At 73.7% G+C, this 57671-nt stretch carries 48 protein-coding genes and 2 tRNA genes (1 of these 50 running past the window's edge); 23 read left to right on the top strand and 27 right to left on the bottom strand.

Going from position 1 to position 57671, the window contains the following annotated elements:
• Window positions 1-2: 2 nt before the first annotated feature.
• From atpB to ABD990_RS01580, 5 genes are all read right to left on the bottom strand, one after another.
• Window positions 3-785 (bottom strand): F0F1 ATP synthase subunit A, encoded by a 783-nt coding sequence (atpB, locus tag ABD990_RS01560; protein WP_345377799.1) that lies wholly within the window; start codon window positions 783-785, stop codon window positions 3-5.
• A gap of 57 nt (window positions 786-842) precedes the next feature.
• A complete protein-coding gene (locus tag ABD990_RS01565) occupies window positions 843-1085 on the bottom strand; it encodes an AtpZ/AtpI family protein (RefSeq protein WP_345377800.1) in 243 nt (80 codons plus the stop codon).
• 270 nt (window positions 1086-1355) lie between these two features.
• Window positions 1356-1805, bottom strand: a complete 450-nt coding sequence (locus ABD990_RS01570) for a Cg1360 family ATP-synthase-associated protein (RefSeq protein WP_345377801.1) — start codon at window positions 1803-1805, stop codon at window positions 1356-1358.
• Between the two features lie 36 nt (window positions 1806-1841).
• Window positions 1842-3080, bottom strand: coding sequence for a glycosyltransferase family 4 protein (locus ABD990_RS01575; RefSeq protein WP_345378009.1), 1239 nt, complete (start codon window positions 3078-3080; stop codon window positions 1842-1844).
• 30 nt (window positions 3081-3110) lie between these two features.
• The gene (locus ABD990_RS01580) at window positions 3111-4385 is read right to left on the bottom strand and encodes a serine hydroxymethyltransferase (RefSeq protein ID WP_425569354.1); all 1275 of its coding nucleotides are present in this window, start codon (window positions 4383-4385) and stop codon (window positions 3111-3113) included.
• 203 nt (window positions 4386-4588) lie between these two features.
• Here ABD990_RS01580 and ABD990_RS01585 point away from each other — a divergent pair, with 203 nt between their 5' ends.
• Window positions 4589-5287: a TetR/AcrR family transcriptional regulator gene (locus ABD990_RS01585; RefSeq protein ID WP_345377803.1), complete on the top strand. Its 699-nt coding sequence runs from the start codon at window positions 4589-4591 to the stop codon at window positions 5285-5287.
• A 31-nt stretch (window positions 5288-5318) separates the two neighbouring features.
• On the opposite strand, the gene ABD990_RS01590 is transcribed toward ABD990_RS01585, so the two are convergent.
• The 11 genes from ABD990_RS01590 to argS all read right to left on the bottom strand — a co-directional run bounded on the left by ABD990_RS01590 (window position 5319) and on the right by argS (window position 18903).
• On the bottom strand, window positions 5319-6233 hold the full coding sequence (locus ABD990_RS01590; protein ID WP_345377804.1) for an endonuclease domain-containing protein: 915 nt from the start codon (window positions 6231-6233) through the stop codon (window positions 5319-5321).
• A 163-nt stretch (window positions 6234-6396) separates the two neighbouring features.
• Window positions 6397-7056: an L-threonylcarbamoyladenylate synthase gene (locus tag ABD990_RS01595; protein ID WP_345377805.1), complete on the bottom strand. Its 660-nt coding sequence runs from the start codon at window positions 7054-7056 to the stop codon at window positions 6397-6399.
• 180 nt (window positions 7057-7236) lie between these two features.
• Window positions 7237-8097 (bottom strand): peptide chain release factor N(5)-glutamine methyltransferase, encoded by an 861-nt coding sequence (gene prmC / locus ABD990_RS01600; RefSeq protein WP_345377806.1) that lies wholly within the window; start codon window positions 8095-8097, stop codon window positions 7237-7239.
• 7 nt (window positions 8098-8104) lie between these two features.
• Entirely contained in the window at window positions 8105-9190 is a 1086-nt protein-coding gene (prfA, locus tag ABD990_RS01605; RefSeq protein WP_425569340.1) for a peptide chain release factor 1, read from the bottom strand.
• Between the two features lie 93 nt (window positions 9191-9283).
• Complete coding sequence (gene rpmE, locus ABD990_RS01610; protein ID WP_345377808.1) at window positions 9284-9502, bottom strand: 50S ribosomal protein L31; 219 nt, start codon at window positions 9500-9502, stop codon at window positions 9284-9286.
• Window positions 9503-9672: 170 nt separating this feature from the next.
• Complete coding sequence (gene rho, locus ABD990_RS01615; protein ID WP_345377809.1) at window positions 9673-11811, bottom strand: transcription termination factor Rho; 2139 nt, start codon at window positions 11809-11811, stop codon at window positions 9673-9675.
• A 410-nt stretch (window positions 11812-12221) separates the two neighbouring features.
• Window positions 12222-13172, bottom strand: a complete 951-nt coding sequence (gene thrB / locus ABD990_RS01620) for a homoserine kinase (RefSeq protein ID WP_345377810.1) — start codon at window positions 13170-13172, stop codon at window positions 12222-12224.
• A complete protein-coding gene (gene thrC / locus ABD990_RS01625) occupies window positions 13172-14188 on the bottom strand; it encodes a threonine synthase (protein ID WP_345378010.1) in 1017 nt (338 codons plus the stop codon). Before thrC ends, thrB begins: the two co-directional genes overlap by 1 nt.
• 103 nt (window positions 14189-14291) lie before the next feature.
• Complete coding sequence (locus ABD990_RS01630) at window positions 14292-15656, bottom strand: homoserine dehydrogenase (RefSeq protein WP_345377811.1); 1365 nt, start codon at window positions 15654-15656, stop codon at window positions 14292-14294.
• Between the two features lie 144 nt (window positions 15657-15800).
• Window positions 15801-17249, bottom strand: a complete 1449-nt coding sequence (gene lysA, locus ABD990_RS01635) for a diaminopimelate decarboxylase (protein ID WP_345377812.1) — start codon at window positions 17247-17249, stop codon at window positions 15801-15803.
• Window positions 17250-17259: 10 nt separating this feature from the next.
• Window positions 17260-18903 carry an arginine--tRNA ligase gene (argS, locus tag ABD990_RS01640; protein ID WP_345377814.1) on the bottom strand — a complete coding sequence of 548 codons (1644 nt, stop codon included), beginning with the start codon at window positions 18901-18903 and terminating at the stop codon, window positions 17260-17262.
• A gap of 114 nt (window positions 18904-19017) precedes the next feature.
• Between argS and ABD990_RS01645 the strand changes: the two genes are divergently transcribed.
• From ABD990_RS01645 to ABD990_RS01730, 18 genes are all read left to right on the top strand, one after another.
• A complete protein-coding gene (locus ABD990_RS01645) occupies window positions 19018-19830 on the top strand; it encodes a thioredoxin-like domain-containing protein (protein WP_345377816.1) in 813 nt (270 codons plus the stop codon).
• A gap of 5 nt (window positions 19831-19835) precedes the next feature.
• A complete protein-coding gene (locus ABD990_RS01650) occupies window positions 19836-20564 on the top strand; it encodes a DUF305 domain-containing protein (protein WP_345377818.1) in 729 nt (242 codons plus the stop codon).
• Window positions 20565-20620: 56 nt separating this feature from the next.
• Window positions 20621-20695: transfer RNA gene (locus ABD990_RS01655), tRNA-Arg, on the top strand.
• A 396-nt stretch (window positions 20696-21091) separates the two neighbouring features.
• Window positions 21092-21592 (top strand): hypothetical protein, encoded by a 501-nt coding sequence (locus tag ABD990_RS01660; protein ID WP_345377819.1) that lies wholly within the window; start codon window positions 21092-21094, stop codon window positions 21590-21592.
• 540 nt (window positions 21593-22132) lie between these two features.
• Window positions 22133-25024: an ATP-binding protein gene (locus ABD990_RS01665; RefSeq protein ID WP_345377820.1), complete on the top strand. Its 2892-nt coding sequence runs from the start codon at window positions 22133-22135 to the stop codon at window positions 25022-25024.
• Between the two features lie 436 nt (window positions 25025-25460).
• A complete protein-coding gene (locus tag ABD990_RS01670) occupies window positions 25461-26273 on the top strand; it encodes an MBL fold metallo-hydrolase (RefSeq protein ID WP_345377821.1) in 813 nt (270 codons plus the stop codon).
• A gap of 20 nt (window positions 26274-26293) precedes the next feature.
• Window positions 26294-26749, top strand: coding sequence for a VOC family protein (locus ABD990_RS01675; protein WP_345377822.1), 456 nt, complete (start codon window positions 26294-26296; stop codon window positions 26747-26749).
• A 297-nt stretch (window positions 26750-27046) separates the two neighbouring features.
• Window positions 27047-27135: transfer RNA gene (locus tag ABD990_RS01680), tRNA-Arg, on the top strand.
• Between the two features lie 140 nt (window positions 27136-27275).
• On the top strand, window positions 27276-28094 hold the full coding sequence (locus ABD990_RS01685) for an alpha/beta fold hydrolase (protein WP_345377823.1): 819 nt from the start codon (window positions 27276-27278) through the stop codon (window positions 28092-28094).
• Window positions 28095-28164: 70 nt separating this feature from the next.
• The gene (locus ABD990_RS01690) at window positions 28165-31047 is read left to right on the top strand and encodes a SpoIIE family protein phosphatase (RefSeq protein WP_345377824.1); all 2883 of its coding nucleotides are present in this window, start codon (window positions 28165-28167) and stop codon (window positions 31045-31047) included.
• A gap of 159 nt (window positions 31048-31206) precedes the next feature.
• Window positions 31207-35277, top strand: a complete 4071-nt coding sequence (locus ABD990_RS01695; RefSeq protein ID WP_345377825.1) for a bifunctional nitrate reductase/sulfite reductase flavoprotein subunit alpha — start codon at window positions 31207-31209, stop codon at window positions 35275-35277.
• Between the two features lie 122 nt (window positions 35278-35399).
• Window positions 35400-36635: a hypothetical protein gene (locus tag ABD990_RS01700; protein ID WP_345377826.1), complete on the top strand. Its 1236-nt coding sequence runs from the start codon at window positions 35400-35402 to the stop codon at window positions 36633-36635.
• On the top strand, window positions 36632-38173 hold the full coding sequence (locus ABD990_RS01705) for a lipopolysaccharide biosynthesis protein (RefSeq protein ID WP_345377827.1): 1542 nt from the start codon (window positions 36632-36634) through the stop codon (window positions 38171-38173). Before ABD990_RS01700 ends, ABD990_RS01705 begins: the two co-directional genes overlap by 4 nt.
• Window positions 38174-38190: 17 nt before the next feature.
• Window positions 38191-38769, top strand: a complete 579-nt coding sequence (locus tag ABD990_RS01710; protein ID WP_345377828.1) for a DinB family protein — start codon at window positions 38191-38193, stop codon at window positions 38767-38769.
• Window positions 38770-39085: 316 nt separating this feature from the next.
• On the top strand, window positions 39086-39280 hold the full coding sequence (locus ABD990_RS01715; RefSeq protein WP_345377829.1) for a hypothetical protein: 195 nt from the start codon (window positions 39086-39088) through the stop codon (window positions 39278-39280).
• A 673-nt stretch (window positions 39281-39953) separates the two neighbouring features.
• Window positions 39954-40718: a VldE C-terminal domain-containing protein gene (locus ABD990_RS01720; protein WP_345377830.1), complete on the top strand. Its 765-nt coding sequence runs from the start codon at window positions 39954-39956 to the stop codon at window positions 40716-40718.
• Between the two features lie 32 nt (window positions 40719-40750).
• Window positions 40751-41830: a DUF3616 domain-containing protein gene (locus ABD990_RS01725; protein ID WP_345377831.1), complete on the top strand. Its 1080-nt coding sequence runs from the start codon at window positions 40751-40753 to the stop codon at window positions 41828-41830.
• A 189-nt stretch (window positions 41831-42019) separates the two neighbouring features.
• Window positions 42020-42820 carry a VldE C-terminal domain-containing protein gene (locus ABD990_RS01730; protein ID WP_345377832.1) on the top strand — a complete coding sequence of 267 codons (801 nt, stop codon included), beginning with the start codon at window positions 42020-42022 and terminating at the stop codon, window positions 42818-42820.
• A 54-nt stretch (window positions 42821-42874) separates the two neighbouring features.
• Here ABD990_RS01730 and ABD990_RS01735 read toward each other — a convergent pair whose 3' ends face one another.
• Window positions 42875-44956: a PhoX family protein gene (locus tag ABD990_RS01735; protein WP_345377833.1), complete on the bottom strand. Its 2082-nt coding sequence runs from the start codon at window positions 44954-44956 to the stop codon at window positions 42875-42877.
• Between the two features lie 187 nt (window positions 44957-45143).
• Window positions 45144-45617, bottom strand: a complete 474-nt coding sequence (locus ABD990_RS01740; RefSeq protein ID WP_345377834.1) for a hypothetical protein — start codon at window positions 45615-45617, stop codon at window positions 45144-45146.
• Between the two features lie 129 nt (window positions 45618-45746).
• Here ABD990_RS01740 and ABD990_RS01745 point away from each other — a divergent pair, with 129 nt between their 5' ends.
• Window positions 45747-46772 (top strand): 6-phosphofructokinase, encoded by a 1026-nt coding sequence (locus tag ABD990_RS01745; protein WP_345377835.1) that lies wholly within the window; start codon window positions 45747-45749, stop codon window positions 46770-46772.
• Window positions 46773-46884: 112 nt separating this feature from the next.
• On the top strand, window positions 46885-47316 hold the full coding sequence (locus ABD990_RS01750; RefSeq protein WP_345377836.1) for a hypothetical protein: 432 nt from the start codon (window positions 46885-46887) through the stop codon (window positions 47314-47316).
• A 191-nt stretch (window positions 47317-47507) separates the two neighbouring features.
• Here the strand turns inward: ABD990_RS01750 and ABD990_RS01755 are convergent, their stop codons facing one another.
• From ABD990_RS01755 to ABD990_RS01790, 8 genes are all read right to left on the bottom strand, one after another.
• Window positions 47508-48470 (bottom strand): AIR synthase related protein, encoded by a 963-nt coding sequence (locus ABD990_RS01755; protein WP_345377837.1) that lies wholly within the window; start codon window positions 48468-48470, stop codon window positions 47508-47510.
• Window positions 48467-49060, bottom strand: coding sequence for a helix-turn-helix domain-containing protein (locus tag ABD990_RS01760; protein ID WP_345377838.1), 594 nt, complete (start codon window positions 49058-49060; stop codon window positions 48467-48469). Before ABD990_RS01760 ends, ABD990_RS01755 begins: the two co-directional genes overlap by 4 nt.
• A gap of 193 nt (window positions 49061-49253) precedes the next feature.
• Entirely contained in the window at window positions 49254-49595 is a 342-nt protein-coding gene (locus tag ABD990_RS01765) for a glycerol dehydratase reactivase beta/small subunit family protein (RefSeq protein ID WP_345377839.1), read from the bottom strand.
• Complete coding sequence (locus tag ABD990_RS01770) at window positions 49592-51409, bottom strand: diol dehydratase reactivase subunit alpha (RefSeq protein ID WP_345377840.1); 1818 nt, start codon at window positions 51407-51409, stop codon at window positions 49592-49594. Before ABD990_RS01770 ends, ABD990_RS01765 begins: the two co-directional genes overlap by 4 nt.
• Window positions 51410-51413: 4 nt before the next feature.
• Window positions 51414-52004 (bottom strand): propanediol/glycerol family dehydratase medium subunit, encoded by a 591-nt coding sequence (locus ABD990_RS01775; RefSeq protein ID WP_345377841.1) that lies wholly within the window; start codon window positions 52002-52004, stop codon window positions 51414-51416.
• Window positions 52004-53698 (bottom strand): propanediol/glycerol family dehydratase large subunit, encoded by a 1695-nt coding sequence (locus ABD990_RS01780; protein WP_345377842.1) that lies wholly within the window; start codon window positions 53696-53698, stop codon window positions 52004-52006. The genes ABD990_RS01775 and ABD990_RS01780 overlap by 1 nt, the downstream gene beginning before the upstream one ends.
• Entirely contained in the window at window positions 53698-54147 is a 450-nt protein-coding gene (locus ABD990_RS01785) for a diol dehydratase small subunit (protein WP_345377843.1), read from the bottom strand. Before ABD990_RS01785 ends, ABD990_RS01780 begins: the two co-directional genes overlap by 1 nt.
• A 154-nt stretch (window positions 54148-54301) precedes the next feature.
• Window positions 54302-55057: an MIP/aquaporin family protein gene (locus ABD990_RS01790; RefSeq protein ID WP_345377845.1), complete on the bottom strand. Its 756-nt coding sequence runs from the start codon at window positions 55055-55057 to the stop codon at window positions 54302-54304.
• Window positions 55058-55306: 249 nt separating this feature from the next.
• Between ABD990_RS01790 and ABD990_RS01795 the strand changes: the two genes are divergently transcribed.
• Window positions 55307-55708 carry a GlcG/HbpS family heme-binding protein gene (locus tag ABD990_RS01795; protein WP_345377846.1) on the top strand — a complete coding sequence of 134 codons (402 nt, stop codon included), beginning with the start codon at window positions 55307-55309 and terminating at the stop codon, window positions 55706-55708.
• A 739-nt stretch (window positions 55709-56447) separates the two neighbouring features.
• Here the strand turns inward: ABD990_RS01795 and ABD990_RS01800 are convergent.
• A complete protein-coding gene (locus ABD990_RS01800) occupies window positions 56448-57221 on the bottom strand; it encodes a LuxR C-terminal-related transcriptional regulator (protein WP_345377847.1) in 774 nt (257 codons plus the stop codon).
• Window positions 57222-57396: 175 nt separating this feature from the next.
• On the opposite strand from ABD990_RS01800, the gene ABD990_RS01805 reads away from it, so the two are divergent.
• Window positions 57397-57671, top strand: partial view of a GAF domain-containing protein gene (locus tag ABD990_RS01805; RefSeq protein WP_345377848.1) — the 5' end (the start) only. The gene runs 1249 nt beyond the window's last position; only the first 275 of its 1524 coding nucleotides appear in the window; its start codon is at window positions 57397-57399; its stop codon lies beyond the right edge, outside the window.

Here is a 57671-nt window from a genome sequence, read left to right on the forward strand (position 1 = left end):
ACCTAGTGGTCGTCCGCGAGGACGGTGCCGATGTACGACGCCGTGAGCATGACGAAGATGTACGCCTGGATGACCTGCACGAACGCCTCGAAGAAGGTGAAGACGATCGCCATCAGGAAGGCGAACGGCGAGAGCACCTTCAGCTGCCAGTCGTCCGCGTGCAGCAGCATGTACTCGCCGCCGAGGACGAAGAGCAGCAGCAGCAGGTGGCCGGCGAACATGTTGCCGAAGAGCCGCAGCGACAGGGTGACCGGTCGCAGGACCAGGTTCGACAGGAACTCGATCGGCGTGAGGATGATCCGCACCCACCACGGCACGTCCGGCGGCCAGGTCGACAGGCGCATGTAGCCGCCGAACCCGTGCTTGCGGATGCCCGCGTACGTGAACACGACGTACACGAGCCCGGCCAGCGCGTAGGGGACGCCCGGGTGCGAGAAGGTGGGGAACTGGATGAACGGGATGATCCCGAACAGGTTGTTCACCAGGACGAAGGCGAACAGCGCGGTCAGGAACGGCACGTACTTGACGAAGTCGCGGCCGCCGATCATGTCCCGGGCGATCGTGTTCCGGACGAGGCCGTGGAAGGCCTCGCCGAGGAACTGCGCCTTCCCCGGCACGAGCGCTGGTCTGCGCACGGCCACCAGGAAGAACGCGGCGATGATGATCGCCGCGAGCACGAGCTCCAGGACCGGCTTGGTCACGGGCCCGAAGACCGGCGGCAGCTGGAAGTCCTCGACCCCCGGGGCTTCGAACCCCGGCGCCGGGGCGGTGGCCGTCGTGGTCACCCAATGCTCCTTCCGGTTCCGCCGTCCGGGGAGCCGGAGCGTGCGGAATCGAGACGATCAGGACTTAACGTACCTGACGTAGATCAAGTACATCGAGGCCGCCGCACCGACCAGCAGGCCGGCCACGGTGAAGCCCCGTAGGTCGAACAGTTCGTCCACCCCCCACCCGATCCCCCCGAAGAGGAGGATGCCGGTCAGGAGGTGCGACAGAGCGGTCCAGGCCTCGCCGGGTGGCGGCGTGCGCCCCGGCGTGCCGCCGGGTCCGCCGCTCGCCTTCTGCGGGGGCCGTTCCTGCTCCATCACGGGGGACCCTATCAGCCTGGTTACGGCGCACTTACCCGGTACGACCTGCCGTGACGGCCCCCGGCGGCCCGATCCTTACCCTCCGGCACGCCTTCGGCCGCCCGACGTCGCTCTATCGCCTGTAGAAGTTCCGGCGGGGTGTGATGCAGGTCTCCCTGAGAGCGCCATCACGGACATCCCGGACACCGCGGACAGCCTCGGCAACTTCACCCGTTCAGCTCATCGGGCGAGCCCACCCACCTGCTCGGGCGGGTGCGGAAGGGCTGATCAGACGTCGACGGAGGGGGCCTTCGCGCGGACGAACCCGACCACCTCGCCGGCGATCCAGCCGATCGTGACGCCCAGCAGGCTGAACGCGAAGGTCTGGTTGTCGAACAGCGTCGTCCCGCGGAAGACGAGCAGGAACACCAGCAGGACGACGAACTTGCCGGCGAAGGACGCCATCGCGCCCACCATCACGCCGCCCGGTGTGGCCCGGGCCGTCCCCTTCATCACCGCGGTGCCGACGAACCCGAGGCCGAGCCCGATGACCACGCCGAGCAGGCCGCCGATCAGGCCCGGGACGCCGCGCAGCACCACGGACAGCACGATCGCGAGCACGCTGACCGCACCACCGACCAGGATCGCGGCCTTCTGCATGGCCGCCGCCAGCCGCAGCACCGTCCGGACGTGCGGCTGCTCGTCGGCCGCCGGGGCGGGGTTCGGGTTCTCGCTCATGGCTACTCCTCGTCGGCCCGGCACGGGCCGCTCGTGTCAGGTCCGTCCCGGGGCCCGCGGCGGGGTGCCGGGACGGGGCGGCCCCGCGGACCCGGCCCGCCGCGCGCTGCGGGCCCGCGGCACGGCGGTGGCCAGCACCGCCACCCCGAGGCCGAGCGCCACCGCCCACAGCACGAAGGCCGGGTCGTCGATCAGGGCGAGCGCCACCGCGCCGAACGCGAGGATGCCCGCCCAGAGGTAGATCAGCAGCACCGCGCGCCGCTGGCTGTGCCCGATCTCCAGCAGCCGGTGGTGCAGGTGCATCTTGTCAGGCGAGAAGGGGCTCATCCCGGCCCGGGTGCGCCGCACGACCGCCATGAGCAGGTCGAGCAGCGGCACGAACACGACGGCGGCCAGCACGATGAGCGGGGCGAACAGCGCCAGGATGTCCGTGCCGTCCGTCGTGGTGGTGATCGGGATCTTGCCCGAGGCGCTCGTCGTTGCGGCGGCGAGCATCAGCCCGATGAGCATCGAGCCGGAGTCGCCCATGAAGATGCGGGCCGGGTTGAAGTTGTGCGGCAGGAACCCCAGGCAGGCCCCCGCCAGGACGGACGCGATCAGCGCAGGCGGGTAGGCGGCGGCGTCGTTGCCGTTCTCGCGGACCAGGCCGATCGCGAAGGCGCACGTCGCGGTGGCGGCGACGAGGCCGATGCCCGCGGCGAGCCCGTCGAGCCCGTCGACGAAGTTCATCGCGTTGACCAGGGCGACGGTCAGCACCACCGTGAGCACCACGCCCTGCTCGGGGCCGAGCGACAGGATCGATCCGGAGATCCCGGTGCCGCCCCCGCCCCACGGGATCCAGAACACCGAGAACTGCACGCCGAACAGCACCAGGACGCCGGCCGCGGTGACCTGCCCGGCGGCCTTGGTGATCGCGTCGAGCTCGAAGCGGTCGTCCAGCGCCCCGACCGCGACGAGCAGGACGGCCGCGAGCAGCACGCCCTGCACGTCGCGCGAGTAGTCGAAGGCCAGCCGCAGCGCCGGGAGCTGGGCCGCGAGCCCGATCCCGGCGAGCACCCCGCCGAACATCGCCAGCCCGCCCCATCGCGGCGTCGGCGTCACGTGGACGTCCCGGCCGCGGGGCCACGCCACGGCGCCGAGCCGCAGCGCGAGCACCCGAACCAACCCGACCAGCAGGAACGTCACGACGGCGGCGGCCAGCCCGACCAGCAGGTACTCCCGGATCGGGAGGCCCAACCCGAAGGAGGACTGGCCGTACGAGGACTGGGCGAGCACCACCGCGTGCGCGCGGGCCGGGGCCGCGGGTCAGCCGCGCGGGTAGGCGGGGGCGCGGGAGACCAGGGAGGAGACGGCCTCGGCGACGTCCGCCAGCTCGCGGTCACCCGCCGGGGTGCCGTGCTCCGCCCTGACCGCGCGGGCCAGCAGCGAGGCGATCTCGGCCATGTCCGACTCGACCATGCCCTGGGTGGTGACGCTCGGCGAGCCGACACGGATGCCCGAGGGCTTCATCGGCGGCGCCGGGTCGTACGGGATGGCGTTCTTGTTCAGGGTGATGCGGGCGAGGTCGCAGCGCGCCTCGGCCTCCCCGCCGGTCACGCCGATGGGCCGCAGGTCGATGAGCGCGAGGTGCGTGTCCGTACCGCCGGAGACGGCGCGCATGCCCTCGGCCTCGAGCCCCTTGGCCAGCGCCTGCGCGTTGGCGATGACCTGGTTCGCGTAGGCCTGGTAGGCGGGCTGCGCCGCCTCCTTCATCGCGACGGCCTTCGCGGCGACAGAGTGCATCAGCGGACCGCCCTGCGAGAACGGGAAGACGGCCTTGTCGATCGCCTTCGCGTGCTCCTCGCGGGCGAGGATCATGCCGCCGCGCGGGCCGCGCAGGACCTTGTGCGTGGTCGCGGTGACGACGTCCGCGAACGGGACCGGCGAGGGGATCGCCTTGCCGGCGACCAGGCCGATGAAGTGCGCGGCGTCGACCATCAGCTTGGCGCCGACCTCGTCGGCGATCTCCCGGAACCGGGCGAAGTCGATCAGCCGCGGGTAGGCGGTGGCGCCGGCGATGATGATCTTCGGCTTGTGCTCCAGCGCCAGGTCGCGGACCTGGTCGTAGTCGATGAGCTCGGAGTCCTCGCGCACGGTGTAGGACACGGCGTGGAACCAGAGGCCCGAGAAGTTGACCTTGCTGCCGTGGGTGAGGTGCCCACCCTGCTTGAGGTCCATGGCCAGCACGGTGTCGCCGGGCTTGGCGAAGGCCGCGTAGGCGGCGAGGTTCGCGCTGGCGCCCGAGTGCGGCTGGAGATTGACGTGCTCGGCGCCGAACAGCGCCTTGGTGCGGGCGTTGCCGATCTCCTCGGCGCGGTCCACCACCTGGCAGCCGCCGTAGTAGCGGCGGCCCGGGTAGCCCTCGGCGTACTTGTTCGAGAGCGTGGACCCCAGCGCCGCGAGGACGGCCGGGCTGGTGAGGTTCTCGCTGGCGATCAGCTGCAGTCCGCCGCGGAGGCGCTCCAGCTCGTCGAGGACGACGCCGGCGATCTCCGGGTCCTCCTGCTGCAGGGCTCCGAAGTCCGGACCCCAGAACGGCACGTCCTGACCGGGGGCGTTCTCGCTGTGCGCACTCACGGTGTACCAGGCTACCTGCGGTTCCTCGCCGTCCGACGAGGACCCGCTCCGGAATTCGGAGCGTCTGCGCAGTGTCACCGCCCCGTGTACGGACCGTGCGGACGGCTCATCGGATCGGTGCTCGCGGATGTGGACACCGCTCCGGGACGACTGGGAGACTGCCCCGCATGACCTCCCCCCGCTCCGCGCCCCGCACCGCCCGCGAGCGCGTCCGCGCGCAGCTCACCGCCGAGATCGTCGACGTCGCCCGGACGCACCTCGCCACGTCGGGCGCCGCGGCGCTCTCGTTGCGGGCCGTCGCGCGGGAGCTGGGCATGGTGTCGTCGGCGGTCTACCGCTACTTCCCCAGCCGGGACGACCTGCTCACCGCGTTGATCGTCGAGGGCTACGACGCGCTGGGAGAGGCCGTCGAGCTCGCCGAGGCGGCCGTCCCGCGCGAGGACCTGCTCGGGCGCTGGCACGCCGCCTGCGCCGCGGCCCGCACGTGGGCGCTCGCCCACCCCCACGAGTACGCCCTGCTCTACGGCTCCCCCGTGCCCGGCTACTCGGCCCCGCAGGACACGATCGCCCCCGCCGCCCGGGTGGCGGTGGTGCTCGCCGGCGTGCTGCGGGACGGGGTCGCCTCCGGCGCCGTCAGTCCCCCGCCCGGGGACGACGACGCCACCATCGCCCCCGGCCTGCTCGACCAGCTGGGTCTCCCGACCGACAGCGGGCTCGGCGGGCGGCTGGTGCTGGCCTGGTCGAGCCTGTTCGGCGCCATCGGCTTCGAGCTCTTCGGCCACACCCACAACGTCGTCGTGGCGCACGAGGAGCATTTCCGCTCCCTGGCCACCCGCCTCGCCGCCGAGGTCGGCCTGCCCGCGTGATCATCAGGAGCAGAGGGTTCGACGATCATGATCATCGAGCCCTGAGCTCCCTCTCGGCGGTGAAGAGCGCACTCCGGTGGGCGAGCTGCTCGCGGACGAGCGCGAGCGTGCGCTCCGGCCGCCGAAGGATGTCCGCCGCCCGGAAACGCATCGTGTGCCAGCCGAGCGCACCGGTCCGCAGGTCGCGCTCCCGGTCGAGCACGTCGTCGTGGTCGCCGCCGTCGTACTCCAGGGCCAGCCTGGCCTGCGGGTACGCCAGGTCGAGGCGGGCGACGACGCGGCCGTCGGCGGCGCACAGCACGTACTGGACGACGGGTGGCGGCAGCTCACCGAGCACCAGGACGAGCCGGAGCCTGGTCTCCATCGGGGACTCGGCCCGTGGCGCGGCGAGGGCGACCACCCTGTCGAGCCGCCGGACTCCTCGCGCGCCCGGGTTCGCGGCCCACCGGTCGAGCAGCGCGGCGGGCTCGAACCGCAACGGTCCACCCGGCCGGGCGGGTCGGGCGAGGGCGTCCACCGCCACGACCGCTTCGACCAGGTCCAGGCGCCTGGCCAGGTCCCACGCCGTCCGCTCGCGCCCGGTGACCAGGACCCCACGGCCTCCGGGCGGGACGACCCGGTGGAGATCCTCCGGCGCGACCGTGCCCTGGTGCACCAGGAGTCCGCGGTGTCGCGGGATGTGGGCCGGCACGAGCACCTCGGCCGCAGCGCCGCGCGGCTCGCACGACGCCGCCAGCAGCTGCGCCGCGGAGTACCCGGCCAGCACCCCGCCCCGCCGCTCGACGTGCAGGAACGCTGCCCGGCTCCGCATCTCGAAGGTCGGCTGGATGTCCGCGGGCAGGTAGACGTCGGGGAACACCCGCACGAAGCGCGGGCCGCGGAGCAGACCCCGGGTGATCAGTCCGGCGCGGACCGCATCGGAGCCTCGGAAGGGCGAGTCGAGCACGCCCGCACGCTCCCCCGCGACCACCGGCGCCGGGCGCAGTTCGACAGAACCGGTCGCAGGAGCCGCGCTGACCGCGGTTCCTCGCGCCGACCCATGATCATCAGGAGCTCTGGGTCGGTTCGGCCGCCTCCAGGAACCCTCAGCTCCTTCTCGAAGGAGCCGGTCAGCCGAGGGGGACGTCCTGCCCCACGACCTCCCCGACCTGGGCCCGGGTGACGGCGCCCTCGCGGAGGATGCGGGGTTGCTTCCCCGTCAGGTCGACGATCGTGGAGGCGACGGGGTCGCCGCTGGGGCCGCCGTCGAGGTAGAGGGCGACCGAGGAGGCGAGCTGGTCGAGGGCCTCGGCGGCGGTGCTCGCGGGCGGGCGGCCGGAGATGTTCGCGCTGGACACGGCCATGGGGCCGACGTCGCGGAGCAGCTCGAGCGCCACCGGGTGCAGCGGCATGCGCAGCATCACGGTGCCCTTGGTCGAGCCCAGGTCCCAGTTCAGCGACGGGGCGTGCGGCAGCACCAGCGACAGCCCGCCCGGCCAGAACGCCTCGATCAGGGCACGGGCGGTGGCGGAGACGCCGAGGACGAGGCCGTCGATCGTGGACCACGAGCCCACCAGCACCGGGACGGGCATGTCCGGGCCGCGGTGCTTGGCGGCCAGCAGGTTGCGGACGGCCGTCGAGGAGAAGGCGTCGCAGCCCAGGCCGTACACCGTGTCCGTCGGCAGCACGACGAGCTGCCCGGCCCGCACGGCGCGGGCGGCGGCGGCCAGCCCCTCGACGCGGGCGTCGGGGTCGGAGCAGTCGTAGACGGGAACGGCCGGAGCAGTCACGACCGGCACCCTACGACCGTGCCCGGACGACCCCGCCCGCACCCCCGTGACATGCACGAACGGCGCGTTCGCTCACTAGGTGTGAGCGAGAGCGCCGCTCGCTCATCCACCCCACCGGATGCACGAACGGCGCGTTCGCTCACTAGATGTGAGCGAGAGTGCCGCTCGCTCATCGGTGGCTCAGGTGGGGGTGGTGCGGCGGGCGGTGGCGAAGCGGGGGCGGCCGGTCAGGTCCCGGTGTTCCTGCACGTCCGTGAGCACCTTGCGGCGACGCAGCAGGGCGGGAACGGCCTCGCCGTGGGTGTCGTCGTGCTCGATCGCGAGCCCGCCGCCGTACCGGAGCAGGGTCGCGGCCAGCGCGATCACCGCGGGGATCAGCGCGAGCCCGTCCGCGCCGCCGAACACCGCGACGGCCGGGTCCCACTCCGCGACCTCGGGCGGCACCGGTGTGCCCTCCGGCACGTACGGTGGGTTGCAGACCACGAGGTCGACACGGGCCTCGAGCTCGGGCAGCGGGTCCTTCCAGCGGACGTCCGCAGCGTGCAGCGTGACCCGGTCGCCGTGCGCCGCGATGTTCCGACGCGCCCAGGTGAGCGCCACGGGGTCGATCTCGACGGCGTGCACCCGGGCGTCGGGCCGGCTCTCGGCGAAGGCCAGCGCGAGCGCCGCCGATCCGGTGCACAGGTCCACGACCAGTGGGTTCTCGACGCCGCGGAGCTGCCGCAGGCCCCACTCGAGCAGCAGCTCGGTCTCCGGGCGCGGGGTGAACACCCCACGCCCGACGGCGACCTCGACCGGGCCGAGCACGGCGGTGCCCAGGACGTGCTGCAGCGGCTCGCGGGTGGCGCGCCGGGCGACGAGCCGGCGGTACTCCTCCACCTGCGGCGGGTCGACGAGCGGGTGCAGCATCAGCCGCCCGCGCGGCACGCCGACGACGTGCGAGGCCAGGAACTCCGCCTCCACCCGGGGCGACTCGATCCCCGCCTCCGCCAGCGCCCGCTCGGCCTCCGCGATCGCCACCCGCAGCGGCTGCCGGCTCACGCGGCGCTCACGCGCCCTCCTCGGCGGCGGCGATCGCCTCGGCCCGCTCGGCCTTCGTCAGCGCGGCGACGACGTCGTCGAGGTCCCCGTCGAGCACCGCGGAGAGGTTGTGCGCCTTGTAGCCCACCCGGTGGTCCGAGATCCGGTTCTCCGGGAAGTTGTAGGTGCGGATGCGCTCGGACCGGTCGACCGTCCTGACCTGCGACTTCCGCTCCGCCGAGGCTGCCGCGGCCTGCTCGGCCTCGTGCAGCGCCTGCAGCCGCGAGCGCAGCACCTCCATCGCCCGGGCCCGGTTCTGCAGCTGCGAGCGCTCGTTCTGGCAGCTGACGACGATCCCGGTCGGCAGGTGCGTGATGCGCACCGCGGAGTCCGTGGTGTTGACGCTCTGCCCGCCGTGCCCGGAGGAGCGGAAGACGTCGACCCGGATGTCGTTCTCGTCGACCTCGACCTCCGCGTCCTCGCCGGTGTCCGGGTACACGAGCACGCCGGCGGCGGAGGTGTGGATGCGGCCCTGCGACTCGGTGACCGGCACCCGCTGCACCCGGTGCACGCCGCCCTCGAACTTCAGCGCCGACCACACGCCGTCGGCGCTGGGGGTGCGCGAGCGCAGGAGCAGGGTGATGTCCTTGTACCCGCCCAGGTCGGAGCCGACGGAGTCGAGCACCTCGACCTTCCAGCCGCGGCGCTCGGCGTAGCGGGTGTACATCCGCACGAGGTCGCCCGCGAACAGCGCCGACTCCTCGCCGCCCTCGCCGGACTTGACCTCCATCACGACGTCGTCGCCGTCGTGCGGGTCCCGCGGGACCAGCAGCTCGGCCAGCCGGGCCTCCAGCGCCGGGATCCGCGCGGCGATCTCGTCCGCCTCGGCGGCGAACGCCCGGTCCTCGGCGGCCAGCTCGCGGGCGGCGGCCTCGTCCGACCGCGCCCCGGCCAGCTCCCGCGCCACCGCGACGACCGGGCCGAGCTCGGCGTACCGCCGGCCGAGCTTGCGGGCCGTGCCCGCGTCGGCGTGCACGGCCGGGTCGGCCAGCCGCGACTCCAGCTCCGCGTACTCGTCGATCAGCGCGTCCACGCCTGCCGCGCTGCTGCTCACCGCCACCACGTGCTCCCGTTCTCCCTGGTCCTCACCCCTGACATGCGAACGGCGCCCGGCCCCTGGCAAGGGGACGGGCGCCGGACGGGAAAGCTACTTGGCGGCCTTGCGCCTGCCGTAGCGCGCCTCGAAGCGGGCGACGCGGCCACCGGAGTCCAGGATCCGCTGCTTGCCCGTGTAGAAGGGGTGGCAGGCGGAGCAGGTCTCGACGGTCATCACGCCGCTGGTCTTGGTGCTGCGGGTGGTGAACGAGTTACCGCAACCGCAGGTGACCTGGGTCTCGACGTACTGGGGGTGGATGCCCTCACGCATGGGATGTTCCTCTCGAAGATCGGCCGCCGGGTCTCACACCCCTCGCTGTTCGGGGTTTCCGGGGGCGGAGCCCCCGGATGTGGGTGAACCGGAGCCGGATGCGTACCGCCTCATTCAACCACCCGGCCCCGGCGGGGATTCCCACCGGGGCCGGGCGCTGAGATCACGCGTCAGTCGTCGTTGCCGAAGTTCCCCGGCGTGGTCTTCTGGACCTGCATGAGGAACTCGATGTTGGTGCGGGTCTTGCGGAGCTGACCCAGCACAAGCTCGATCGCCTGCTGGTGGTCGAGCGCGGACAGCACGCGGCGGAGCTTGACGCTGATGGCGAACTCGTCGCCGGACATCAGCAGCTCCTCCTTCCGGGTGCCGGAGGCGTCGACGTCGATCGCCGGGAAGATCCGCTTGTCCGCGAGCTTGCGGTCCAGCTTGAGCTCGGCGTTGCCGGTGCCCTTGAACTCCTCGAAGATCACCGTGTCCATCGTCGAACCGGTCTCGACCAGCGCGGTGGCGAAGATGGTCAGCGATCCGCCGTCCTCGATGTTCCGCGCCGCGCCCAGGAACCGCTTCGGCGGGTAGAGCGCGGTCGAGTCGACACCACCGGACAGGATCCGGCCCGACGCGGGGGCGGCCAGGTTGTAGGCGCGGCCCAGGCGGGTGATCGAGTCCAGCAGGACGACGACGTCGTGCCCCAGCTCCACCAGCCGCTTCGCCCGCTCGATGGCGAGCTCGGCGACGGCGGTGTGGTCCGACGGCGGGCGGTCGAAGGTCGAGGCGATGACCTCGCCCTTCACCGACCGCTGCATGTCGGTGACCTCCTCCGGCCGCTCGTCGACGAGGACGACCATGAGGTGGCACTCGGGGTTGTTGGTGGTGATCGCGTTGGCGATCGACTGCAGCACCATCGTCTTGCCGGCCTTGGGCGGCGAGACGATCAGCGCGCGCTGGCCCTTGCCGATCGGCATGACCAGGTCGATGACCCGGGTCGTGAGCTTCGACGGCTCGGTCTCCAGGCGCAGCCGCTCGTTCGGGTAGAGCGGGGTGAGCTTGGTGAACTCCGGCCGCTGCCGGCCGGACTCCGGGTCCCGCCCGTTGATGGTGTCGATGCGCACCAGCGGGTTGAACTTCTGCCGCTGCTGCTCGCCCTCGCGGGGCTGGCGGACGGCGCCGGTGATCGCGTCGCCGCGGCGCAGGCCGTGCTTGCGGACCATCGACAGCGACACGTAGACGTCGTTCGGGCCGGACAGGTAGCCGGTGGTCCGGACGAACGCGTAGTTGTCCAGGATGTCGACGATGCCGGCCACCGGCAGCAGGACGTCGTCCTCCCGCACCTCGGTGTCGACGGTGCGCTCGCCGCCGCCGCGCGAGTCGCGGTCACGGCCCCGGCGGCGGTCCCGGAACCGGCGCCCGCGCCGGCCGCGGCCGTCGCCGTCCTCGTCCGAGTCGTCGTCCGGGCGGGAGTCCCGCGGCTCGGTCCGGGTGTCGCCGCGGTCGCCGCGGTCGTTCCGGTCGGTGCGGTTGTCGCCGCGGGTGCGGCCGCCGCCCTCGCCGCCCCGCTCGGTGCGCTCGGTGCGGTTCCGGTTGCGGTTGCGGCCGCCGCCTTCGCCGTCCCGGTCGGACCGGTCGGTGCGGTCGCCGCGGTCGGTCCTCTCCTTCTCGGGCGCGCCGATGCTCGCGGCCACCGCGTCGAGGGTGTCCGACTGGGGCTCGCCGCCGGAGCGACGGCGGGTCTGCCGGCGACGGCCGCCCTCCTCGCCCTCGGCCGGGGTGTCGGCGGGGGTGTCGGCGGCCGGGGCGGCGACGCTCTGCTCCGGCGCGTGCCCGTTGACCTGGCCGTTCACGGCCTCGGCGGCCGGGGTGACCCCGTTGACGCCGGGGGTCGGCTTCGGGTCCGGGGCACCCGCGGGCCGGCTCGCCGCGCGGCGGCGCCGGGTCGGGGCGGGGGCCTCCGCGGCGGCCTGCTCCGAGGCCGGGGCCGCGGCGGGCTGCTCGGCCGCCGGGCTCTCCGGCGCCGCGGCCTTGGCGGCGGCACGGGTGCGGCGCGGCTTGGCGGGCGCGGTGTCCTCCCCGCCGTCGAGCGGGAGCTGGTCGGCGGAGCTCGCCTTCCGGGAGGTCCGCCTGGCCGGGGCGCCCTGCTTCTCCTTGATGGCGGCGATGAGGTCGCCCTTCCGCATCCCGGCGATGTCCGGGATGTTCAGCTCGCCGGCGAGCTGACGCAGGTCGGCGAGGACCATTCCGGACAGCCCGCCCCGCCTCTTGGGGGCAGCACCCTCGTCCGTTGCCGGGGTGCTGACGAGATCGGTCTCGCTCACGAAGTTCCTTCCTGACCGGCCCACGAGCGGCGCCGGGACCAGCGGATTCCACACGTCACGTCCGGCTCCTCCGCCGGACAACGACGCCGGGGCGGCATGACGAGAGCCGCCGTCGGCGATGTGCAGGGGCGGCGACCAGTGCGACGGTCGCGGGGAAGAGGCCGCTCGGTCCGGACCGGATTCCGACCACATGGGCTGCAGTGAGTGGGTTCCGGCTCGAGAGGCCACGCGGATGACGCGTGGATCGCCGTGCGAAACCGAGGGTAGACCGTCGGCGGGTCCGCGGCAACAACACCCCCGGTCGGACCCGGCGTGTCGCACCGCGAGGACCCGTGCCGACACCGCCGGTGCCCGTCCTCGACGACGTCGCCGCCGGTCCCCCGACACCGGCGGCCGACCGAGGGCGCCGCTCAGCCGATCTCGACCTGTGCGCCGAGCGTGTCGACGGGCAGCGGCAGCGCCGTGAACCCGGCGGTGTCGAGCTCCTCGGGCAGCGTCCCGCCCGAGGTCAGCGCCAGGACGGTCGGTCCGGCGCCGGAGATCGCGGCCGGCACGCCGTGCGCGCGCAGCGCGTCGACGAGGTCCGCGGACTCGGGGTAGGCCGGGCGGCGGTAGCCCTGGTGCAGCCGGTCCTCCGTGGCCGCCATCAGCAGCTCGGGCCGCTGGGTGAAGGCGAGGACGGACAGCGCGGTCCGGCTCCCGGTGAACGCCGCGTCGGGCAGCGGGACCAGCTCGGGGAGCAGGCCGCGGGTCGTCGTGGTGGAGGACTCGACCCCTGCGACGAGCGCGACCGGCCTGATGCCGGCGTGCACGTCGAGCCGGACGGCGTGGAACCTGGCCGAGGTGTTCCCACAGTCGGGGGGCTCCGCCCCCCGACGACCCCCCGGAACGACCTGGACCTGCTCCCAGGCCACCACGAACCCGCCCAATAGGCTGGCGGCGGCGTTGTCCGCGTGCCCCTCCATCCCGGCCGTGACCTGCAGCAACGAGTCCTGCTCGAGCTTCGGGTCGCGACCGGACAGCACGCAGGCGGCGACGGCGCCGGCCACGGCCGCGGCGGCCGAGCTGCCCAGGCCGCGCGAGTGCGGGATCGCGTTGCGGCACCGCATGCGCAGGCCGGCGGGCTCGTCGCCGAACAGCGCCCACGCCGTCCGCATGGCGCGCACCACGAGGTGCGACTCGTCACACGGCACCTGGGCGGCGCCCTCGCCCTCGACCTCGACGTGCACGCCGGGCGCGCTCGTGGCGCAGACCTCGACGTCGTCGTACAGCCCGAGCGCGAGCCCGAGCGAGTCGAAGCCGGGCCCCAGGTTGGCCGACGACGCCGGCACCCGGACCCGCACCTCGGTCGGGCGCCCCATCAGGCCAGCTCCAGGGCCGCCGCGACGGCCGCGGGGTCGATCGGCACGATCTCGGGGGCCGGGGCGGTGGCCAGCACGCTGTCCGGGTCCTTGAGGCCGTTGCCCGTGACGGTGCACACCACGAGCTGCCCGCGGTCCAGCCAGCCGTTCGCCGAGGCCTGCAGCAGCCCGGCGACGCTCGCCGCCGACGCCGGCTCCACGAACACGGCCTCGCGGGTGGAGAGCAGCCGGTGTGCGGCCAGGATCTCGTCGTCCGTGACGGCGGCGAACCGGCCGTCCGACTCCTCGCGGGCGGTCTCGGCGCCGTTCCACGAGGCCGGCGCACCGATCCGGATGGCCGTGGCGACGGTCTCGGGGTTCTTCACCGGCGCCCCGTGGACCAGCGGCGCGGCACCGGCGGCCTGGAAGCCGAACATCCGCGGCAGGGCGGGGATCAGCCCGTCGGCGTGGTAGCCGCGGTAGCCCTTCCAGTACGCGGTGATGTTGCCCGCGTTGCCGACCGGCAGGCAGTGCACGTCCGGCGCGCGGCCCAGCGCGTCGCAGATCTCGTAGGCCGCGCTGGCCTGGCCCGCGATCCGGGTCGGGTTCACCGAGTTGACCAGCGCGATCGCCGGGTAGTCCGCGGTGGTCTTGCGGGCCAGCTCGAGGCAGTCGTCGAAGTTGCCGTCGATCTGCAGGATCCGGGCCCCGTGCGCCACGGCCTGGGCCAGCTTGCCCAGGGCGATCTTGCCCCGGGGCACCAGCACCGCGCTGGTCATCCGGGCGCGGGCGGCGTACGCGGCCGCCGAGGCGGAGGTGTTGCCGGTCGACGCGCAGAGCACGCTCTGCTTGCCCTCGGCGAGCGCCGCGGTCACGGCCATGGTCATCCCGCGGTCCTTGAAGGACCCGGTCGGGTTGAGCCCGTCGACCTTGAGGTACACCTCGCAGCCGGTGCGCTCGCTCAGCACCGGCGCCGGCAGCAGCGGGGTGCCGCCCTCGGCCAGGGTGACGATCTCCCAGTCCGGCCCGACGGGCATCCGGTCGCGGTAGGCCTCGATCACGCCCGGCCAGGGGGCCAGGCGGTGCACGGCGGTGCTCACACTCTCTCCCGTCATCGCGCGGCGTCGCTCGACCGCGTGTTCATCCGGCCACGCCGAGGGTGCTGACCGGCCGGCCCAGCCCCTCCACGCGCAGCACGCTCTCCACCCCGCGGACGACGTCGAGCCCCGCGAGCGCCTCGACCGTCGCGTGCAGCGCGGAGTCCGGTGCCCCGTGCGTCACGACGACCAGGCGCGCGGCCTCGGCCTCGGCCTCCGGCACGTCCCCGTCCTCGCGGCCGCCGGTCTGGCGCACCGCGGCGATGCTGACCCCGCGCCGCGCGAACTCCCCCGCGACGGCGGACAGCACGCCCGTGCGGTCCGCGACCTCGAGGCTCACGTGGTAGCGGGTGTGCACGTCCCCGATCGGCAGCACGGGCAGGCTCGCGTAGGCCGACTCGCGCGGGCCGCGCCCGCCGCCGACCCGGTTGCGCGCCACGGCGACCAGGTCGCCCAGCACCGCGCTGGCGGTGGGCGCGCCCCCCGCGCCCTGGCCGTAGAACATCAGCTGGCCCGCCGCGTCCGCCTCGACGAAGACGGCGTTGAACGCCTCGTTCACACTGGCCAGCGGGTGGCTGAGCGGGATCATGGCGGGGTAGACCCGCGCGGACACGGACTCCGGCGCGCCGCCGCTGCCGGGGACGCGCTCGCAGATGGCGAGCAGCTTGATCGTGCAGCCGAGCCCGCGGGCCGCGGCGATGTCGGCGGCCGTGACCCGCCGGATGCCCTCGCAGTGCACGTCGGCCGCGGTGATCCGGGTGTGGAAGGCGATCGTGGCGAGGATCGCGGCCTTGGACGCCGCGTCGTAGCCGTCGACGTCCGCGCTCGGGTCGGCCTCGGCGTACCCGAGCCGGGTGGCCTCCTCGAGGGCCTCCGCGTAGCCGGCGCCCGAGGCGCTCATCGCGGAGAGGATGAAGTTGGTGGTGCCGTTGACGATCCCGGCCACGCGGGTGATCCGGTCGCCCGCCAGGGACTCGCGCAGCGGGCGGAGCAGCGGGATCGCGCCGGCGACCGAGGCCTCGTAGTAGAGGTCGACGCCCGCGGCGTCCGCGGCCTCGGCGAGCGTGGCGCCGTCCTCGGCGAGCAGCGCCTTGTTCGCGGTGACCACGGACTTGCCCGACTTGATCGCCTGCAGCAGCAGCGTGCGGGCGGGCTCGATGCCGCCGACGACCTCGACGACGACGTCGACGTCCTCCCGGCTCACCAGCGCGGAGGCGTCCGTGGTCACCAGGTCCGGGTCCAGCCCCGGGTGGCGGTGCGGGCGGCGCACGGCCACCCCGGCCAGCTCGACCGGCGCGCCGACCCGGGCCGCGAGGTCCCCCGCCTGGTCCTCGAGCAGCCGGACGACCTCGGACCCGACGGTCCCGCAGCCCAGCAGCGCGACCCGGACGGGCGCGTCTGACGTCACGACGATCCTCCTGAGAATGTGGTGCGGGCGGGGCCGGTGGCGCCGACGGCGCGGCCGGGCCGGGCCCGACCGGGGATCATCCCTGCCCGGCGCCCCGCGCGACAGTCCGGGGTGCCCACCCTCACGCCCGTCCCCCGCCCGGCCTCACGGGCCGACCTCGAGGCGGAACAGGTCCTCGTCCGTCTCGCGGCGCAGGATCACCCGCGCCTCGCCGTCCCGGACCGCGACGACGGCCGGGCGCGGCAGCCGGTTGTACGAGCTGGCCATCGAGTAGCAGTAGGCGCCGGTGGCGGCCACCGCCAGCAGGTCGCCGGGCGCGAGGTCCGCGGGCAGCCAGCAGTCCCGCACCACGATGTCCCCGGACTCGCAGTGCTTGCCGACCACCCGGGACAGCGCCGGGTGGGCACCGTCGGGCAGCGAGTCCAGCGCCGACGACCGGGACACGAGCCGGCAGTCGTACAGCGCGTCGTAGAGGGCGGTGCGGATGTTGTCGCTCATCCCGCCGTCGACGCTCACGTACCGCCGCGAGCCGACGCCGAGCGGGACCTCCTTGAGCGTGCCGACCTCGTAGAGCGTGATCCCGCCGGGGCCGGCGACGGCGCGCCCGGGCTCCACGGCGATCTCCGGCACCTCGAGCCCCGCGGCGGCGCACTCGCGCTCGACGATCCCGCGCAGCTCCTTGGCCAGCGCCTCGACGGACAGCGGGTCCTCGTCCGGCCGGTACGCGATGCCGATGCCGCCGCCCAGGTCGAGGGTGGTGAGGTCGGCGAGGGCGGCCGCGCCGTGCTCGCGGTGCAGATCCGCCAGCAGCCGGACGACGCGGTGCGCCGCCACCTCGAAGCCCTCGGTGTCGAAGATCTGGCTGCCGATGTGGCTGTGCAGGCCGACGAGCCGCAGGTTGCCGGCCTTGAGCACGCGGCGGGCGGCCTCGGCGGCGTCGGACTCGAGCCCGCCGGCGATCGAGAACCCGAACTTCTGGTCCTCGTGCGCGGTCGCGATGAACTCGTGCGTGTGCGCCTCGACGCCCACGGTCACCCGGATCATCACCGGCTGGACGACGTCCCGGTCGGCGGCCACCGCGTCGAGCCGGACGATCTCGTGGAACGAGTCCAGCACGACCCGGCCCACGCCGCTCTCGACCGCGGCGGCCAGCTCGGCGACGGACTTGTTGTTGCCGTGCATCGCGATCCGCTCGGCCGGGAAACCCGCCCGCAGCGCGACGGCCAGCTCGCCGCCGCTCGCGACGTCCAACGACAGGCCCTCGTCGGCGACCCAGCGCGCGATCTCGGTGCTGAGGAAGGCCTTGGCGGCGTAGTGCACGGACTCGGCCCCGAACGCGGCGGCGAACTCGGCCGCGCGGGAGCGGAAGTCCGCCTCGTCGATCACGAACAGCGGGGTGCCGTACCGCCCGGCCAGCTCCCGGACGTCGACGCCGGCGACACGCAGCGCGCCGTCGGCCCCGCGGCGGGCGTTGCGCGGCCAGACGGCCGGCGCGAGGTGGTCGAGCTCGGCGGCGCCCGTCGGGCGGGGGCCCGCGGTCTCCGGCGGCGCCTGGATGCCGCCGTGCAGGGGGCCGGCGGGGTGCGCTCTCACGGGTCCGTCCTCACATCCGTTCCGGTGCGCTCACGCCGAGCAGGCCGAGCCCGTTCGCGAGCACCTGCCGTGCCGCGACGCACAGGGCGAGCCGGGCGCGGTGCAGCTCGGTGACCTGCTCGTCGCCCATCGGCAGGACGCGGCAACTGTCGTAGAACTTGTGGTACGCGCTGGCCAGGGCCTCGAGGTAGCGCGCCACCCGGTGCGGCTCGCGCAGCTCGGCCGCCGCGCGCACGACCTCCGGGAACTCCCCGAGTGTACGGATGAGGTCGCCCTCGCGCGGGTGCTCGAGCAGCCCGAACCCGGTACCGGGCTCGACGCCGAGGTCGGCGGCGTTGCGGGCCAGTGAGGCCAGCCGGGCGTGCGCGTACTGCACGTAGAAGACCGGGTTGTCGTTGCTCCGCTTGACCAGCAGGTCGAGGTCGATGTCCAGCGCGGAGTCGACGGACGAGCGGATCAGCGAGTAGCGGGCGGCGTCGACGCCGACGGCCTCGACCAGGTCCTCCATCGTGACGACCGTGCCCGCCCGCTTGCTCATCCGCACCGGCTGGCCGTCCTTGACGAGGTTGACCAGCTGGCCGATGAGCACCTCGACCACGGCGGGGTCGTCGCCGAACGCGGCCGCGGCCGCCTTGAGCCGGGAGACGTAGCCGTGGTGGTCGGCGCCGAGCATGTAGATGCACAGGTCGAAGCCGCGCGCCCGCTTGTCCCGCAGGTAGGCGATGTCGCCGGCGATGTAGGCCGGCCGCCCGTCGCTCTTGATGACGACGCGGTCCTTGTCGTCCCCGTGGTCGCTGGAGCGCAGCCACCAGGCGCCGTCCGCCTCGTAGAGGCTGCCGTTCTCCTTCAGCGCGTTCACGGCCGCCTCGACCGCGCCGGACTCGTGCAGCGAGTTCTCGTGGAACCAGACGTCGAAGTCCGTGCCGAACTCGTGCAGGTCCTGCTTGATCTCCGCGAACATGAGGCCGACGCCGACGCGGCGGAAGATCTCGTCCCGGTCCGGCGCTCCGAGCGCGGTCGGCTCGGCCTCGAGCACCCGCGCGGCGATGTCGGCGATGTAGGCGCCGCCGTAGCCGTTCTCCGGGGCGGGCTCGCCCTCCGCCGCCGCGACCAGGGAGGCGACGAACCGGTCGATCTGGGCACCGGCGTCGTTGAAGTAGTACTCGCGGGTGACCTTGGCGCCCCGGGCGGTGAGCACCCGGCCCAGCGCGTCGCCGACCGCGGCCCACCGGGTGCCGCCGAGGTGCAGCGGGCCCGTGGGGTTGGCGGAGACGAACTCCAGGTTCACGTTGCGCCCGGCGTACTCGTCCCCGGTGCCGTACGCCTCGCCGGCCGCCAGCACCTCGCCGACCAGGGCGCCCTGCGCGTCCGCCGCCAGCCGCAGGTTGATGAAGCCCGGACCCGCGACCTCGGCCGACGCGATCCCGGGGCGGCCCGCGAGGTCCTCGGCCAGCCAGCCCGCCAGGTCCCGCGGGGCCACGCCGGCCTTCTTGGCCGTGCGCAGCGCGAGGTTGGTGGCGTAGTCGCCGTGCTCGGGGTTGCGGGGCCGCTCGACGCCCGCGTCGGCGGGCAGCGCGTCCGCGGCCAGGCCGCGCGCGGCCAGCACGTCCAGCGCGGCGACACGGACCAGGTCGGCGAGCACGTCGGGAGTCACCCCACGAGGATAGGAGGTGGCACTCGGGGGTTTCTCAGGCGGCGCTCCTACACTGCCTGGGCGCGACCGCCGGATGGGTGACGGTCGCTCGACCCCCGATCATCTGGACGGTTCATGGCCAGCGGCAAGAGCAGCAAGGCGAGTCGGAGCAAGGCCCGCAACTCGGTCGTCACCCGGCGCTCGACGCCGTGGGGACTGATCGCGGGCGTACTGGTCGTCGTGCTGTTCGCCGGCGCGATCTTCGGCTACGCGGTCTACAAGAACAACGAGAACAGCGCCGCCCAGGACGCCCTCGCCGCGTACACGCCGAGCGACACCAACAGGGACCCGTCGACGCAGATCCCCGGCGTCGTCACGGACAACTACACCGGGTCCGGCCAGGGCCATGTCGTCGGCCCGACGCGGGTCGCCTACACCCACACGCCGCCCATGGGCGGGGACCACGACCAGTACTGGGCCGCGTGCACCGGCATCGTCTACCCGACGGCGGTGCGCCAGGAGACCCTCGTGCACTCGCTCGAGCACGGCGCGGTCTGGATCGCCTACAACCCCGACCAGGTGACCGGGGCGGCGCTCGACACCCTCTCGGCGAAGGTCGACGGCCAGCCGTACACCGTGATGTCCCCCTACCCGGGTCTCGACCAGCCGATCTCGCTGCAGGCCTGGAACCACCAGCTCAAGCTGAGCGACGCGAACGACCCGCGGGTCGACCAGTTCATCACCGCGCTGCGCCGCAACCAGTACAACTACCCGGAGATCGGCGCGACCTGCCAGGCGCTCGGCCCGGGCGCGTTCGACCAGGACAACCCGCCGCCGTTCGAGCCGACCCCGACCGTCTCGGAGATCAACGGCGGCACGATCGTGGCGGAGCGCGGCTCCGGCACCACCGGCGGCACGATGCCCGACCCGGGCTCCGGCGGCCAGTGAGCCCCGTGGCCACGGACCTCGCCGAGCCGGACGCGGCGGCCGACCCCGGTCGCCGCGAGCCGCGGTGGGTCCGTCCCCTGGTGGTGATCGCCGCCGCGGTGGCGCTGCTGCTGATCGGCGGGGCCGCCGGGATGCTGGTCGGGCTGCCCGGCTCGGCGGGGACCACCACGCCGTCGGCCGACTCGGTCGACGTCGGGTTCGCGCAGGACATGACGGTGCACCACGAGCAGGCCGTCGAGATGGCCTCGTGGGCCCGGGACCACACCTCGGACCCGCAGGTCAAGCAGCTGGCCTTCGACATCGAGACCACGCAGCTCCAGCAGATCGGGCGGATGCAGGGCTGGCTCGGGCTGTGGGGCGCTCCCGCCTTCCCCACGGGACGGCCGTACATGACGTGGATGGCCGGGCCCGGGGACACCGGGCACGGGCACGCCACCTCCGACGGGTCGGCCGCCCCGTCCGCGGGCGCCGCCCGGATGCCGGGCATGGCGACGGACGAGGACCTGAGGAACCTGCGGGCCGCGAGCGGCACGCAGCTGGACACGCTGTTCCTCCAGCTGATGCTGCGCCACCACCTCGGCGGCACGGACATGCTGCGGTACGCGGCCGAGCGGGCGGCCGTGCCCGAGGTCCGCAACCTCGCCGCGCAGGCGCTGTCGGCGCAGACCTCCGAGGCCGACCTGATGCGGCAGCTGCTCGCCGAGCGGGCCGCGCAACCCCTCCCGCAGAACTGATCCAGGGGTGTTGTAGGGTTCTCCTGCACGCCGCGGGAACGCGGCGAGCGGGAGTCGCCCCCGTAGCTCAGGGGATAGAGCACCGCCCTCCGGAGGCGGGAGCGCAGGTTCGAATCCTGCCGGGGGCACCACGTTGACCTGCACGTATCGCTCAGCGTCATTGCGATGAACAACCTCTGAAGCACCTTCGTGGAATGATTCGTGGAACGAACTCATTCCACGAGCCGCTCCACGCTCGACGCAGCATCGCTGACAGTGGCCGGCAGAGGGGTCAACACTCGGCATGGAACCTGGTTAGAGCCCTGCTCCGCCGCAGCCCGCTCGGGGTCTGAGGGTCGGTACCCGCTTCGGCGGGGCGGTGGCGGGCTGCTGCTCGGTCGTCCCCACCGTGTTCGGGCTGCCTCCCATCCGCCAGCTCCGGTCACGTGCTGTCACCCTGCTTGCGGCAGGCCGACACACAGGATGTGAACGAGTGGCTGGATGCGCCTCGATCGCGGCCTGGTCTGCCGCGTCGTTACGGTGCGGTCGTGGACCCCGGGGCTGCTGCGCTGTCCGTTGTTCGGCACACCGAGCCGGAGGCGCTCGGCAACCTGACCGCGGTCCTGCAGCTGTGCGCGGCCGGGAAGCTGCGGTGCAGCGAGAAGACACGCCGTCCGTCGGCGGTCACGACGCGAAAGGTCGCGGAGGCGCTCGTCGCTGGGGACTTCTACCCCGACGAGGCGATCGCCTCCTTCGCCTGGCCGCTGCTGCTGCATGCCGGCGGGCTCGCCCGGCTGGACGGGCCCCGGCTCACGCTGACCCCGAAGGGCCGCAAGGCGCTCGGTCAACCCGGCCACGAGGTGATCCGCGGCTGTGGAAACGCTGGCCGCGGCACGCCTCGATCGACGAGTTCAGCCGGGTCGAGCAGATCAAGGGCCAGAAGACCGCGGCCGCGCCGCCAGACCGTGAGTGCCGCGCTCGGCCTCTGCCCTCCCGGCGAGTGGATCGGGGTGAACGACCTGTTCGCCGCGTGCGCCGCGCGGACCTGAATCCAACCGCACCGAGGTTCCTGCGTCCGCCGACACGCTGCTCGACGAGCTCATCCTGTGGGGAGATACTGCCTCCGCACGCGACCGCCTGGCTCGCTGGTGCACGGCCGGAGCCCAACTGCCCGTCCTGACCCTGCCCCTGATTCGGACCGCTGACTGAACTCGACTACATGCTCGAGGCGTTGATTCCGTCGCCGGCGTAACGGTGTAGCCGCCCACGTGCCTCGGCGCGCGGCTGTCGCACGAACTCGGCGGCCGGGGGACCTACTTACCTACTGCATTCGGGGCGCTCGCTCGGCAGCCGGCAGTGGGGGCAGGTTCGCCTTGATCGTCACGGGGAACGTGATGCTCGTCGCTCACCAGATGGTCGGCTCTGCCCCGCTCGTTGTGCCGAGCGTCCAGGGCTACCACCGCGCCAGTCCAGCTCGGCGGCCAGCTTGATAGCTGATTGATCTCGCTGCCCTTGGCCGGGATCTGGCGCCGCGTGAGCACGAGCAGATCAGTCTCGAGCGGCCCGTGTTCTGGTGGCATGCTCAGTGCATGCCGGAGCTGTTGTGCCCGGTGCTGGTGGGTCGCGACCAGGAGTTGGGGGTGTTGCACTCCGCCCTCGATCGCCTGGCCACGGGTCACGGCACGACGCTGGTAGTCCTCGGCGAGGCAGGTGTCGGCAAGTCTCGTCTGGTTCGGGAGGCTGCCGCGGATGCGGGTGCACGACAAGTCCCGGTGCTGATCGGTCGCGCTGTTGGGCGCGACCGCCCGAATGCTCTTCGGCCATTCGCCGAGGCGTTGTTCTCCCACATGCGCCGGTCGGGCCCGCCACAGGCCGCTGAGTTGGCTCCGTTTCGGCCGATTCTGGGCCGACTGATTCCGGAGTGGCGCCTCCCCGGCGAGCCGCCTGGGGAGGTATCGGTCGTCGTGCTGGGCGAGGCCGTGCTCAGGGTGCTCGCCGCGGTGGACGCCGGCGTCGGCTGTGTGCTCGTGCTGGAGGATCTGCAATGGGCGGATGCCGACACTGTTGAGGTCGTCGAGTATCTGGCCGACAACGTAGCCGACCAGCCGATCCTGTGCCTGCTCACGCTTCGCGACGAGGAACCGACGCTCGCCATGTCGCGGGTCCACGACCTGGCGGCTCGGCGCTCGGCGTCTCTTCTGCAGCTGCGAAGACTGACCGCGGACGAGGTTTCGACGGTTGCGGCGGGCTGTCTGGGCGGCCTGCCCGTTCCCGCCGCGTTGACCGAGGCGCTGGTGCCACGGGCCGACGGTCTGCCGTTCCTGGTCGAGGAGTTGCTCGCGGCGATGGCGCAAGCCGGTGAGCTGCAGAAGACGCCCGAGGGCTGGACGCTGGATCGTTCGTTCGGTGTTGCTGTTCCCGCGACGTTCGCCGAGACCGTTCGCCGACGTATCGCGGCGGTGCCGGGCATACGGGACCTCTTGGGAGCGGCCGCGGTGCTCGGCCGGAGTTTCGACTGGCGCCTGCTGCCCGACATGATCAAAGGCGAGGACGAGGCCGCGGTGGTCACCCACCTTCGTCGGGCTGCCGAGGCCCAGCTGCTGTCGGCTGCGTCCGGCGACGGCGGGTTCCGATTTCGCCATGCCCTGACCCGCGAGGCGATTCTCGCCCAGCTCGTCCCGCCGGAACGGGTTCTCCTCGCTTCGAACGGTCTGCACGCCGTCGAGCAGGCACATCCTGGGTTGCCCGGACAGTGGTGCGAACTCGCGGCCGAGCTTGCCGAGGCGGCGGGGCAGCCGGCCCGGACCGCCGAACTACACCTCGAGTCGGCACGACGCGCGTTCGCACGGGGCGCTCTGGCCAGCGCCGAGGCCACGCTCGAGCGGGCCAGGAACCTGGTCGGCGACGATGCTCGACGTGCCGCCGAGATCGACGAGGTGCTGTGCGAGGTGCTCGTCGCGACCGGTAGCGCGCACCGCGTCAGCGAGGTCGGGCAGCGGTTGCTGTCGGGTCTCGGTGCCGTGGCCGCGCCACCGGCACGCCGGGCGCGCGCGCATCTGCTGCTGGCTCGGGCCGCGATCGTCTCAGCCGATTGGCCTCGGGCCCGCGACCAGCTCCGCCTCGCCGAGGAGCTGTCCGAATCCGGAGGCGTTGTCGGCGAGGCCGAGATGCTGGCCGCCCGGGTGGCCGTCGGGGAAGGCCGGCTTGACGACGCCGGAACGCTGGCCATGACGGCACTGGCCACCGCACAGACGCACGGACGCTACGAGCTGGCCTGCGAGGCACTGGAGGTACTCGGGCAACGCGAGCGCCAGCGCGACCTCGCCGCGGCCGAAGAGGCCTTCACCGCCGCGCTGGTTCTGGCCGACCAGCACGGTCTTCGCCTGTGGCGCATCCGGGCGCTCCACGAGCTGGGCACGATCGATCTCCTCGGTGGCGGTCCGCTGGACCGGCTCGCGCAAGCCCGCCAAGCCGCAATCGATGCCGGCGCGTTGGCGACCGCCGCCACCGTCAGCCTGCAGATGGCCGCCTGGTCGCTCAGTCGTGCCGAACCCGAGGGCGTGATCGAAGCCGCTCGTTCGTGCGTCACCGAGGCCAGCCGGCTGCGGCTTCCTCTCGTCGCCGGCCTGGGATACGTCCTGCAAGCGGTCGGTCATGCTCTGTTGGATCAGCGCGCGGAGATGGAAGCGGCCATCGACAACGCCGTCACCGTGTCCGCTGGCCATCGCGAGGTCCGTGGCGACGCCGCCCTCATGGCCCGGGCGCTGCTGTGGCTGGTCCGGGAGGACCGTCGCCGGGCCCTGGCCGAGCTCGACGCGGGTATGGAGCTGTTGCGAGACACACCGGTCACGGCACCTCACCGGGGTCTGTGGGCGCTGCTGCACACCCTCGACCGCGACGACGGGCCAGCCGCCGTGGCGGAGGTGGAGGCCTCGGGCCTGACCGTGTACTGGCTGATCCGTGGATGGGTGGGCCACGCCCGCGCGGTCCATCTGGGCCGGCGGGGCCATCTCGCAGAGGCGGAGGAAACCTTCGCCACGGCCGATGCCGACCTGGCCCCCTGCGACTGGTATCGCCACCACGCCCGCCGCCTGGTGGCCGAGGCAGCGATACGTGACCGGTGGGGGAACCCGAAGCTTTGGCTGGCCGACGCGCTCGCGTTCTTCGACGCGGCCGGGCCGCCCGCGGTGGCCTCCGCCTGCCGCTCGCTGCTCCGGCAGGCCGGCGCCCCGGTACCCCGCCGCCACCGGTCGACAGCGAACCTGCCCGAAGCCGTGACCTCGGCGGGGGTGACCTCCAGAGAGGCCGAAGTGTTGACGTTGCTGGCCGAAGGACTCTCCACCAGGGACATCGCCGCCCGCCTGTACCTGTCTCCCAAGACCGTGGAACGCCACATCGCCAACCTGGCCGCCAAGGTCGGCGTCGGGGGTCGGTCGGAGCTCATTTCCTTCGCCGCCCGCCATCTTCTGGGGGCCGAATGACCTAAAGATGGGGGCCTGCCCGATGCCGGAGCGCAGCGCTGTCTCGATCATGGCGGCATCCCCTCCACCACCGGAGCACCTCATGGCCGAGACGCGAACCTTCGTTCTACGCCCGCTGGGGACTTACGGCGCAGCAGTACGACGTCATTCGGATCCTCTACTTCGGCGAGCCCGAGGGCGTACGCCTCGCCGACATCGGCGAGCGGCTGCTGCAGCGTGTTGCGGACGTCACGGGCTGGTCGTCCAGATGGACGAGGCGCTCATACCGGCTCACGTGCCTGGTGGGGCCGCTCTCATCCAGGACGAGCAGCGACAGCTGGAATCGCTGCTGCTTGGGCGGCCGCCGCGATCGCTTCCTCCGGCGAAGACGCGCAGGACGCGACACGGGGACGAGCTCTCGTAGGTCATCTGACGCGCACGAAGGAAGGCGAAGGGAATGGACCCCATCTACCGCGTCGGCAACGATGTCCACGTCCTGCCTAGCAGCTTGCCCATTCCGGGCATCGGCACATTGGTCGTGAACGCGTACGTAATTCTTGCCAGGGAGCCGGTCCTGGTGGACACAGGGCTCGCCATGGACGGCGAGGAGTTCGAGCACGCGCTGCGCTCGATCGTGGACCCGGCAGACATCCGCTGGATCTGGCTCACCCATGACGACGCCGATCACACCGGCAATCTCGAGCGGGTCATGTCACTGGCTCCGGCGGCTCGCCTGCTGACACATGGCCTCGGCGCGTTGCGCATGTCCACATGGTGGCCCGTTCCCCTCGATCGGGTGAGGGCGCTGCAGCCCGGGGACCGAATCGACGTGGGAGACCGTTACCTCCGCGGTATGCGGCCACCGCTGTTCGACAATCCGATGACAACCGGCCTGCTCGACGAGCTGACCGGCGCGATGTACACAGTTGACACGTTCGGTGCGATCCTGCCGAGCGTCCCGGAGAACTGCGACGACGTTCCCGAAGCGGACCTCGTCGACGGAATCGTCGGCTGGGCGGCGTTCGACTCGCCGTGGACGCAGCTCGTCGACCACGCCCGCTTCCGGGCGGCGGCCAACGAGGTCGCACGGCTGCAACCTACGACCATCTTCGGTTCCCACCTGCCCAGCGCGTCCGGCCGTATGGCCAGGCAGTTCGTCGAGGTCATCGCGTCGGTTCCCGCCCGCCCACCGTTCGTCCCGCCGGACCACGCAGCCTTCGCGTCGATCTTCTCTACGCTCGGTGCAGCTGCCCCAACTCCACCCGCCTGATCGACCGTGAGGAGGACGACATGACCCCCACCGACACGGTGCCAGCCGCCAAGGCCACGGTGTGCCCGACGCTCACCGGGATCCATCACATCGGCATCACGGTCACCGACATCGAGGCGAGCGCTGCCTGGTACGAGCGGGTGCTTGGGCTCGGCCGCCTCTTTCAGGTACGCCACTACCGCAGCGAGGCGAACGGTCACACGATCGTGCTCGGTCCGCCCGACGGGTCGTTCACCCTGGGAATCGATCACCACCCGGCGAACACGGGGGACGGCTTCGACCCTACCCGGACCGGCCTGGATCACCTGTCCTTCCAGGTCGAGTCGGTCGACGCACTGCACGCTTGGGTGACGCACCTGGAGGGCCAGGGCGTATCGAACTCCGGCGTGTACCCCATGGCGGGCTTCCCGCTCTCGCTGGTGACGTTCTGCGACCCAGACGACGTGCAGCTCGAGTTCATCGCCTTCCACGGCTGAGCACACCGCGTTGCCACGACACCCCGGGCTGAAGAGCCCGACGCCGACATCGGCGACCGGGCTTATCACTCGCGAGGCGAGACCGGGATCGACCAGACTCCTCGGTCTCGGCCTCGGCGGTGCGTCAGCACGGCGACCTCCCGACCGCCGACTCGTGACGTTCAACTTCACGACCTACGCGGACTCGCCGAGCACGAGGCCTCCAACTCGTCCACTGAGAACACTCGCCGTGGAATGCCTCGTGGAACGAACTACAGCAGCGGGGAGGGCACCACAGACACAGGACGCGAACAGAAAGCCCAGGTAGGATGCTGGAGGACGTGGGCGATCACGACATCTACCGCCCTCCGGAGGCGGGAGCGCAGGTTCGAATCCTGCCGGGGGCACCCATCCACCACGACGCGGCTCCGGCCGCTCGTCGTGTTCTCGGGGCCGACAGCCGACCGACAGCGGCCTGACAGCGGCCGCACCCACACTTCCCGGGCCGGACGCGATCGGCGCGTCCCCGACCCGGAGGTGCCACCTCGTGACTTCCTCGCCGACCACGATCGCCGACCACGTCGTCGCGCCCGACGGCACCAGGATCGGCTTCTGGACCAGCGGCGACGGCCCGCCCGTCGTCATGGTGCACGGGGCGATGGCCGACCACACCACCCTCGACCGGGTGGTGCCGCTGCTGGCCCCGCACGTCACGGTGCACGCGGTGGACCGCCGCGGCCGCGGGATCAGCGACGACGGGCCCGACTACGCGATCGAGCGCGAGTACGACGACCTCGCCGCCGTGGCGGCCGCCGTCGCCGCCCGCGCGGGCGGCCCGGTCACGCTCTACGGCCATTCCTACGGCGCCACGTGCGCCCTCGGCACCGCGCTCCGCTCGCCCGACGTGGCCCGGCTGGCGCTCTACGAGCCCGCCTTCGCCGGCACCGCCCATCATCCGGCGCCCCTGCTGGACCGGCTGGAGGAGCTCGTCGTGCGCGGCGAGCGGGAGGCGGCCGTGGAGACGACGCTCCGCGAGGTGCTGGAGGTCCCGGAGGCCGACGTCGCCGCGATGCGGGCGCTGCCGTCGTGGTCGGCGCGGGTCGGGGCCGCCCCGACGATCCCGCGCGAGCTGCGCACGGCCACGGCCCGGATCCTCGACCCCGCGTCGTACGCGCACCTCGCCATGCCCACCCTGTTGCTCGACGGCGAGCGGAGCCCGGCCGGCCAGCGCGCCGTGGTCGCGACCTTGGCGGGGGCGCTGCCCGCCGCCCGCGTCGCGGTGCTGCCGGGGCAGGGCCACCTCGCCCAGGTCACGGCACCGGAGCTCGTGGCGGGGGCGGTGCTCGACCTCGCCCTGGGCCCGTAGCGCCCACCGAAGGCTGGGCACGGGACCTCGCCCACCTGCGGCGATCCCGCGCCCTGGCTACGATCTCCCGGTGCCCGATCCGCCCACCACCACCGGTGTCGCGGACCGGCGTTTCACGGCCGACCTCGAGCGCGCCCTGCAGCCGCTGGAGGACCCCGAGGAGATCATGCGGGTCGTCGCGCGGATGCTGGGCGAGCACCTGCGGGTCGACCGGTCCGCCTACGCGGAGGCGGAGGCGGACGAGGACCACTTCACGATGACGGGCAGCTACGCCCGGGGACTGCCGCCGCTGAGCGGCCGGATGGCGATGTCGGAGTTCAGCGCCGACACGCTGCGCTGCATGCGCGAGGGCGTGCCCTACGTGCTCGACGACGCCGAGACCGATCCCCGGGTGCTGCCGGAGCAGCGCGAGATCTACCACCGCACCGGCATCGCGGCCGTGATCTGCACGCCGCTGCACAAGGGCGGCCGGTTCGTCGCGGCGATGGCCGTGCACCAGGCCACGCCCCGGCACTGGACACCGGACGAGGTGGCCCTGCTCGACGCCGTCGTCGTCCGGTGCTGGGAGTCCCTGCAACGCGTCCACGCGCACGCGCGCGTCCGCGAGGGCGAGGAGCGCTACCGCCTGCTCGCCGAGCGCGCGACGGACGGGATCTGGCTCGCCGACGCCGACGGCCACTACACCGATGTCAACCCGGCCGCGTGCGCGATGCTCGGGTACACCCGCGAGGAGCACCTGCGGCTGTCCGTGGCCGACATCGTGCGACCCGCGGACCGGGACCGGCTCGACGGGCTGCTCGCGCGGCTGCGCCTGGGCGCGCCGGTGAGCGAGGTCTGGGAGCTGCGCCGGCGCGACGGCGGCACCGTCCCCGTCGAGCTGTCCATGCGGTTCGCCGGCGGGCGGCTGCAGGCGATCGGCCGGGACATCACCGAGCGGCAGCGCGCCGAGGCCGAGCGCGAGCGGCTGCTGCGCCGCGAGCAGGAGGCCAACCGCCAGCTCGGGCTGCTGCAGCGGGCCACCGCCGCACTGTCGGCCGCCGACACGCCGGCCCGGGTGGCGGAGGTGGCCGTCGAGCAGGTGCGGGAGCTGCTCGGACCGTGCGGGGTGGCCGTGTGGGAGGCCGGGGAGGAGGGCCTGCACAGCACCGCCGTCGTCGGCTGGGAGGACGAGCGGCTGGCCGACGGCGGTGCGCTGACCGCCCGCCCGGACGGCCTGCTCGCGGGTCTGCCCGGCGCGCCGCCGCTGTGGCTGCTCGAGGACGGGACGGCCGAGGCGGCGGACCTCGGCTGGGCGGGGCGCCACGAGCGGACCCGCGAGGCCCTGAGACGCCACGGGTACGGCTCGCTCGGGTGTCTCCCGCTCGAGGCGGCCGACCGGCCCGGTCTGCTCACGGTCGGCCTGCCGCTCGGCCGGGTGCCGAGCGCCACCGAGCGGGCGACCGCCGAGTCGCTGGCCGACCAGTGCGCCCAGGCGCTGCACCGGGCCCGGCTGCTGGAGGCCGAGCGCGAGGTCGCGACCGTGCTGCAGCGCAGCCTGCTGCCCCGCGAGCTGCCCGCCCTGGCCCGGCTCGCCGCCTCGGCCCGGTACACGCCGTCGGCGGAGTACTCCCAGGCCGGCGGCGACTGGTACGACCTGCTCCCCCTCGACGGGACCCGGGTCGCCCTGGTGATCGGGGACGTCGTCGGACACGGGCCGGCGGCCGCCGCCGTGATGGGGCAGCTGCGCAGCGCCCTGGCCGGGCACCTGCTCGACGGCCGCTCCCCCGCCGCCGCGCTGGAGCGCCTCGACCGGTTCGCCGCGCACGTCCCCGGCTCGGCGGGCAGCACCTGCGCCTGCCTCACCTTCGACTGGTCGGACGGGGTGCTGCGCTGGTCCTCGGCCGGGCACCCGCCCGTCCTGCTGCTCGACGGGGACGGGTCCCGGTTCCTGGCCGGCGGCGAGGGCACCGTCCTGGGCACCCCCGCGCGGCCGCCTCGACCCGAGGGCGTCGAGGTCCTCGGCGCCGGGACCTCGCTGGTGCTGTACACGGACGGCCTGGTGGAGACCCGGGACGAGGTGCTCGACGCCGGGCTGGGCCGGCTCGCCGCGGTCGTGCGCGAGCACGCGGACCTCGATCCGGCCGCGCTGACCGAGCAGGTCGTGCGCGGGGTCCTCGGCGGCTACGCCCCCACGGACGACGTCGCCCTGCTCGTCGTGCGGACCGTCCCGGCCCCGGTGACCGGCACCCACCCGGCCGGCGCCACCAGCCTGCGCGCAATGCGGCGCGCCGCCGCCGCGTGGCTGGTCGAGGCGGGGGTGCCGCCCGAGACCGCCGACGACGTCCAGCTCACCCTCGGCGAGGCGGCGGCCAACGCCGTCGAGCACGCCTATCCGGAGGGCGGCGGCGACTTCACCTGGTCCCTGGCACGGGCGGGCGACGGCGCCGTCGAGGTCACCGTGACCGACCGCGGGCGCTGGCGCCCGGTCCCCGCCGACTCCGGCTACCGCGGGCACGGCCTGCGGGTGCTGCGCGAGCTCGGCGAGGAGCTGGGCATCGAGCGGGGCGCGGACGGCACCCGGGTGGCCTTCCGGGTCCCGCCCGGCACCGCGCCGCCGGCGCCCGCCGCGGCGGCGCGGCACCGGACCGTCGTGCCGGTCCCGGTGGGCACGGCCTGGCGGACCGGGCCCGAGGACGAGCGGATCCTCGTCGTCACCGGCGACGTCGACCTGGCCGGGCGCGAGGCCGTGGCACGGGAGCTGCTACCGGCGCGCGAGCCCGGCCGCGCGCTCGTCGTCGACCTGAGCGCGGTGCCCTACCTCAGCAGCGCGGGGATCGCCCTGCTCAGTGAGGCGGCCGCTTTGCGGCCCCGGCTCGCCGTGGTGGTCGCCGCGGGCAGCGCCCCGGCCCGCGCCCTGGAGGTCACGGGGCTCGCCGCGGTCCTCGCGGTCCGCGTGACCGCGGTCACGGGCTGATCGCCCCGCACAACGCCGTCGGCGCCGTCGTGAGCGGGATGTGACACGGCGGACCGATTGCGCTGACCTGGCGGCAATCGCCCGTTCCTAGCGTCGACCGGGCGGGGTGACCGAGAACCCGCCCAGTTCGGCAGCGCGACGGCACGGAGGACATCAGGCGTGGGCACACCGGACCCCGGCCCGCTCACCAGCGTTCGCACGGTCTGCTCCTACTGCGGCGTCGGCTGCGGGATGGTGCTGGACCTCGAACCCGGCCCGGACGGGTCCCCCCGGATCCGCAAGGTCCGCGGCGACGCCGAGCACCCCGCCAACGCCGGCCGGCTGTGCACCAAGGGCGCGCACAGCGCCGAGATGCTCGTTGCCGACGGCCGGCTCCGCACCGCGCTGCGCCGTCCCGCCCGGCGCGCCGAGCCCGAGCCCACACCGGTCGACGCCGCGATCACGGAGACCGCGCGGCGGCTGCGGGCGGTCCTCGACGAGCACGGGCCGGACGCGCTGTCGCTCTACGTCTCCGGGCAGATGACCCTGGAGGCCCAGTACCTCGCCACCAAGCTCGCCAAGGGCTTCTGGCGGACGAGGTGGATCGAGTCGAACTCGCGGCTCTGCATGGCCAGCGCCGGCACCGGCTACAAGCAGTCGCTCGGTTCCGACGGGCCGCCCGGCTCCTACGCCGACCTCGACCACGCGGATGTCCTCCTGGTGGTCGGCGCGAACGTGGCCGACTGCCACCCGATCCTGTTCCTGCGCATGATGGACCGCGTCAAGCAGGGCGCGAAGCTGATCGTCGTCGACCCGCGGCGGACCGCGACCGCCGCCAAGGCCGACCTGTTCCTGCAGCTCGAGCCCGGCACCGACCTCGCGCTGCTCAACGGGCTGCTGCACCTGCTCGTCGAGCAGGGTGCGGTCGACGAGGAGTTCGTCGCCGAGTTCACCGAGGGCTGGGAGGCGATGCCGGAGTTCCTCGCGGACTACGCCCCGGAGGCCGTCGCCGCGATCACCGGCGTGCCCGAGGCGGACCTGCGCGAGGCGGCCCGGCTGATCGGCGGCGCGGCCAACTGGACGAGCTGCTGGACCATGGGGCTCAACCAGAGCACGCACGGCACCTGGAACACGAACGCCCTGGTCAACCTGCATCTCGCCACCGGCGCGATCTGCCGGACCGGCTCGGGCCCCTTCTCGCTGACCGGCCAGCCCAACGCCATGGGTGGGCGCGAGATGGGCTACATGGGCCCGGGGCTGCCCGGCCAGCGCGCCGTGCTCTCCGCCGACGACCGTCGGTTCGTCGAGGAGCTGTGGGCGGTGCCCGAGGGGACGATCCGCGCGGACGTCGGCACCGGGACGATCGACATGTTCGCGCGGATGGCCGAGGGCGAGATCAAGGCCTGCTGGGTCGTCTGCACCAACCCGGTCGCGAGCGTGGCCAACCGGGCGACGGTGATCGACGGGCTGCAGCGCTGCGAGTTCGTGGTGACCCAGGACGTCTTCGCCGGCACGGAGACCAACGGCCACGCCGACGTCGTGCTGCCGGCGGCCATGTGGGCCGAGGTCGAGGGCGTGATGATCAACTCGGAGCGGAACATGACGCTCCTGCAGCCGGCGGTCGCGGCGCCGGGCGAGGCCCTGCCGGACTGGCAGATCATCGCCCGGGTGGCGTGCGAGATGGGCTACGCCGAGCACTTCACGTACTCGTCGGCCGAGGAGGTGTTCGAGGAGCTCAAGCAGGCCTGGAACCCGGCCACGGGCTACGACGTCCGCGGGGTGACCTACGAGCGGCTGCGCGCCACCCCGGTGCAGTGGCCGGCCGCGCCGGACGGGCCGGACCGCAACCCGGTGCGCTACCTGAACGACGGGATCAGCCAGCGCCGCCGGGGCGAGGGGCGGCTGTCCTTCGCCACGCCGTCGGGCAGGGCGCAGTTCCTCCCCCGCCCGCACATGCCGCAGGCCGAACTGCCGGACGACGAGTACCCGCTCGTCCTGACGACGGGCCGGCTCCAGCACCACTGGCACACGCTGACCAAGACCGGCAAGGTGCCGGCGCTGACGAAGCTCAACCCCGGCCCGTTCGTCGAGATCCACCCGGCGGACGCCGAGGCCGCGGGCATCGCCGACGGGGACCGGGTCGCCGTGTCCTCGCGGCGCGGGCGCGCGGTGCTGCCCGCCGTGGTCACCGACCGGATGCGCCCCGGGACGTGCTGGGCGCCCTTCCACTGGAGCGACCTGTTCGGCGAGGACCTCGCCGTCAACGCGGTGACCAACGACGCCGTCGACCCCGCCTCCCTGCAACCGGAGCTCAAGGCGTGCGCGGTCGCGCTGACCAGGGTCGCGCCCGCCGAGGCCCCCGTGAGCGGCGATCGTCGTCGAAGCGACGATCCGCACTCGCGACGGGTCGGGGAGGCGCTGGGGCTCGACCTGGCCCCGCCGGTGCTGACCGGGGCGGAGCGGCGCTACCTCGCGGGCTTCCTCGCCGGGGTGGAGCGGGGCGGGGCGCCGGGCGTGCCCGTGCTGCCCGCCGCGGCACCCGTCGGCCGGGACGCGGCGGCGTGGATCAACGGCATGCTGGCCGGGACCTTCTCGCGGCTCGCGGCCGGGGCGCCCGAGAACGCCCCGCCGGAGGGACGGCCGCTCGTCGTCCTGTGGGCGTCGCAGACCGGCAACGCGGAGGGCGTCGCCTCGGCCGTCGCGGCGCGGCTCACCGCAGCCGGACGGCATCCGCAGCTGCTCTGCATGGGTGACACCTGTCCGGACGCTCTTCCCCCGAACGCCGACCTCCTGGTGGTCACGAGCACGTTCGGCGACGGCGACGCCCCGGACGTGGGGTCCGACTTCTGGGAGGACCTCGCCGGCGACCGGCCGCCGCTGCGGGACGTGCGGTTCGCGGTGCTCGCGCTCGGCGACCCGAGCTACTCCGAGTTCTGCGGGCACGGCCGGCGGGTCGACACGCGGCTGGCCGAGCTCGGCGGAACCCGGCTGCTCGACCGCGTGGACTGCGACCCCGACTTCGAGGGCCCGGCCGCCGCGTGGACCGAGCAGGTCGTGGGCCTGCTGACGGGCGCGCCGGCCGGCACGTGCGCACCGGCCACCACCCGGCCCGTCCCGCCACCGGCCGCCCCACCTGCGGAGACGGCGCCCGTGTCCGTGGACGCCACGCTGCGCGAGGCCCGCCTGCTCAGCCTGCCCGGCTCGGCCAAGGAGGTCCGCCGGTTCACCCTCGCCGGCGAGGACGACTTCTCCTACGAGGCGGGGGACGCCCTCAGCGTCCGGCCGGTCAACCATCCCGACCTCGTCGAGGAGTGGCTGGAGCTCACCGGCCTGCCCGCCGACGAGGCGGTCACGGTGCGCGGCGCGGACATGGCGTTCGCCGTGGCGCTGGGCCGGCACCTCGACATCACCCGGATCTCCCCGGCGCTGCTCACGTTCGTCGCCGAGCGCACCGGCGACCGGGTGCTCAAGGAGCTGCTGCGGGCCGGGCACGGCACCGACCTCGCCCGCTGGACCTGGGACCGGCAGGCCCCGGACGTCCTCGGCGAGTACCCGGTCAGGGCCTCGGCACAGGAGTGGGCGGACACGCTGACCGCCCTGCAGCCCCGCCAGTACTCGATCTCCTCCAGCCCCCTGACCAGCCCCGACGCCGTCTCGCTGACCGTCTCGGTGGTCCGCTTCACCAGCCGGCACGGACGGTCCCGCCGCGGGGTGTGCTCCACCTTCCTCGCCGACGCGGCGGGCGACGGTCCGACGCCGGTGCTCGTCAGGTCGTCGCCCCGGTTCCGGCCCCCGGCCGACCCCGCCACCCCGATGATCATGGTCGGTCCGGGCACCGGGGTGGCCCCGTTCGTCGGGTTCCTCGAGGACCGGCGGGCCCGCGGGCACACCGCGCCGAACTGGCTGTTCTTCGGCGAGCAGCGCTGCGCGACGGACTTCTACTACCGCGAGGAGCTGGAGGGCATGCGGGCCGACGGCACGCTCACCCGGCTCGACCTCGCCTTCTCCCGGGACCAGCGGCACAAGGTCTACGTGCAGGACCGGATGCGCGAGCACGGCGCCCAGCTGTGGCGCTGGCTCGCCGACGGCGCCCACTTCTACGTCTGCGGCGACGCGGGCCGGATGGCCAAGGACGTCGACCTGGCGCTGCGGGACGTCGTCGCCGCGCACGGCGGGATGGACGCCGACCGCACGGCCGCCTACGTGAAACAGCTGGTCGCCGACGGCCGCTACGTGCGGGACGTGTACTGATCATCTCCTGGCCACGGGCGAAAACCATGATCGTCGACGTTCCGTCAGGGCTCCTTCACCGCGAGTTCACCTCACCCGTATGCTCGCCCCGTCCGGCCGACGGTTCGGCCGATGGGGGGACGATGACGATCGACGACGCACGCGACGCGGTCACGCCGCCGAGGGGCCTGGTGGCCCGGCCCGCGGCCGAGATCCCGGCCTGGCGCGGACTGGTGGTGTTCGTGGTCCGCGAGGCCGCCGCACACCAGATCGACGAGGCGGTCGCCGGCATCGCGCGCGGCCTGGAGATCCTCGACGTCGTCGTGCTCGACCCCGCACAGCGCGCCGCCGCGCGGGCCGGGCTCGCCGGCGCCGACTGGGGGCCCGGCGGCAAGCCGGTCCCCGGCGGCGGCCCGCACACCTTCGTGATCGCCTGCGACGTCGCGCCGCCCGTCGGCGTCGTGCACGGCGTCCGCAGCATGGCCGACCGGATCGACGAGGTCCGCGCACGCACCACGCACCGGCTGCTGCACATGCTGCCGCCCGAGCAGCACTACGAGCCGCTGCACGTGTCCCGGGGCCCGCAGCAGGCGCTGGACTTCCTGGAGGTCCTCGGCGACCTCGGGGTCCAGGCCCGGCTGCTCCCGCGCGTCACGGCCCTGATCGAGGCCTGCTCGGTGCCGTTCCCGCTGGTGCGGATGCTGGCGCCGGACTCCCCCGGCTACCGGGCGCGGGTCGCGCTCGTCGACCACCCGGTGCACGGGCGGACGGTGTGCAAGATCTTCCGGCCGGGCGCGCTCGAGTCCTTCCGCCGCGAGCTGCGGGCCCGCCAGGAGCTCGCCGACCTGCCCGAGGTGCCCGAGCTGCTCGAGCACGGGCCGAACTGGCTGCTCACGCCCTTCTACACGGACGTCGGGCGGCACCTCGTCCGCCCGCTCGCCGGGGTGAAGGAGATGCACCAGCTGCGGCCGGACGTCGTCCGCCGGCTGGCACGCTTCGCCCGTGACCTGCACGAACGCGGCAAGTTCGTGCTCGACCTCTCCCCCCACAACCTCATGTGGGACGCTCACGCGGGCCTCAAGGTGCTCGATCTCGAGTTCGTGCTCGACTACCCCGGGCCCGTGCCGCCCTTCGAGCAGTGCTGGAGCTTCCACGGGGTCCCGCGGGAGCTCCGCCGCATCGGGGACGGCCTGCCGGACCTGATGCTGACGAAGGGGGTCGGGAACTCGGTGTTCCATCCCGCCGTGTCCGGGCTGGCGCCGGAGAGCCTGCTCGCGCCGCCGCGCCGCGGCGAGACCGTGCGCCGCACCGCCACCCAGCTCGCCTGGTACGCCGGGCTCGCCGTGGCCGGTCGCGTGCACCCCGCGATGCGCCGATGACGGCGCTTCCCCCGGAGCCGCCCACGGAGCCGATCCCGAACCCCGGGCGCCCGGCCCGGCCGAGCCTCACGGCCCGGACGGTGCGCGGGTTCGCCTGGTCCTTCACGGGCTCGGTCGGGCAGGCGGTGCTGCAGATCGCGGCGACCGTGGTGCTCGCCCGGCTGCTCACCCCGGAGGAGTTCGGCTCGGTCGCGGCGGCGCTGCTCGTCGTCGGGCTCACCCAGCTCGTCACGCAGCTGGGGGTGGCGGCGGCGCTGGTGCACCGCCGCGAGCTCACCGACCGGGACGTCGCGGCGGCCTTCTGGTTCTCGATCCTGCTCTCCGCGGTCTTCGCCGCGCTGCTGTTCGCGTTCGCGCCGTCGGTGAACGGGCTGGTCGGGCTGCCCGCGGACTCCGGCCTGCTCCGGATGCTGTCGGTCACACTCGTGCTGGCCGGGGCCACCGCCGTGCCCACCGGGCTCCTGCAGCGGGACCTGCGCTTCCGGCCGATGGCCGTCGTCGACCTGGTCGCGGCCGGGCCGGGGATCATCGGCGTGTCCGTGGTGCTGGCGCTGCTCGGCTTCGGCGCGACCGCGCTGGCCTGGGCGGAGATCGCGGCGGCGCTGATCAAGTGCGTCGGGTACCTGGCGCTCACGCGGCCGTCGGTGGCGGTGGAGGCGCCGTCCGCGGCCTGGGGACGGCTGCGCCCGATGCTGAACTTCGGCTCGGGGTACTCGCTCACCCAGCTCGGCAACTGGATCGCGCTGAACGCGGACAACCTCGTCGTCGCCAACGTCCTGGGCACCGGCCCGCTCGGCGTCTACACGCGCGCCTACAACCTGCTCTCCGAGCCCGCGAACGTGATCGGCGGTGCCGCGGACAAGGCGCTGTTCCCGGCCATGGCCCGGGTGCGGGACGACGGCGCCCGGCTGCGGCACGCCTACGTCCGCACCTCCTCGCTCGTCGCGCTGGTGACCGCGCCCGCCGCGGTGCTGCTGTTCGTGCTCGCCCCCGAGGTCGTGCACATCCTGCTCGGCTCGCAGTGGGACGCGGTGATCCTGCCGGTCCAGGTGTTCGCGCTGGTCCTGCTGCCCCGCACCTCCTACAAGATCAGCACCTCGCTCACCCGCGCGACCGGCGCGGTCTACCGGGCGGCGTGGCGGCAGTGGCTCTACGCCGCCGAGGTCGTGCTGCTGTGCTCGGTCGGCGCGCGACTGTGGGGCGTGAACGGCGTCGCGATCGGGGCCTCGGTCGCCATCCTGGCGCACTTCCTCGTGATGCTGCGGTTCTCCGCGCGCGTCTCCGAGGGCCTGATGGGCGCGGTGCTGCGGATGTACGTCAAGCACGTGCCGGCTGTCGTGGCGGTCGCGCTGGCGAGCTGGGCCGTGGCCGCCGCGCTGCGCCCGGTCGGTTCGGACGTGCTCACCCTGGTCGCCGCGGCCGCCGCCGGCGGCGTCGCCGCGCTGGGCGTGCTGGCGCTGCTCCGGGGCCGGTTCGCGGAGGAGCTGGCGGTCGTCGCGAACCTGCGGCGGGGAAAGAAGGTGCCGGTCCCGGCGTGAGCCGGTAGGACGGCGCCATGAGCGACGGCGGGAACGTCAAGGCGGAGCTGCACCACTACTTCCGACAGGGCCGCGAGGCGCTCCTGTGGAAGCTCGACGGCGTCTCCGAGTTCGACGCCCGCCGCCCGCTCACGCCGACCGGCACGAACCTGCTGGGGCTGGTGAAACACACCGCCGTCGTCGTCGCGGGGTACTTCGGCGCGGTCTTCGACCGGCCCTTCCCGCAGCCGCTGCCGTGGGCGGAGGAGACCGCCGCGCCGAACGACGACATGTGGGCCCTGCCCGGCGAGACGCGGGCACGGATCGTCATCCTCTTCCACGACGCCAACGCCCACGCGGACGCCACCATCGACGCCCTCGACCTCGACTCCCCCGGCGACGTGCCGTGGTGGTCCGGGCCCGTCACGCTGAGCCGGATCCTCGTGCACGTGGTCGCGGAGGTGCACCGGCACGCCGGTCACGCCGACCTCGTCCGCGAGGCGGTCGACGGCTCCGCCGGCCTCCGCGCCGACAACTCCAACCTCGCCGAGGGTGACGCCGCGTGGTGGGCGGAGTACCGCGCCCGGCTCCAGGCGGAGGCGGAGCGGCACAGGTAGACGGGGGCCTGTGCGCGGAGCGCCACAGCCACCGCGGGTAGCGGAGAGGAGCCACGAGCGGGTACGGGACACCCGAGCGGGTGGTTCCGTTCGAGCACTCGCCGGAGAAGGAACCCGGCATCGGCAAGAGCTCCGGGCGACCGTTTCGCCCGCCCACGGATCGCCGGTCGGACGCCTCGCCCGTACGCCGATAGCAGGCTTCCGTTAACCGGTTCGCAACGACCCTGGCTGTCACCTCGCGTAGTCGGAGCACTACCTTCGCGGCCACAGTTCCAGGAGGTGACAGTCAGTGGCGCTTGCGTCGATCTTGTCCGGAATGCCCGATCTGTTGCAGCGCACGCTCGCGCAGCACACCCCCGATCCGCACGGGTACTGCCGGGAGTGTCGCGAGGCGTCCGGGATCGCCGCACCCTGGCCGTGCGTCACCCGCGAGGTCGCCGAGGAGGCCGAGTACATCCAGCGCGGCGGACTGCCCGGCACGCTCGGCGGCCGGCATCGCGGGCGGGGCTGAGACCCGGAGATCGAGGACGGAGCTCGAACCCGCGGGCGGCGGGGCCGCTGCCCCCGGTCTCCCGTGTCCTCCCGGGAGACCGTTCGAGATCCGAGCATCAGACGGCCTCATCGTCGACCGGTCGACGCACACCGGCGGCCCACGCCCGGGGCGCTCGTGGACCACGTCGGACGTCGGTGATCCCCTGTGGTCCGCCTCGGCTCCACTCAGGACCTTCGGCCGAACGGACGCACCGCCGCGGTCCGGGGCCGGGCGTTCGGGGCAACTCGGCCCGCAGCCGTCGCGAACGGCGCGCCGAACGGCACCGCACCTGTGAACGCGACCACCGCACCGACCGCCCGGCGAGACCGTCACCACCCGAACGGCCGTTCGTCGCTCGGCCCGATCCGATCGTCTCACCAGGGGCAACCTCTCCCGCTCTCCCGGCCCGGAACCCCCTAGCGTCGGTCTCGACCGGATCACGGGACGATCACGAACGGCCCTGGGCGACCCCGAACGCCCACCTCCCCAGCAGGGCCGATCCCCGTCGGGACCGCCCGTGGCCCGGTCGCCGTCCGACAGCTGAACACGAGAGGTCGCAGTGGCCCGGCATCGCTCCCCACGAGGCCGCACCGCGATCCCCCACCAGCAGCCGCAGCCGGCGCCGAGCTCCCCACGGCGTCGTCGCGGTCGGGTGGGGGACGCGGTCCGGTCGGTCCCCGGTCCCGTCCGTCACGGGTCCGCGCTCGCACTCGCCGCCGGCGGCGTCGTCGCCGTCCTGGCGGCCGCCGCCCCGCTAACGGCGTCCGTCGACGCCGCGCTCCCCACGAGCGCGACACCCGAGGCACGGCTCGCCGCCGACGCCGTTCCCGCCCCCGCGCCCGCGATCCCGGCGCAGCGCTCGGCACCCGCCGTCGAGATGACGGCACTGGCCGACGCCGCCCGGATCGCCGGCGAGCACGCCACCGCCGAGGTCGCGCGGCAGGAGAAGGCGGCCGAGGCCGCGCAGGCGGAGGCCTCGGCGGCCGAGGAGCGCGCCACGCAGGCGCTCGCTGGCCGGACCCTGCAGACGAGCTCCGGCAGCACCTCCTGCGGGATGGACACCGCGAACCTCGGCGCCGTCAAGCCCTGGGTGTCCGACGCCGTCGAGTTCCTGGGCTGCCAGTTCGGCGAGCCGCAGACGCTCGGCGTCGCCAGCCGCGGCAACGCCTCCGACCACCCCTCCGGCCTCGCGGCGGACTTCATGGTGGGCAGGGCGAGCGGCGACGCCATCGCGGACTGCGCCCTGCAGAACATGCAGGCGCTGGGCATCAGCTACGTGATCTGGCAGCAGCAGATCAACTACGGCAGCGGCTGGCAGCCCATGGAGGACCGCGGCGGCGCCACGGCCAACCACCTGGACCACGTGCACGTCTCGTTCGAGAGCTCGGCCCCCGCCGGGCGGCCCGCGGCCTGCTGACCCCGGCGCGCCGACGCCGGTAGAACTGGGGGATGGGCGACGGACTCCTCAGGCTCGAACGGCAGGTCGAGCTGCGGTTCGCGGGCGACACCGTCCGCACGGGCAACCACGTGAACCTCTCGGCCGTGCGGGTCGAGGGGTCCAGCGTGTGGCTCGCCGGCGACGAGACCGCGAGCATCGAGCGGCTCGAGCTCGATCGCGCGCTCGCCGTCGCCGACAAGCCGGTGAGCTTCCCGCTCGCCGAGCTGGTGCGGCTGCCCGGGCCGCCGGACCAGGAGGCGGACATCGAGGGCCTCGCCCGCTCCGGCGGGTTCCTCTGGGCGATCGGCTCGCACAGCCTCAAGCGGCGCCGCGTCAAGCCGGACAACGACGCGGCGCGCGCGTTGAAGCGGCTGGCCAAGGTCCGTCGGGAGGAGAACCGGTACGTCCTCGCGCGGCTCGCCGTCGAGACCTATACCGAGGGGCCGCCCGAGCTGGTGCTGCGCACGGCCGCCGGTGTCTGTTCCGCACTTGTCGGCGCGCCCGGCGGCGTCGGCCTGGCGGACCTGCTCGCGGACGACCCGCGGCTCGGCCCGTTCCTGCGCATCCCGGGCAAGGACAACGGGTTCGACGTCGAGGGCCTGGCCGTGCACGGCGAGTCCGTCTACGTCGGACTGCGCGGCCCGGTGCTGCGCGGCTGGGCGGTCGTCCTCGAGCTGCTCCCGCAGCCGGACCCCGCGGACGACGGCCGGCTCGTGCTCGGCGCCTTCCCGGACGGGGAGCGGTACCGCACCCACCTGCTCGACCTGGGCGGGCTCGGCGTGCGCGACCTGTGCCCGCACGGCGACGACCTGCTGGTCCTCGCCGGGCCGAGCATGGCGCTGTCCGGGCCGGTGCGGCTGTACCGGTGGCGGGACGCGGCCGCCTCGGACGCCGCCCTGCTCGTCCGCCGCGACCGGCTGCCGCTGGTCGGCGAGCTGCCGCACGGGCAGGGCGAGGACCACGCCGAGGGCGTCGCGCTGCTCCCCGGGGCCGGGCCGGCACGGCTGCTCGTGGTGCACGACAGCCCGGGACCCGACCGTCGGCCCACGCCGTCGTCGGTGCTCGCGGACGTCGTCACGCTGGACGGGTGAGCCGACCGCTCGCCGCGCACGCGGGCACGCACGTCTCACGGTGAGTCACCGGTACGCGGCTCTTCGTGACCTCTCCGCTACATTTCGGACACGACGCGACGGCCCGGCTCCCCGACGGACCCGGAGACCCTCCGCCCGGTGTCCGGTGCACCGGCGGTCCGCCCGGGCCTCGCACCGAGAAGGCAGGACGTGTCGCGGCACCGCTCCCCCGCCGCGGGCGCGCCCGGTCGCGGGACGGTCGACGTACGACGGCTGCTCGCGGGCACGGGCGCCCCGCCGCTCCGGACCCGTCGGCAGGCGCTGCGCCGCGGCGCAACGGCCGCCGCGGTCACCGGCGGCGCGCTGGCCGTGGTGGCGCCGGTGGCGTCGCTGCTGGCCACGGACCCGTCCGCGGTGGAGTCGACCCAGGTGGGCCTGGCGTCGGCCGACGTCGTCGACGACGAGCTGTTCTCCGCCGACGGTGCCGCCCTCGCGGCGAGCGTCCTGCCGGTCCGCCGCGAGGCCGACCCGCCCGGGCTCGCCGCGGCCGAGAACCTGCTGAAGTCCGCGGGGCTCAACGACGCCGCCCGCCGGGCCGAGGAGGAGCGACTGGCCCGCGAGGCCCGCACGAACTGCGACGTCGACCTCTCCGACCTCGGCGCCGTCAAGCCGTGGGTCCGCGACGCCGCCCGGTTCCTCTCCTGCCTCTACGACCGGCCGGACCTCATCGGCGTCGCCGGCCGCGGGCGCGTCTCCGACCACCCCACCGGCCGGGCCCTCGACCTCATGACGACCGGCGCCCACGGCGACCGCATCGCGGCCTGCGCGCTGGCCAACCGCGAGGCCCTCGGCATCTCGTACGTGATCTGGGAACAGCGGATCAACTACGGGGACGGCTGGGAGTCGATGGAGAACCGGGGCAACGCGACCGAGAACCACTTCGACCACGTCCACGTGTCCTTCGAGCGCTCGTCGGGCAGCGGCACCCCGGACCCCGACCTCTGCACCTGACCTGCACGAACGGCACTCTCGCTCACACCTGGTGAGCGAGAGTGCCGTTCGCTCCTAGATGCCGATGCGAGCGGGGCGGCCGTCCTCGCCCTCGTGCCAGATGTTCACCACCGCGGGCCGCGGCTGGGTGCCCGGTCCGTCCGGCCAGGTCGACCCCGGGTTGGCCGGGGAGGCGTCGTCGACGTCCCCGGGGTGCTGCACCGAGATCAGCACGAAGTCCTCGGTCACCACCGGGCCGCAGGTCTCGCCACCGACGGGGACGGAGGCGAACTGGGTGGTCCGCCCGCGGGTGTCGCCGCGGAGCGAGACGCCGAACAGCCCGTCGTTCTGGCCCAGTGCGGCGCCGGAGTCGGTGGAGATCCACAGGTTGCCGTGGGTGTCGAACGCCACGTTGTCCGGCGACGTGATCGGGCTGACCTGGGACTTGTCGAAGCCGCCGAAGTACGTGGACGGGTCGGCGGGGTCGCCGCAGACCAGCAGGATCGACCAGGAGAAGCGGGTCCCGGTGGGGTCGTCGTCGGCCTCGACCAGCTCGATGACGTGCCCGTGCTTGTTGTCCACCCGCGGGTTGGCCTCGTCCGGCCCCGCCTTGCCCGCCTTCCCGCGGTCGGTGTTGTTGGTCAGCGCGATGTAGACGTGTCCGGTGGTCGGGTGCGGCTCGACGTCCTCCGGCCGGTCCATCTTCGTCGCGCCGACCTTGTCCCCGGCCTCGCGGGTGAAGACGTAGACCTCCTCCGCGGTCATCCCCGGCACGAAGCTCGTGGAGCCGGAGACCAGCTTGATCCACTCGCCGGAGCCGTCGAAGGCGCCGTCCTCGGGGAGGGTGCCACTGCCGTCGGCCTGCGGGCTGTCGCCGGTGAACCGCGCGACGTACAGGGTGCCGTCGGAGAGCAGCGTCTTGTTGTGCTCGCGGGCCTGGCGGCTGTGCCCGTTGCGCATGGTCTTCGACGAGACGAACTTGTAGACGTAGTCGAAGCGCTCGTCGTCGCCGAGGTACACCACGGCGTGCTCGTCCTTCGACAGCCGCACGGTGGCGCCCTCGTGCTTGAACCGCCCCAGGGCGGTGTGCTTGACGGGCCGTGACCGCGGATCGTGCGGGTCGACCTCGACGACGTAGCCGAAGCGGTTCGCCTCGTTCGGCTCCTTCGCCAGGTCGAACCGCGGCTCGACGGTCTCCCACCCCCGCTCGGAGGCCCCCTCCTCGAATCCGTACCGGGCCAGCCGCGCGTCCGCCGGGTCGGCGTTGGCGAAGTACTGGTTGACGTTCTCCTCGCCGGACAGGAACGTGCCCCAGGGCGTCACGCCACCGGAGCAGTTGTTGAACGTGCCGAGCACGACCGTGCCGGTGGGGTCCGCGGAGGTCCTCAGCAGCGACGAGCCCGCCGCCGGCCCGTCGAGCACGAACTCCGAGGTGCCGGTGATCCGCCGGTTGCGGCTCCCCGCCAGGTCCACGGTGATCCGGCCGGTCCGGTCGCGGACGATCTCCACCACGGACAGCCCGTGCGCGGCGAGCCCGATCCGGACCTGCTCCTCGGTGGGAGCGGCCGCGTCGTACTCGCGGAACATCAGCGGCTCGATCGTGTACTCGTGGTTGGAGAACATGACCCAGCGCCGGGCGGGGCCCTCCAGCAGGATCAGCCCGCAGAAGTCGTTGTTGTAGCCGAACTGCTGCGCCTGCGCCTCGGCCGTCTGGCCGTCGAAGTCGAACTCCGGGGGCCCGGGCACGATCGGGTCGCCCCAGCGCACCACGACCTGCTGCGCGTAGCCGCGCGGGACGCGGACGGCGTCGTCGGTGTTCGGCGGGACGGTCTCGTAGTTCAGCCCGTACGGGGCGGGCGAGCGCTCGGGCGCGGCCGGGAGCGGACCGGCCGGGGCGGCCGCGGCCGACGACGCGCCCGCAGCCCCGACGAGCGCGGTCGCGCCCGTCGCCAGGCCGAGCACGGCACCGGCGCGCAGCACCCCGCGCCGGTCCAGCACGGTCTGCAGCACCTCGCCGAAGTACGGGTTGGCCGACCGGTTCGGCTCGGGGCGGGCACAGGCGTCCCCGCAGCGGTAGCGGCAGGTCAGACCCTGGCGCCCGCGGTGCAGCAGGGGAAGGGAACGGGGCGGGTGGTCGCCGGCGCACGGCTGGGCCACGGTCGTCCTCCAGTGTGGTGGGTTCACCGGTTCGGGTCGCCGCGACGCTAGGTAACCGAGGCGAGCCGGAGGTGATCACCACATGGACGACGGGGAAAGGCGCAGGTCACGGATCCGACGGACGTGACGAAGGCCGCAGAGATGGCGCAGGGGTGGCGACGGTCCGACGACCGTCGCGGTCACGCCGTCAGTCCGCGCTCTCCGGGGTGGCGGTGTGGTGGGGGTGCCCGTGCGTGCGGCGGCGCTGCTTCATCTCCGCCTCGAACACGTGCCGGCGCCCGCCCATCAGGTCGTCGCGCATCTCGCGCTCGGTGCCCTTGAGCGGCTCGTAGTAGTTGTCGTCGAAGTCCTCGACGATCTGGAAGCTCCAGCGCCCCTGCAGCACGTTGCGGCCCACGAGCTCGCGCTCGATGCGCTCGGCCCACTCCTCCTGGCCGCACGCGCGGAGCTTGTCCACGACGTCGTCGAGCATGGCGTCCGCCCCGCCCATGAGCTGGTGGAACTCGTACAGCGCACCCCGGGCCCGCTCGATCCGCTCGAGCATCTCGGAGAACTTGCCGGCGGCCTCGACCAGCTCGTCGGAGGCGCCCTCGGGACGGGAGTGGGTCTCGTCGACGGACAGATCGGTGGGGGCGGGCGGGGTCTCGCTCGTCGTGCTCATGCCGGTCGGTACCCGGGCTCCCCCGGGCTGAATCCCGCGCCCGTCGGGCGGGGAGGCCCACCCGGCCGCGCAGCTGTGACGGCGGTAACATGCCGCGGGTTCTGCATCGATGGAGAACGGAGGCGCGCGATGCGTGTCGGGGTCCTGACCGGCGGGGGCGACTGCCCCGGCCTGAACGCCGTGCTGCGGGCGGTCGTCCGCAAGGGCGCGGGGGCGTACGGGCACGAGTTCGTCGGGTTCCGCGACGGCTGGCGCGGGGTCCTCGAGGGCGACGTCCGGCCGCTCGGCGTGCCCGACGTCCGCGGTCTGCTGCCCCGCGGCGGCACGATCCTCGGCTCCTCGCGGACCAACCCGTTCGCGGTCGACGACGGCGTTGCCCGGATCCGCGGCACCCTGGAGGCGCTGGGTGTCGACGCGCTGATCGCGATCGGGGGCGAGGACACCCTCGGCGTCGCGACCAGGCTGCACGACGACGGGGTGCGGGTCGTCGGCGTGCCCAAGACCATCGACAACGACCTCGGCGGCACCGACTACACGTTCGGCTTCGACACGGCGGTCTCCATCGCGGTGGAGGCGATCGACCGGCTGCACACCACGGCCGAGTCGCACCACCGCGTGCTGATCGTCGAGGTCATGGGCCGGCACGCGGGCTGGATCGCGCTGCACGCCGGCATGGCGGGTGGCGCCAACGGCATCCTCATCCCCGAGCAGCCCTTCGACGTCGACCGCGTCGAGGCCTGGGTCGAGAGCCGGTTCCGGGACCGCTACGCGTCGATCATCGTGGTGTCCGAGGGCGCGATGCCGATCGGCGGCGCCGAGGTGCTGCAGAGCATGCAGAAGGACGCGTTCGGGCACGCCCGGCTCGGCGGGATCGGGGACTGGCTGGCGCACGAGATCGAGCGCCGCACCGGCAAGGAGGCGCGCACGACGGTCCTCGGACACGTTCAGCGCGGCGGCACACCCACCGCCCGGGACCGGTGGCTCGCCACCCGCTTCGGGCTGCACGCGATCGACGCCGTCGATGCCGGCGAGTGGGGCACGATGACGGCGCTGCGCGGCACCGACATCCGGATGGTCCCCCTGCTCGAGGCGACCAAGCAGCTCAAGACCGTCGACCCGGCGCTCTACTCCGAGGCGGAGGTGTTCTTCGGCTGAGCGGCGCGACGCGCGGCGCCTTCATCCGGATGAAACAGTCCGGCAATCGCCCGGTGCCGGGCGGGATCTAGAACTGGGAGGTCCCCAGCGCCCGCCGGATCGGAGGCCCGCCGTGCCCGAGCAGCCCGCACGTGAGCAGATTCCCGTCCCGGCCCGGCTCGCCTGCCCCGCCGAGTGTCGCGCGGACCATCGGCGCCGGGCCCACCACGACCGGCTGCTCGACGTCGAGACCGATCCCGACGCGATCGTCGAGCTGTTCGAGACGGCGGTGACCTGGGCGGAGCTGGAGTACCCGGAGGACACCACGCTCCCGCCGGCGCGCTGGGTGGAGTTCGCCGAGAAGCACCGCTGGCGGGACCCGGAGCGCGCGCTGCGGATCTTCTCCCTGGCCGCCGACGCCGCGCTCCGCGGCGCCCGCACGGCCGCGCCGGTCGCGGCGTTGGGCCGGGCGGTGGGGATGGACCCGGGGATCGTGGCCGGAGACGGGATCTGCCCGACCCTCGCCCCCGCCACCCCGCCGCGCCACCTCCGCGTCGCCCCCTGAGCCTGGGAACCCACCCCCGACCCGCCGAAGCCCACCCCGACCCGCCGAAGCCCACCCCGACCCGCCGAAGCCCACCCCGACCCGCCGAAGCGCACACCCCGACTCGCCGAAGCGCACACCCCGACTCGCGGCACGGAGGATCGCATCCTCCGCGAGTCGCGCTCCCGGCTTCCGCGAGTCGGGAGATCTGATCAGCGGGGGAGGCCGGTGATGGCGGTGGTGCGGAGGTCCAGGACCTCCACCCGCTCGTCGCCCCGCGTCAACGCGAGCACGGCGGAGTCGTCGAGCGTCCCGACCACCGCGGCCGCGAGGTCCCGCTCCGCGAACGCTGCGAGGCACTCCTCCTCGCGCCCGGCCGGCGCACAGAGCAGGAAACCGAAGCTGGGGAAGCAGTTGAACCACCGCACCAGCGGCACGCCGGACGGCGCGGGCACGGCCGCGACGTCGACCGTCACCCCCAGCCTCCCCGGCTCCAGCAGCATCGCCAGCGACCCCACGAGTCCGGCCATGCTGATGTCCTTCGCCGCCACGACGACGCCCTCCTCGGCGAGCCTGCCGAGCAGCCGGACGTCGCCGGCGCTGCGCCGCCCCCGCGACTCGAAGGCCGGGAAGAACGGGAAGTCCTCGCGCATCCGCCCGTCGAGCGCGGCCGCTACGACCAGCGACTGTCCGGGCGCGGCGCGGGTCACCGAGAGCGGCGCCGCCGTGGCCCCGACGGCGAAGGCGGAGATCGCCGGGTCGCCCTCGTGCAGCGTGAGGTGCCCGCCGACGATCGGGACGTCGTAGAGCTCCGCCGCCTCGCGCATCCCGGCCAGCGCCTTGCGCGCCAGCTCCTCCGACGCCACGACGGTGTCGACGATCCCGAGCGGCATCCCACCCATGGCCGCGACGTCGTTGACGTTCGTCAGCACCGCGGCGAAGCCGGCACCGTGCGGGTCGGCGGCCACGAACGGCGGGAACAGCGCCTCGCCGCACGCCACGACCGGACGGCCGTGCGCGGTGACGACCGCGCCGTCGTCGCCCGGCCCGCCCTGCCAGTCCGTGCCGCCCAGCACCTCGCCCACCAGGGCGATCTCGGCCTTGGCCGCGAGCCCCGGGTTGGCCAGGCACGCCGCGGCGATCTCCTCGAGGGTCTCGGTCGCGGGCGCGCTCATCGCAGGACCACCCAGACCGCGCGCACCGGGACGTCGCCGGCGTTGCGCCAGGCGTGTCCGCGGTCCGTGGGGTAGTGCAGCGCGTCCCCGGCCTCCACCTCGTACGTCTCCCCCGCGACCTGCACGGACAGCGTGCCCTCCCGGACCAGCACCAGCTCCTCGCCGGGGCGGCGCGGCCTGGTGTCGCCGCTCTCGCCGCCCGGTTCGACCACGACCTCCACCGCCGCCGCCCGCAGCGCGTCCGTGGGCGCGGCGAGCCCCTCCACCGCGACCCCGAGCGCCCCGGGCGCCCAGTCGCGCGGGGCGGGCAGTCGCTCCGCGGAGCGCACGTGCACGGCGGCCGGCGGTTCGAGCCCGCTGTCGTCGACGAACGCCGACACCGGCTGTCCCAGCGCCCCGGCCAGCTTCAGCAGCGTGGTGATCGTCGGGACCATGTCGCCGCGCTCGACCTTGTGCACCGCCGCGGCCGAGACGTCCGCCCGGGCCGCGAGCTGCTGCAACGACAGCCCGAGCCGGGTACGGGCGGCGCGCACCTTGGGGCCGATCGCGTCGACGATGGGCTCCCAGGTCGCGGGGCTCGGCCGGCTCACGTTGACCATCCTAGACGGCGTCCACCTATGGTGAACACCCGCCGCGCATCGCCCCGCCCGATGCCGATGAGCGAGCGGCGCTCTCGCTCACTAGGTATGAGCGACAGCGCCGTTCGCTCACTCGGTCCCCGGAAGCACGACCGGGCGCTCTCGCTCACCGGTATGAACGAGAGCGCCGTTCGCTCAATCGGGCTTACAGGGGCAGGACCTTCACGATCCGGGCCGCGGTGCGACCCGCGATGCGCAGGTCGGGGCGCGGGGAGCCCGCCTCGACCCGCTGCACCGGGGCCTCCGCGGGCAGCGACGCGTGGTGCACCGCGACGCCACCCGACTCGTCGATCCCTATCCCCGTCTCCAACGGGGACTCGAGCGCGGCCGCGTGGGCCAACGCGACCGCGCCGTCAGCGCCCGCCGCGCGGACCTGCTCCACCCGCGTCGGTACGCCCTCCTCCTCCGCCCCCGCGCAGACCTCCCGCAGCACCGCCGGGTCCGGGGACCCGCCGTGCCGCAGGACGATCGCCGGCTTCTCGGTCACGACCCCGCCACGTGCGCGTCGACCAGCCCGGACGCGACCGCGTTGCGCGGCCCCTCGCTGCCGTGGACGTTCCCGATCCCGCAGACCACGCCGTAACCGGCGAGGGCGTCGGCGATGAGGTCGGGGATCTCGAAGTCCAGCGCCGAGCCGCCGAGCAGCACCACGAAGTCCAGCATCCGCAGGCTGCCGCCGGGCGCCACCTGCTTGAGCGCCCGCACGGCGTTGACCGCGAACACCTTCCGCTTGGCCTCCCGGCGCACCCGCCGCACGTGGTCGACCGAGTGCCGGGTCGCGACGGGCGCGGGGCCCTCGGGCGTCATCGTGACCACCCGCGCGAACACGTGCGACGGCAGCGGCTCCGCGAAGAACTGCACCGTCCCGTCCTCGTGCCGGACGTGGAAGAAGCTCTCCACCTTCGCCAGCGGGTACCGCTTGACGGCCTCCGCCTGCTCCCGGTCGTCGAGCGCCAGCTCGGAGCCGATCAGCTTGGTGACCAGCTCGCCCGCCCCGGCGACGTGCACGGCCGAGCTGACGCCGTCACGGTCGAGCAGGGCCGCGTCCGTGGACCCGCCGCCGAGGTCCAGCACCGCGATCGGCACGGCCGTCCCGGGCGTGGTCAACGCGCCGCGGACGGCCATCTCGCCCTCGACGCCGCCGATCTCGGCCCGGCAGCCCAGCGCGGCGGCGACCTCGTCGGCCACCACCTGCATCCGGCTGCGGCTGGTGCGCACCATCGCCGCCAGCGCGACGGCGTTCTCCGGCGCGACCTCGCCGGCCAGACCACCGCGGACCTCCTTGGGCACGAAGGTGTCGACGGCGAGCACGTCCCGGATCCGGATCTCCGCCGCCGGTTGCCCGGTCACGTCCGTCATGGTGTCGCGGACCTGCGCGAGCATCCCGCCGACGTGCGTGCCGGCCTCGCCGGTCGCGTCGTCGAGCGGCTGGACCCGGCCGAGCACCTCCATGATCGCCTCGGCCCCCGCGTCGACGTCGACCTGCAGGGTCTTGCCCGCCCCGGAGAGGGTGAGCGTGCCGACCGGGATCCGCCGGTCGGTCACGTCACCGCTGGGGGTCCGGACGACGACGGCGGACCGGTTCCCGGTCAGCGCCCGCGCCACCGGCGAGACCTGCTTGGTCTGGTCGGGGTCCAGCTCGAACACCGACGCCAGCCCGTAGGAGTCCGAGAGCGTGCGGATGGTGCGGCCGGGCGGTGCGACCTCCACCGCCGCGCGCATCCCGAGTGGCACCTTCTCGACCGCGCCGACCTCGTCGACCACCGGGATCGGCGCGCGCAGCCGGTTGACGACGAGCACGGCGTCGTCGTGCGCCAGGACCGCGGCCACGATCTCCAGGCCGCGGTCCGTGGCCGCGTTGAGCTCCGTCGCGACGTCGTCGAAGTCCCAGCCCGCCCCGACCACCGCGATCGTCGGGCCGGACGCGCCGGCCAGCGCGTCGATCGCCACCGTGGTGCCGACCCCGAGCCCCTCCCCGCCCGGCGTGGCGGGGTTGTGCCCGATCATCGTCGACTCGGTGATGATCGTCTCGGAGATCGTCTCCATGGCCAGCCCGGAGATGACCGGCGTGGCCTCGTTGAGTAGGACGACGTCGAGGTCCGCCGGGGAGCGCCCGGCCTTCTCCAGCGCGCGCCGTACCGCGGCCACGGCACCGTCGGTGTTGTCCGGCGTGCCCTTCACGCCGGTGGTGTGCGTGAGCGCCGTGCTCAGGTACTCCGGGGAGTCCCCGGGCACGGCGGCCACGCACGCCTCGGTCGTCGAGTTGCCGATGTCGACCCCGACGACGAGCCGATCCGTCATGCCGTCACCCGCGGGAGATCACCGGCTCGACCTCCACCGGCCTGCGTCCCGCGACGATGCACTCGTACTCCTTGAGGTGCAGCAGCGCGGCCTTTGCCTGCCAGCGCGGCCGGGCCATCTGGTCGTTGCGGGTGGGCACCGGGGCCGGGGACTCGCCCTTGGCGTACTGGGCGGCGTTGGACCCGATCCGGCGGAACACCTCGGCGTCGAGCAGCGGTGACTGCGGGAACAGCTCGAGGTTGGACAGGCGCGGCAGGTCCCGCTGGTGGATCATCGCGGTGCCCCGCGAGAGCAGGCCGATCGAGACACCGGAACCGGACAGCCGGGCGCCGGTGTGCGCGACGGCCGCGAGGTCCGCGGTGTCCCACACCTTGATCACCCGCGCGTGTACGCCCTGTTCCTCGATGCCGGCCAGGATCTGCCGGATCACCTCCGCGTGCGGCACGTCGACGATGGTCTTGGTGAAGGGGTCGGAGAAGGCCGGCGACACGGCCACGACCACCTCGTCGGGCCGCGACGCCCGCTTGGCGGGGCCGACCTCGTTCAGCGTGAGCGTGCGCTCGGCCTGTGTCGACGCTGTGGTGGGTGCGGACATCACGACACCTCCGTCTCGGGGTTCTCGGCGCTCGTCACGTGGCGCAGCTTCTTGAGCTGCTCCCACCGCTCGCCCTGGAGGCGGTAGCCGGAGCCCGGGCCGCCGTAGTCGTTGGCGTCGTTGATCGCCGAGAGGGGCACGAAGTCGTCCGTGAGGATCGCCGACGTCTGCAGCAGGTCGCCGGAGACGCGCTGCCGCAGGACCGTCAGGAAGTTCTCGGCGACATCGTGGAAGCCGCTGCGCTCCAGCGCCTTGACCAGGTCGAGGCCGGTGATCCCCCGGTCCATGACCGACTGCGCGCCCTTGAGGTCCTCGAGCACGTCGCGCTCCGGGTAGTCGCCGCTCCCGTGCGCGTAGACGGCCGCCTCGACCTCCTCGTCCGTGATCCGGGGCAGGTCCAGCTCGGCGAAGACCGCCTGCAGTGCCCGGGCGGCCTTCTCCCGGATCTGCAGGATCTCGTTCTCCCGGACGTGCCGCAGCCCGCCGTCGACCTGGAGGTCGCGCTGGACGGTGTTCCAGTCGTCGTAGTCCTCGACGTCGAAGTTGGAGCCCGCGAACATGTTGTCCGCGTTGGGCACCCCGGAGAAGCCGGAGCAGACGAAGTCCGTGCCCGGCAGCAGCTGCGGCAGCGCGCGGCTGACCCGGCGCATCGCCGAGTGCGAGAAGGACTGGTCGTTGCCGGAGGCGCACTCCAGGTCCATCCAGCTCGCGACCAGGTTCTCCGCGGCCACCGCGCGGATCCCGCCGGGCATCGCGCCGGGCACGCCGATGCAGGAGATGGAGCCGTTCTGCAGGCCCTGCACCCCCGCGCCCTTGGCCATCAGGATGCAGCGGATCTCCAGGTACAGCATGGATCGCCCCTCGGCGTTGCCCATCTGCACCTCCGAGCCGGTGCCCGAGGTGAACCGCATCTTGATCCCGCGCGAGGCGTACGCGCTGGCCAGGAAGGCCTTCGACCACGGGGTGTCGTCGCCGTCGACGAACACGGACTCGGTTCCGTAGACCGAGATCGTCTCGGCGTAGGCGGTGATGCCGCGCATGCCGAGCTCGAGCTCGGTGGCCTCCTCCAGCGCGCACTGGGTGAGCACGCCACCCCGGCCGACCTGGCCGCCGACCTGCAGCGCGATCGCCACGAGCGGGGCGTAGCGGACCACGCCGAGGGTGGTCTCCAGCTCGGCGAAGCCGCGCAGTGCGGCCTCGGCGGCGTCGGCCGCGACCTGGATCGGGTTGTCCTTGGCGCTGGTGGAGTGCGCCTGGTTGGCGGGCGTGCGGCGGGCCCGCATCTTCTGCATCGCCATCATGATCTCGACGACGTTCATCAGCTTGACGACGTCGAGGATCTTCGCCGGGGTGAGCCCGCGCCCGATCCGGGTCAGCTCGTCCCGCGAGGCCCGCGGATCGACCAGCGCCCGCGCGATCTCGACGGACGGGATCGCATTGACCTCCTCCGCGGTCTCCACGTCGATCGCGTGGTCGGCGATGAAGGTGTCCATGAAGTCGAAGTCGGCGCGGGCACGGCCGTCGAGCTCGACGATCTTCCCGTCCTCGACGCGCACGCTCGGCTTCGGGTCGAAGTCCGACTCCATCGCGACGAGGCCCTTCTCGGGCCACTCCTCGACGAAGCCGTCGAGGTTGACGGGGCGGTCCTCCAGGACCTCGGTCCGCTTCGAGCGGCGGTTCTCCGTCGTCGTCATCAGTCCTCCTCGTCGCGGGCCAGCAGGTCGCGGCGCTCGTAGACCTCGGCGGCCTCACGGACCAGGGCACCGCACACGGTGGCCTGGTACTTGCTCTCCAGGTTCTCGGCGATCTGCAGCAGCTGCGCCTTGCTCGAGGCGCGCGGGCGCAGCGCGTTGTACATCGCCAGGACCTCGGCGTCGGGTACTGCGGTGAGCTCGGCCGCGCGCCGGAAGTTCGCGGCGAGCTGCCGGCGGTGCACCGACTCGGCGAGGGTGGCCTGCAGCTGGAGCGTCTCGGGGGCGATCCGCAGGTCGTCGGCGACGATCTCGCCGGCGACGACGGCGTTCATCGTCAGGGCGGAGATCGGCTTGCCCGTCGGGGTGCGCAGGAGGTCCTGACGGTTGACCGAGAGCGGGTAGTCGACGGGCCCGAGGTCGGGGCCGGACCCGGAAGCTGGAGCGGACACGCGCATCACCTCTCGTCGTTCGCCGGGACGCGGGCGGGGCGCGGTCGGTCGACCGCGACGCCCGCGCCGCCTGCCAACCGTTGCGCAGGTGCGCAGGTAGCGGGAACCCCTACGGCCAGGGGCAACCCGAACGGCGCCTCTCCTGCCGGTGAGGTCACGAGACACCCAGGCTGAGCAGGCCCGCGAGGACGGCGCCGATGATCGGTCCGACGACCGGCACCCACGAGTACCCCCACTCCGCGCTGCCCTTGCCCCTGATCGGAAGCAGGGCGTAGGCCGCCCGGGGGGCCAGGTCGCGGGCCGGGTTGATCGCATAGCCCGTGGGCCCGCCGAGCGAACAGCCGATGCCGATGACCACGAACGCGACCGCCGCGTAGCCGAGGGCGCCGTTGCCGAACTGGGGCACGCCCGCGCCGTCGGGCGCCTGGGCCGCCGGGTTGCTGAGGATCCAGAAGACCAGCACGAAGGTCGCGACGATCTCCGTGATCACGTTCCAGCCCGACCGCGCGACGACGGGGCCGGTGCAGAAGATGCCCCGGGTGCCGCGGTTGCCCTCGGGGTCCTCCTCCACGTTCTTGTCGAAGTTCGCCTTGTAGGCGAGCCAGCCGACGCAGGCGCCGACGAACGCGCCCACGAACTGCCCGATCAGGTAGAAGGGCACCATCGACCACGGCGTCGCCCCGGCCACCGCGAGGCCGATCGTCACCGCCGGGTTGAGGTGCGCGCCCGAGGGCTCGGCGATGCTCGCCCCGGCGAACACGGCGAAACCCCAGCCGAAGGTGATCATCAACCAGCCGCCGCCCGTGCCGAGCGTCGGCCGCAGCACCACGTTCGCCACCACGCCGACACCCAGGAGGATGAGCACCGCGGTGCCCAGCGCCTCCCACAACACGATCGATCCTGCCGTCATGCCGGACCTCCCTGTCCCGGCCGCCCTGCGCGGCCCGGCGATACGCTCCACAGTGCTGCCCGTGTGACGGAAGAGGTTGGGGCGCAACGGCCCTCGAAATCTCACCCTCAGCGGGGGTGGGACCTGACCCGCGGGCGAGGAGGAACCTGACCCAAGGCGGAGCTGTCGGCGGCCGCCCCCGTCCGGTTGGGTGGAGGGGGCACCGCCGTACCGGGCGGGGCCCGCACGGACTTCCGGAGGGACTCGAGGATGAGCGGGTTGACCCTGGCCGAGGCGCAGAAGGCGCTGACGGCCGGCCTGAAGAAGGCGGACGAGATCGGCCAGCCGATGAACATCGCCGTCGTCGACGCCGGCGGGCACCTGCTGGCCTTCGCCCGCCAGGACGGCGCGATCCGGGCGAGCATCGACATCTCGCAGCGCAAGGCGCGCACGTCGATCCTGATGAACATGCCCACGGGCGACCTGGCCGCGCTCGTCCAGCCGGGCCAGGAGCTCTACGGCCTCGAGCAGCTCTCCGGCGGCATGGTCCCCTTCGGTGGTGGCCTGCCCGTGCACCGCGACGGCGAGCTGGTCGGCGCGGTCGGGGTGAGCGCGGGCTCGGTGGAGCAGGACACGCAGGTGGCGCAGGCGGCGGTCGACGCGCTCACCTGAGCGTGAGGATGGCGAAGCCGGCCCGGTGATGTGGGTTGGTGGGTGAGAGCGGCGGGCGTGGCCCTCCGCCCGTCGTCGTGGGCGAGCGACGGGCGCTCCGGCGACCTCGGCCGCTCACGAGGGTGGCGGGACGCCCGGGCGTCCGCGCACACCCGCCGGGACCTTCCTCACCCGCGGGGACCTCGCACACCCCTCCCGGCGGCACGGCACAACCACGGCGAGCGCCGCACACGTCGTCGACCGGGTGTGCGGGGCTCGGCGCGGTGTGTCGCGCCACGGGTATCGGGCGCGGCGCTGTCGCGGCGTACCCGACCACGGGCCTGCGGTTCACCCCCACGACAGGCCGGGACGCCACGGGGACCGCGGTTCACCCCCACGACAGGCCGCCGCTCGACGCCACAGGGGACCGTGGTTCACCCCCACGACAGGCCGCCGCTCGCGACGCCTCCCGGGGCACACCCGGAGGCGCGTGGCACAGCCCGTCGACGGGGTGTGCGACTGCCGTCCGGGGTGTGCGGGGCGGGCAGGACGGGTGTGCGGCGCCCTGACCCGCGTGCGCACTCCCCCGCATCCCGACACGCCGCACGTCGACACGTCGAGAGCGGCCCTCGGCACCGACCGCCCGTGACACTCAGCGCTGACGCGCGTGCGCGGCCGGTGGTGCGGGGCACCACCGATCGCGCACGGCCGATGCGTCACGCGGCCGGCGGCCCCCGTCGGCACGCCGGGCGCGCGGGTCTCAGACGATCCCCTGGCGGGTCGCGGTGTAGACGATCTCGGTGCGGCGGCGGACGTCGAGCTTGTCCCGCAGGTTCCGGACGTGGAACTTCACGGTCGCCTCGCTGATCACCAGCTCGGTGGCGATCTCCCGGTTCGACATGCCCGTGGCCAGGAGCTTGAGCACCTGGTTCTCGCGCTCGGTGAGCAGCGGGCCGCGCGGGCCGGCCGGCGTCGCGGGCTCCCGCGGGTCGCGCAGCGCGTCCATCATCATCGTGGTGATGCGCGAGTCGAACACGGCGTCGCCGCGCAGCAGCGTGCGCACGGCGGCCACGATGTCGGCGGTGTCGGCGCCCTTGCGCAGGTAGCCGTGCACGCCGAGACGGACGGTGCGCAGCATGGTCTCCCGGTCGCGGCAGGCCGTCAGCACCAGGATCCGGGTGCCGCGGTGGCGCTGCAGCAGCGCGCGGGCCACGTCGATGCCGGCCGAGTCGCCGCGGCCGAGGTCCACGTCGAGCAGCACGACGTCCGGGCGGAGCCGGTCCGCCGCGACGAGCGCGTCCCGCGGGGTGGCGGCCTCGCCGACGATGCGCAGGTCGGGCTCGGCGGCGAACAGCTGGCGGAGGCCGAGGCGGACGATGCCCTCGCCGTCGACGACCAGGATCCGGCCGGTGCGGACGGTGGCGAACGGGGAGTCGCCGCGGCCGGTGTCCGAGACGCCGGTGACCGCGGGGATGCGCGTGGCCTGGGCCGGGCGCGCGTCGAGGACCCTGATATCGGCGAGTTCTGCGGTCATCGCTGAGCCTTTCGAACGTCGACGGGTCGTAGTCGCGGCGACGGTAAGGTGAATCACGTTGCCCGTTCGTTGCACGCTCACGCTGCCCGCTCGGACAGGCGCAACCTCGCCTTGCTGATCCGGGTGGAGGTGAACGATGATGGGTGCCGGAAGCACGCGGACAGTCGGGGAGCCGATGCCAGTCGACGGGGTGGTCGAGCGCGAGCCGGGGTCCGGCTTGTCCGCCTCCCCGTCACGTCCGGCCCACGCCATCGACGAGCTGTTCGAGGCGGTCCTCGACGACACGGGGGACGCGACCGTCCGCCGGCTCGTCTCCGAGTCCTGGGAACGCAGCCTCGCCGCCGCGATCGACCCCGCCACGGCGCTACCCCCGTTTCGGTTCGACCGCTCCGAGAGCGCCGCGCGGCTCGCCGCGCACCCGCTGCACAACGTCATGCCGCTGCTGCGCAG

Source organism: Pseudonocardia yuanmonensis (genome assembly GCF_039542425.1).
Classification (GTDB): Bacteria; Actinomycetota; Actinomycetes; order Mycobacteriales; family Pseudonocardiaceae; genus Pseudonocardia; species Pseudonocardia yuanmonensis.

Excerpts from the sequence above, each read along its gene's own strand:
- ABD990_RS01565 (WP_345377800.1), bottom strand. The coding sequence starts at position 1,085 with ATGGAGCAGGAACGGCCCCCGCAGAAGGCGAGCGGCGGACCCGGCGGC.
- ABD990_RS01570 (WP_345377801.1), bottom strand. The coding sequence starts at position 1,805 with ATGAGCGAGAACCCGAACCCCGCCCCGGCGGCCGACGAGCAGCCGCAC.
- ABD990_RS01585 (WP_345377803.1), top strand. The coding sequence starts at position 4,589 with ATGACCTCCCCCCGCTCCGCGCCCCGCACCGCCCGCGAGCGCGTCCGC.
- rpmE (WP_345377808.1), bottom strand. The coding sequence starts at position 9,502 with ATGCGTGAGGGCATCCACCCCCAGTACGTCGAGACCCAGGTCACCTGC.
- thrB (WP_345377810.1), bottom strand. The coding sequence starts at position 13,172 with ATGGGGCGCCCGACCGAGGTGCGGGTCCGGGTGCCGGCGTCGTCGGCC.
- thrC (WP_345378010.1), bottom strand. The coding sequence starts at position 14,188 with ATGCCCGTCGGGCCGGACTGGGAGATCGTCACCCTGGCCGAGGGCGGC.
- ABD990_RS01645 (WP_345377816.1), top strand. The coding sequence starts at position 19,018 with ATGGCCAGCGGCAAGAGCAGCAAGGCGAGTCGGAGCAAGGCCCGCAAC.
- ABD990_RS01665 (WP_345377820.1), top strand. The coding sequence starts at position 22,133 with ATGCCGGAGCTGTTGTGCCCGGTGCTGGTGGGTCGCGACCAGGAGTTG.
- ABD990_RS01670 (WP_345377821.1), top strand. The coding sequence starts at position 25,461 with ATGGACCCCATCTACCGCGTCGGCAACGATGTCCACGTCCTGCCTAGC.
- ABD990_RS01675 (WP_345377822.1), top strand. The coding sequence starts at position 26,294 with ATGACCCCCACCGACACGGTGCCAGCCGCCAAGGCCACGGTGTGCCCG.
- ABD990_RS01700 (WP_345377826.1), top strand. The coding sequence starts at position 35,400 with ATGACGATCGACGACGCACGCGACGCGGTCACGCCGCCGAGGGGCCTG.
- ABD990_RS01705 (WP_345377827.1), top strand. The coding sequence starts at position 36,632 with ATGACGGCGCTTCCCCCGGAGCCGCCCACGGAGCCGATCCCGAACCCC.
- ABD990_RS01710 (WP_345377828.1), top strand. The coding sequence starts at position 38,191 with ATGAGCGACGGCGGGAACGTCAAGGCGGAGCTGCACCACTACTTCCGA.
- ABD990_RS01715 (WP_345377829.1), top strand. The coding sequence starts at position 39,086 with ATGCCCGATCTGTTGCAGCGCACGCTCGCGCAGCACACCCCCGATCCG.
- ABD990_RS01725 (WP_345377831.1), top strand. The coding sequence starts at position 40,751 with ATGGGCGACGGACTCCTCAGGCTCGAACGGCAGGTCGAGCTGCGGTTC.
- ABD990_RS01740 (WP_345377834.1), bottom strand. The coding sequence starts at position 45,617 with ATGAGCACGACGAGCGAGACCCCGCCCGCCCCCACCGATCTGTCCGTC.
- ABD990_RS01745 (WP_345377835.1), top strand. The coding sequence starts at position 45,747 with ATGCGTGTCGGGGTCCTGACCGGCGGGGGCGACTGCCCCGGCCTGAAC.
- ABD990_RS01755 (WP_345377837.1), bottom strand. The coding sequence starts at position 48,470 with ATGAGCGCGCCCGCGACCGAGACCCTCGAGGAGATCGCCGCGGCGTGC.
- ABD990_RS01770 (WP_345377840.1), bottom strand. The coding sequence starts at position 51,409 with ATGACGGATCGGCTCGTCGTCGGGGTCGACATCGGCAACTCGACGACC.
- ABD990_RS01775 (WP_345377841.1), bottom strand. The coding sequence starts at position 52,004 with ATGTCCGCACCCACCACAGCGTCGACACAGGCCGAGCGCACGCTCACG.
- ABD990_RS01780 (WP_345377842.1), bottom strand. The coding sequence starts at position 53,698 with ATGACGACGACGGAGAACCGCCGCTCGAAGCGGACCGAGGTCCTGGAG.
- ABD990_RS01790 (WP_345377845.1), bottom strand. The coding sequence starts at position 55,057 with ATGACGGCAGGATCGATCGTGTTGTGGGAGGCGCTGGGCACCGCGGTG.
- ABD990_RS01795 (WP_345377846.1), top strand. The coding sequence starts at position 55,307 with ATGAGCGGGTTGACCCTGGCCGAGGCGCAGAAGGCGCTGACGGCCGGC.
- ABD990_RS01800 (WP_345377847.1), bottom strand. The coding sequence starts at position 57,221 with ATGACCGCAGAACTCGCCGATATCAGGGTCCTCGACGCGCGCCCGGCC.